This is a genomic window from Plantactinospora sp. B5E13 (assembly GCF_039871775.1).
Taxonomy (GTDB): domain Bacteria; phylum Actinomycetota; class Actinomycetes; order Mycobacteriales; family Micromonosporaceae; genus Plantactinospora.
On the sequence record NZ_JBDPLT010000003.1, the window covers coordinates 1 to 57109 of the forward strand.

At 70.9% G+C, this 57109-nt stretch carries 50 protein-coding genes and 2 tRNA genes (1 of these 52 cut by a window edge); 22 read left to right on the forward strand and 30 right to left on the reverse strand.

The window, feature by feature from the left end; genetic code table 11:
* The 9 genes from ABGB05_RS03665 to ABGB05_RS03705 form a co-directional block, all read right to left on the reverse strand.
* A partial coding sequence (locus tag ABGB05_RS03665) for a GTP-binding protein (RefSeq protein ID WP_347651696.1) occupies positions 1-554 on the reverse strand: 554 nt, incomplete at its 3' end.
* Positions 554-1465, reverse strand: a complete 912-nt coding sequence (gene cysD / locus ABGB05_RS03670) for a sulfate adenylyltransferase subunit CysD (RefSeq protein WP_347651697.1) — start codon at positions 1463-1465, stop codon at positions 554-556. The genes ABGB05_RS03665 and cysD, both read right to left, overlap by 1 nt.
* A gap of 179 nt (positions 1466-1644) precedes the next feature.
* On the reverse strand, positions 1645-2514 hold the full coding sequence (locus tag ABGB05_RS03675; protein ID WP_347651698.1) for an inositol monophosphatase family protein: 870 nt from the start codon (positions 2512-2514) through the stop codon (positions 1645-1647).
* 142 nt (positions 2515-2656) lie between these two features.
* Complete coding sequence (gene pth, locus ABGB05_RS03680; RefSeq protein ID WP_347651699.1) at positions 2657-3247, reverse strand: aminoacyl-tRNA hydrolase; 591 nt, start codon at positions 3245-3247, stop codon at positions 2657-2659.
* A gap of 130 nt (positions 3248-3377) precedes the next feature.
* Positions 3378-4055, reverse strand: coding sequence for a 50S ribosomal protein L25/general stress protein Ctc (locus ABGB05_RS03685; protein ID WP_347651700.1), 678 nt, complete (start codon positions 4053-4055; stop codon positions 3378-3380).
* A gap of 327 nt (positions 4056-4382) precedes the next feature.
* A complete protein-coding gene (locus tag ABGB05_RS03690) occupies positions 4383-5363 on the reverse strand; it encodes a ribose-phosphate diphosphokinase (protein WP_347651701.1) in 981 nt (326 codons plus the stop codon).
* A gap of 51 nt (positions 5364-5414) precedes the next feature.
* Positions 5415-6971 (reverse strand): bifunctional UDP-N-acetylglucosamine diphosphorylase/glucosamine-1-phosphate N-acetyltransferase GlmU, encoded by a 1557-nt coding sequence (glmU, locus tag ABGB05_RS03695; protein ID WP_347651702.1) that lies wholly within the window; start codon positions 6969-6971, stop codon positions 5415-5417.
* 69 nt (positions 6972-7040) lie between these two features.
* A tRNA-Gln gene (locus tag ABGB05_RS03700) sits at positions 7041-7112 on the reverse strand.
* A gap of 12 nt (positions 7113-7124) precedes the next feature.
* Positions 7125-7892: a helix-turn-helix domain-containing protein gene (locus tag ABGB05_RS03705; protein WP_347651703.1), complete on the reverse strand. Its 768-nt coding sequence runs from the start codon at positions 7890-7892 to the stop codon at positions 7125-7127.
* Between the two features lie 149 nt (positions 7893-8041).
* Here ABGB05_RS03705 and ABGB05_RS03710 point away from each other — a divergent pair, with 149 nt between their 5' ends.
* Together ABGB05_RS03710 and ABGB05_RS03715 are read left to right on the forward strand one after the other, a co-directional pair.
* The gene (locus tag ABGB05_RS03710; protein ID WP_347651704.1) at positions 8042-9013 is read left to right on the forward strand and encodes an acyl-CoA desaturase; all 972 of its coding nucleotides are present in this window, start codon (positions 8042-8044) and stop codon (positions 9011-9013) included.
* A gap of 224 nt (positions 9014-9237) precedes the next feature.
* Positions 9238-9840, forward strand: coding sequence for a TetR/AcrR family transcriptional regulator (locus ABGB05_RS03715; RefSeq protein ID WP_347651967.1), 603 nt, complete (start codon positions 9238-9240; stop codon positions 9838-9840).
* A gap of 109 nt (positions 9841-9949) precedes the next feature.
* Here ABGB05_RS03715 and ABGB05_RS03720 read toward each other — a convergent pair whose 3' ends face one another.
* The 5 genes from ABGB05_RS03720 to rsmA all read right to left on the reverse strand — a co-directional run bounded on the left by ABGB05_RS03720 (position 9950) and on the right by rsmA (position 15013).
* Entirely contained in the window at positions 9950-10423 is a 474-nt protein-coding gene (locus ABGB05_RS03720) for a DUF4383 domain-containing protein (RefSeq protein WP_347651705.1), read from the reverse strand.
* A 204-nt stretch (positions 10424-10627) separates the two neighbouring features.
* Positions 10628-11083 carry a DUF4383 domain-containing protein gene (locus ABGB05_RS03725; protein ID WP_347651706.1) on the reverse strand — a complete coding sequence of 152 codons (456 nt, stop codon included), beginning with the start codon at positions 11081-11083 and terminating at the stop codon, positions 10628-10630.
* Positions 11084-11211: 128 nt separating this feature from the next.
* Positions 11212-13026: an ABC-F family ATP-binding cassette domain-containing protein gene (locus ABGB05_RS03730; RefSeq protein WP_347651707.1), complete on the reverse strand. Its 1815-nt coding sequence runs from the start codon at positions 13024-13026 to the stop codon at positions 11212-11214.
* 58 nt (positions 13027-13084) lie between these two features.
* The gene (locus tag ABGB05_RS03735; RefSeq protein ID WP_347651708.1) at positions 13085-14053 is read right to left on the reverse strand and encodes a 4-(cytidine 5'-diphospho)-2-C-methyl-D-erythritol kinase; all 969 of its coding nucleotides are present in this window, start codon (positions 14051-14053) and stop codon (positions 13085-13087) included.
* 84 nt (positions 14054-14137) lie between these two features.
* Positions 14138-15013: a 16S rRNA (adenine(1518)-N(6)/adenine(1519)-N(6))-dimethyltransferase RsmA gene (gene rsmA, locus ABGB05_RS03740; RefSeq protein WP_347651709.1), complete on the reverse strand. Its 876-nt coding sequence runs from the start codon at positions 15011-15013 to the stop codon at positions 14138-14140.
* Positions 15014-15210: 197 nt separating this feature from the next.
* On the opposite strand from rsmA, the gene ABGB05_RS03745 reads away from it, so the two are divergent.
* Both ABGB05_RS03745 and ABGB05_RS03750 read left to right on the forward strand, forming a co-directional pair.
* A complete protein-coding gene (locus tag ABGB05_RS03745; RefSeq protein WP_347651710.1) occupies positions 15211-16095 on the forward strand; it encodes a NucA/NucB deoxyribonuclease domain-containing protein in 885 nt (294 codons plus the stop codon).
* 24 nt (positions 16096-16119) lie between these two features.
* Positions 16120-16620, forward strand: coding sequence for a hypothetical protein (locus ABGB05_RS03750; protein ID WP_347651711.1), 501 nt, complete (start codon positions 16120-16122; stop codon positions 16618-16620).
* 112 nt (positions 16621-16732) lie between these two features.
* On the opposite strand, the gene ABGB05_RS03755 is transcribed toward ABGB05_RS03750, so the two are convergent.
* Together ABGB05_RS03755 and ABGB05_RS03760 are read right to left on the reverse strand one after the other, a co-directional pair.
* On the reverse strand, positions 16733-18016 hold the full coding sequence (locus ABGB05_RS03755; RefSeq protein WP_347651712.1) for an ABC transporter ATP-binding protein: 1284 nt from the start codon (positions 18014-18016) through the stop codon (positions 16733-16735).
* Positions 18003-19037 (reverse strand): ABC transporter ATP-binding protein, encoded by a 1035-nt coding sequence (locus tag ABGB05_RS03760; RefSeq protein WP_347651713.1) that lies wholly within the window; start codon positions 19035-19037, stop codon positions 18003-18005. Before ABGB05_RS03760 ends, ABGB05_RS03755 begins: the two co-directional genes overlap by 14 nt.
* Before the next feature lie 214 nt (positions 19038-19251).
* On the opposite strand from ABGB05_RS03760, the gene ABGB05_RS03765 reads away from it, so the two are divergent.
* From ABGB05_RS03765 to ABGB05_RS03795, 7 genes are all read left to right on the forward strand, one after another.
* On the forward strand, positions 19252-20460 hold the full coding sequence (locus ABGB05_RS03765) for a membrane dipeptidase (RefSeq protein ID WP_347651714.1): 1209 nt from the start codon (positions 19252-19254) through the stop codon (positions 20458-20460).
* Entirely contained in the window at positions 20460-22067 is a 1608-nt protein-coding gene (locus tag ABGB05_RS03770; protein ID WP_347651715.1) for an ABC transporter substrate-binding protein, read from the forward strand. Before ABGB05_RS03765 ends, ABGB05_RS03770 begins: the two co-directional genes overlap by 1 nt.
* A gap of 63 nt (positions 22068-22130) precedes the next feature.
* A complete protein-coding gene (locus ABGB05_RS03775) occupies positions 22131-23096 on the forward strand; it encodes an ABC transporter permease (RefSeq protein WP_347651716.1) in 966 nt (321 codons plus the stop codon).
* Positions 23093-23992: an ABC transporter permease gene (locus tag ABGB05_RS03780; protein WP_347651717.1), complete on the forward strand. Its 900-nt coding sequence runs from the start codon at positions 23093-23095 to the stop codon at positions 23990-23992. Before ABGB05_RS03775 ends, ABGB05_RS03780 begins: the two co-directional genes overlap by 4 nt.
* Before the next feature lie 8 nt (positions 23993-24000).
* The gene (locus ABGB05_RS03785) at positions 24001-25167 is read left to right on the forward strand and encodes a Xaa-Pro peptidase family protein (protein WP_347651718.1); all 1167 of its coding nucleotides are present in this window, start codon (positions 24001-24003) and stop codon (positions 25165-25167) included.
* A 2-nt stretch (positions 25168-25169) separates the two neighbouring features.
* The gene (locus tag ABGB05_RS03790) at positions 25170-26018 is read left to right on the forward strand and encodes an alpha/beta hydrolase (protein ID WP_347651719.1); all 849 of its coding nucleotides are present in this window, start codon (positions 25170-25172) and stop codon (positions 26016-26018) included.
* Entirely contained in the window at positions 26015-27109 is a 1095-nt protein-coding gene (locus tag ABGB05_RS03795; protein ID WP_347651720.1) for an Lrp/AsnC family transcriptional regulator, read from the forward strand. Before ABGB05_RS03790 ends, ABGB05_RS03795 begins: the two co-directional genes overlap by 4 nt.
* Positions 27110-27112: 3 nt before the next feature.
* Here the strand turns inward: ABGB05_RS03795 and ABGB05_RS03800 are convergent, their stop codons facing one another.
* A complete protein-coding gene (locus ABGB05_RS03800; RefSeq protein WP_347651721.1) occupies positions 27113-28015 on the reverse strand; it encodes a TatD family hydrolase in 903 nt (300 codons plus the stop codon).
* Between the two features lie 274 nt (positions 28016-28289).
* Between ABGB05_RS03800 and ABGB05_RS03805 the strand changes: the two genes are divergently transcribed.
* Positions 28290-29531, forward strand: a complete 1242-nt coding sequence (locus ABGB05_RS03805) for a hypothetical protein (RefSeq protein ID WP_347651722.1) — start codon at positions 28290-28292, stop codon at positions 29529-29531.
* Positions 29532-29727: 196 nt separating this feature from the next.
* On the opposite strand, the gene ABGB05_RS03810 is transcribed toward ABGB05_RS03805, so the two are convergent.
* The 4 genes from ABGB05_RS03810 to metG all read right to left on the reverse strand — a co-directional run bounded on the left by ABGB05_RS03810 (position 29728) and on the right by metG (position 34064).
* Complete coding sequence (locus ABGB05_RS03810) at positions 29728-30459, reverse strand: hypothetical protein (RefSeq protein ID WP_347651723.1); 732 nt, start codon at positions 30457-30459, stop codon at positions 29728-29730.
* Complete coding sequence (locus ABGB05_RS03815) at positions 30456-31550, reverse strand: hypothetical protein (RefSeq protein ID WP_347651724.1); 1095 nt, start codon at positions 31548-31550, stop codon at positions 30456-30458. Before ABGB05_RS03815 ends, ABGB05_RS03810 begins: the two co-directional genes overlap by 4 nt.
* Before the next feature lie 16 nt (positions 31551-31566).
* Positions 31567-32070 carry a hypothetical protein gene (locus ABGB05_RS03820; protein ID WP_347651725.1) on the reverse strand — a complete coding sequence of 168 codons (504 nt, stop codon included), beginning with the start codon at positions 32068-32070 and terminating at the stop codon, positions 31567-31569.
* A gap of 191 nt (positions 32071-32261) precedes the next feature.
* A complete protein-coding gene (gene metG / locus ABGB05_RS03825; RefSeq protein WP_347651726.1) occupies positions 32262-34064 on the reverse strand; it encodes a methionine--tRNA ligase in 1803 nt (600 codons plus the stop codon).
* A gap of 162 nt (positions 34065-34226) precedes the next feature.
* Between metG and ABGB05_RS03830 the strand changes: the two genes are divergently transcribed.
* A complete protein-coding gene (locus ABGB05_RS03830) occupies positions 34227-35399 on the forward strand; it encodes a hypothetical protein (RefSeq protein ID WP_347651727.1) in 1173 nt (390 codons plus the stop codon).
* 29 nt (positions 35400-35428) lie between these two features.
* Here the strand turns inward: ABGB05_RS03830 and rsmI are convergent, their stop codons facing one another.
* Entirely contained in the window at positions 35429-36283 is an 855-nt protein-coding gene (gene rsmI, locus ABGB05_RS03835; RefSeq protein WP_347651968.1) for a 16S rRNA (cytidine(1402)-2'-O)-methyltransferase, read from the reverse strand.
* 82 nt (positions 36284-36365) lie between these two features.
* Between rsmI and ABGB05_RS03840 the strand changes: the two genes are divergently transcribed.
* From ABGB05_RS03840 to ABGB05_RS03850, 3 genes are all read left to right on the forward strand, one after another.
* A complete protein-coding gene (locus ABGB05_RS03840) occupies positions 36366-38108 on the forward strand; it encodes a glycosyltransferase family 39 protein (RefSeq protein ID WP_347651728.1) in 1743 nt (580 codons plus the stop codon).
* Positions 38109-38592: 484 nt separating this feature from the next.
* Positions 38593-40446 (forward strand): maltose alpha-D-glucosyltransferase, encoded by a 1854-nt coding sequence (gene treS, locus ABGB05_RS03845; protein ID WP_347651729.1) that lies wholly within the window; start codon positions 38593-38595, stop codon positions 40444-40446.
* A 245-nt stretch (positions 40447-40691) separates the two neighbouring features.
* Entirely contained in the window at positions 40692-42638 is a 1947-nt protein-coding gene (locus ABGB05_RS03850; RefSeq protein WP_347651730.1) for a DUF6461 domain-containing protein, read from the forward strand.
* A gap of 54 nt (positions 42639-42692) precedes the next feature.
* Here the strand turns inward: ABGB05_RS03850 and ABGB05_RS03855 are convergent, their stop codons facing one another.
* Complete coding sequence (locus tag ABGB05_RS03855) at positions 42693-45518, reverse strand: tetratricopeptide repeat protein (protein ID WP_347651731.1); 2826 nt, start codon at positions 45516-45518, stop codon at positions 42693-42695.
* 213 nt (positions 45519-45731) lie between these two features.
* Here ABGB05_RS03855 and ABGB05_RS03860 point away from each other — a divergent pair, with 213 nt between their 5' ends.
* Positions 45732-46562: an SGNH/GDSL hydrolase family protein gene (locus ABGB05_RS03860; protein WP_347651732.1), complete on the forward strand. Its 831-nt coding sequence runs from the start codon at positions 45732-45734 to the stop codon at positions 46560-46562.
* A 222-nt stretch (positions 46563-46784) separates the two neighbouring features.
* On the opposite strand, the gene ABGB05_RS03865 is transcribed toward ABGB05_RS03860, so the two are convergent.
* Entirely contained in the window at positions 46785-47015 is a 231-nt protein-coding gene (locus ABGB05_RS03865) for a winged helix-turn-helix domain-containing protein (protein WP_347651733.1), read from the reverse strand.
* Between the two features lie 350 nt (positions 47016-47365).
* Here ABGB05_RS03865 and ABGB05_RS03870 point away from each other — a divergent pair, with 350 nt between their 5' ends.
* The 5 genes from ABGB05_RS03870 to ABGB05_RS03890 all read left to right on the forward strand — a co-directional run bounded on the left by ABGB05_RS03870 (position 47366) and on the right by ABGB05_RS03890 (position 52416).
* Positions 47366-48388 (forward strand): ABC transporter substrate-binding protein, encoded by a 1023-nt coding sequence (locus tag ABGB05_RS03870; RefSeq protein ID WP_347651734.1) that lies wholly within the window; start codon positions 47366-47368, stop codon positions 48386-48388.
* Between the two features lie 15 nt (positions 48389-48403).
* Positions 48404-49195 (forward strand): ABC transporter permease, encoded by a 792-nt coding sequence (locus ABGB05_RS03875; RefSeq protein WP_347651735.1) that lies wholly within the window; start codon positions 48404-48406, stop codon positions 49193-49195.
* 19 nt (positions 49196-49214) lie between these two features.
* Complete coding sequence (locus ABGB05_RS03880; RefSeq protein WP_347651736.1) at positions 49215-49997, forward strand: methyltransferase; 783 nt, start codon at positions 49215-49217, stop codon at positions 49995-49997.
* A gap of 207 nt (positions 49998-50204) precedes the next feature.
* Complete coding sequence (gene sigJ / locus ABGB05_RS03885; protein ID WP_347651737.1) at positions 50205-51149, forward strand: RNA polymerase sigma factor SigJ; 945 nt, start codon at positions 50205-50207, stop codon at positions 51147-51149.
* Between the two features lie 82 nt (positions 51150-51231).
* Positions 51232-52416, forward strand: a complete 1185-nt coding sequence (locus ABGB05_RS03890) for an FAD-dependent oxidoreductase (protein ID WP_347651738.1) — start codon at positions 51232-51234, stop codon at positions 52414-52416.
* Positions 52417-52656: 240 nt separating this feature from the next.
* Here ABGB05_RS03890 and ABGB05_RS03895 read toward each other — a convergent pair.
* The 6 genes from ABGB05_RS03895 to ABGB05_RS03920 form a co-directional block, all read right to left on the reverse strand.
* Positions 52657-52730: transfer RNA gene (locus ABGB05_RS03895), tRNA-Ala, on the reverse strand.
* 165 nt (positions 52731-52895) lie between these two features.
* Complete coding sequence (locus ABGB05_RS03900) at positions 52896-53705, reverse strand: hypothetical protein (protein ID WP_347651739.1); 810 nt, start codon at positions 53703-53705, stop codon at positions 52896-52898.
* A gap of 228 nt (positions 53706-53933) precedes the next feature.
* On the reverse strand, positions 53934-54575 hold the full coding sequence (locus ABGB05_RS03905) for a GNAT family protein (protein WP_347651740.1): 642 nt from the start codon (positions 54573-54575) through the stop codon (positions 53934-53936).
* The gene (glp, locus tag ABGB05_RS03910) at positions 54572-55885 is read right to left on the reverse strand and encodes a gephyrin-like molybdotransferase Glp (protein WP_347651741.1); all 1314 of its coding nucleotides are present in this window, start codon (positions 55883-55885) and stop codon (positions 54572-54574) included. The genes ABGB05_RS03905 and glp overlap by 4 nt, the downstream gene beginning before the upstream one ends.
* 19 nt (positions 55886-55904) lie before the next feature.
* Positions 55905-56855 (reverse strand): UTP--glucose-1-phosphate uridylyltransferase, encoded by a 951-nt coding sequence (locus tag ABGB05_RS03915; protein ID WP_347651742.1) that lies wholly within the window; start codon positions 56853-56855, stop codon positions 55905-55907.
* A gap of 9 nt (positions 56856-56864) precedes the next feature.
* On the reverse strand, positions 56865-57109 hold the 3' portion of the coding sequence (locus tag ABGB05_RS03920) for a diguanylate cyclase (protein WP_347651743.1). Its footprint extends 2470 nt past the window's final position; only the last 245 of its 2715 coding nucleotides appear in the window; its start codon lies beyond the right edge, outside the window; it ends in the stop codon at positions 56865-56867.

Sequence of the window (57109 nt, forward strand, 5' to 3'; positions counted from 1 at the left end):
AGGTCCGGCGCCTCCAACTTGGCCGCGAACGCGGTGAACTCGTCGGCGATCCGCTCGAACACCTCCTGCGACCAGTCGACCAGGTCCATCTTGTTGACGCAGAGCACCAGGTGCGGCACCCGCAGCAACGAGCACAGGAACGCGTGCCGACGGGACTGCTCGACCAGCCCCTTACGGGCGTCGACCAGGATCAACGCCAGATCCGCCGTCGACGCCCCGGTCACCATGTTCCGGGTGTACTGGATGTGCCCCGGAGTGTCGGCGATGATGAACTTCCGCCGGGGGGTCGCGAAGTAGCGGTACGCCACGTCGATCGTGATGCCCTGCTCCCGCTCGGCCCGCAACCCGTCGGTCAACAACGCCAGGTTCGTGTACTCGTCACCCCGGGCACTGCTGACCGCCTCCACCGCCGCCAACTGGTCGGTGAACAACGACTTCGTGTCATACAGCAGCCGGCCGATCAACGTCGACTTACCGTCGTCGACACTACCGGCGGTGGCGAACCGCAACAGGTCCATCGCCCGAGCCTCGGTCGCAAGCACGCTGGCCGTCATCAGAAGTACCCCTCCCGCTTACGGTCTTCCATGGCCGCCTCGCTCACCCGGTCGTCACCCCGGGTCGCCCCACGCTCGGTGACCCGGGTCGCCGCCACCTCCTCGATCACCTTCTCCACGGTGTCCGCCTCCGAGCGGACCGCAGCCGTGCAGGAAGCATCACCAACGGTGCGGTACCGCACCCGCGCGGCGAACGGCACCTCCCCCGCCCGAGGCCGCACGAACTCGTTCACCGCATACAACATGCCGTCCCGCTCCACCACCTCACGCTGATGCGCGTAGTAGATCGACGGCAACTCCAACCGTTCCCGGGCGATGTAGTGCCAGACATCCAACTCGGTCCAGTTCGACAACGGGAACACCCGGATCGACTCACCCGGATGATGCCGACCGTTGTACAACGCCCACAGCTCCGGACGCTGGTTCTTCGGATCCCACTGACCGAAATCGTCCCGGAAACTGAACACCCGCTCCTTGGCCCGCGCCTTCTCCTCGTCCCGCCGCGCCCCACCGAACAACGCATCGAACCGGTACTTCTCCACCGCGTCCAACAACACCGGAGTCTGGATCCGGTTCCGCATCCCGTCCGCCGACTCCCGCACCAGCCCCGACTCCAGAGCCTCCGGCACACTCGCCACCACCAACTGCAGCCCCATCTGGGCCACCCGCCGGTTCCGGTACGTCAACACCTCCGGAAAATTGTGCCCGGTGTCGACATGCATCACCGGAAACGGAATCCGGGCCGGCGCGAACGCCTTCTCCGCCAACCTGAGCATGACGATCGAGTCCTTGCCCCCGGAGAAGAGCAACACCGGCCGCTCCAACTCCGCCACAACCTCACGAACGACAAAAACGCTCTCGGCTTCCAGAGCGTCCAGATGCGACACCCGGTACGCGGCCGGCTGGCTCATGCCGTCGCCTCGCTGCGCTCGCTCATGCCGTCACTCCGCTACGCTCCGCGCCGTCATGAGCCTCATCCGCGCTGCACCTGCCGATTCGCTCGCTGCGCTCGCTCATGCCGTCACTCCGCTACGCTGCTCGCCCATCCGATTTCCAGACCTTTCAGATCGGTCAAGTCACGAGGCCCGACCTAGGGTACCCGGAGATGGTGCTGCAGCGCTGCGAGCAACCGGGAAGCAAGATCCTTACGACAGACCACGAGGTCGGGGAGCCGAGGATCGGCCTTGTTGTATTCCAGCGCGGATCCGTCGATACGGGAAGCGAACAGTCCGGTGGCCGTCGCCACCGCGACCGGTGCCGCCGAATCCCACTCGTACTGGCCGCCGGCGTGCACGTACGCGTCGACCTCACCGCCGATCACCGCGGCGATCTTCGCACCCGCCGAACCCATCGGCACCAGCTCGGCGCCAAGCTCCTCGGCCAGGTCGGCAAGGAACGCCGGCGGCCGGCTGCGGCTCGCCGCCACCCGGATCCGCCGGCCGGTCCCGTCCACGCCACCGGTCCCGGTCCGCCCGGTCGCCACGCCGAAATTCAGCGGCGGGTACGCCGGAGGCTGGTCGGTGGCGAGCACCCGGTGCTGCGCCGGCAGGCCGATCGCCCCGCCGACCAGCCCGTGCGGCGTCCCCGCCCGTCGGGCCCAGAGTGCCACGTGCACGGCCCAGTCCGACCGGCCCTCCTCGGCGAACTCCCGGGTGCCGTCCAGCGGGTCGATAATCCAGACCCGGTCGGCCCGCATCCGAGGCGCCACCTGCGACTCCGCGTCCGCGTCGGCGCTCCAGGCCAGCCGCGAACCCTCGTCCTCCTCGGACAGCACCGCGTCCGCCGGCCGCCAACGGGCCAACTCGGCGCGGAGCAGGTCGTGCGAGAGCTTGTCACCGGCCGCCTTCAGGGCGCCCGGGTCGGCGTACCCCAGTTCGGCCCGCAGGTCCAGCAGCGCCTGACCGGCCCGGCCGGCCAACCAGCGGGCGAAGGCGCCGTCGATCACGGGGGGCGCGGCCATCAGCGCGCTCCCGGTCCACCGGCACCGCCGGCCGTCGGATACAGCTCGGTCACTGTCAGCCTCCTCACCCGCGGCAAAAGACTACCGGCCGTACGGGTCGAAGAGGCGCCACCCGGTCCGCCACACCGGGCGGCCCGTGCGTTCAGCCGCCGTGGTACGCGTTCTGCGCCCACTCCACGCCGCGGGTGACCACCGCCTCCGCCACGTCCGCCGCCCGGTCGACCAGGAACTCCAGTTCCTTGCGCTCCACCGAGGAGAAGTCGGAGAGTACGAAGTCCGCCGGGTCCTGCCGCCCCGGCGGGCGGCCGATGCCGAACCGGACCCGGACGTAGTCCTTCGTCCCGAGCGACTTCGACATCGAGCGGAGCCCGTTGTGCCCGCCCTCGCCGCCACCGCATTTCACCCGCAGTTGCCCGTACGGGATGTCGAGTTCATCGTGCACCGCGACCACCTGCGCCGGCGGCACCTTGTAGAACTGCGCCAGGGCCGCCACCGGCCCACCAGAAAGGTTCATGTACGTCAACGGCTTGATCAGCACCAGCTTGGGCCCGCCGAAGCCGAGGCGCCCCTCGGCCACCTCCGCGACCGCCCGCCGGTGCCGGCCGAACTTCGCACCGACCCGGTCGGCGAGCAGGTCGGCGACCATGAACCCGACGTTGTGCCGGTGTCGTGCGTACTCCTTGCCGGGGTTGCCGAGCCCGACCAGCAGCCACGGCTGAGCCTCGTCCGCCATCTCCTTCTCCTTGTACTGCCGTCCCGGCCACCGCACCGCCTGCCGGGTGGTCCGGAAACCCGCCGCGCCGCCGTGATACGGAAACAGGCGCCCCCGACCGCGTCGGGGGCGCCTGTCACACCGATGTCGGTCAGGCCTGGGCCGGAGCGGCCTCGCCCTCGGCCTCGGCGCCCTCGGTCTCCTCGGCACCCTCGCCCTCGGCGGCCTCTTCCTCGGCCTCCTCGGTCGGCTCCTCGCCGGCCTCGGCGGCCATCTGCTCCGCGGTCGGCGCCTGGGTGACCAGCGCGATGATCAGCCCCGGGTCGGCGACAAGCTCGACGCCCTGCGGCAGCCGTACGTCGGCGGCGGTCACCTGGGAGCCCGCCTCGAAGCCCTCGATCGAGACCTCGAAGCCCTCCGGCAGGTGGGTGGCCTCGGCGGTCACCGAGAGGGTGTTGCTCTCGTGCACGACCAGGGTGTCCTTCGCCGGCTCGCCGGTGAGCTGCACCGGAACGTCGACGGTGACCTTCTCGCCTCGCCGGACCAGGATCAGGTCGATGTGCTCCAGGGTGTCCTTGATCGGGTCACGCTGGATGGCCTTCGGCAGGGCGAGGGCCTGGGTGCCGTCGCTGATCTCGATCGCGAACAGCTGGTTGGCGCCACCGTGCCGGATGGCGGCGGCGAACTCACGCGCGGGGAGCGCGATGTGCTTGGGCTTCTCGCCGTGGCCGTACAGCACGGCGGGCACCTTTCCGGCCCGGCGGGTACGACGGGCACCACCCTTGCCGAACTCGGTACGGGGCTCGGCGCTGATCTTTACCTCGGACACGGGAAGACTCCTGATACGGTCACTGCGGCGCTACGTCGGCTGGCGATTGGCGGTGCTGGGCGAGGGGCTCGCTGGGGCGCTTGCGTGGTGGCCACTGCCCGGAGCACCGCGTCGATGACGGTACGTCCGTGCGGCGCTTTGCTCAGCGGCCCGCAGGGCACCCTCGCCGTGGCAACCGCACCAGTCTACCCGAACCACGATCCGGGCTTCAGGCGGTCCCCACCTGGGCAGCCGGTCGTCGCAGGAATCGCAAAAAGGGATCGCTCCGGGCCGCGGCGATGAGCAGCCGGCCCGGAGCGGAAAAAACGGCGAATCGGCGGCGTACCGTCAGCTGAGACCGCCGAAGAGCGTGGTCACCGAACCGTCGTCGAACACCTCACGAATAGCCCGGGCCAGCAGCGGCGCGATCGACAACACCGTGATCTTGTCGAGTTGCTTCTCCGGCGGCAGCGGCAGGGTGTTGGTCACCACCACCTCGCTGATCCGGCTGTTCTTCAGCCGTTCGGTCGCCGGGTCGGAGAGCAGCGCGTGGGTGGAGGCGACGATCACGTCCGCCGCCTTCGACTCGTGCAGGATCTCGGCGGCCTTGCAGATGGTGCCACCCGTGTCGATCATGTCGTCGACGATCAGGCAGACCCGACCCTCGACGTCCCCGACCACCCGGTTGGCCACCACCTGGTTCGGCTTGAGTGGGTCCCGGGTCTTGTGGATGAAGGCCAGCGGGCAGCCGCCCAGCCGGTCCGTCCAGCGTTCGGCCACCCGTACCCGGCCGGAGTCGGGTGCCACCACGGTCATCGGTCGACCGGCGTACTTGCGCTGCACGTACTCGGCCAGGATGTCCATGGCGAAGAGGTGGTCCACCGGCCCGTCGAAGAAGCCCTGGATCTGTGCGGTGTGCAGGTCGACGGTGAGGATCCGGTTGGCGCCCGCCGTCTTCATCAGGTCGGCGACCAGCCGGGCCGAGATCGGCTCCCGGCCCCGGTGCTTCTTGTCCTGCCGCGAGTACGGGTAGAACGGCAGCACCACGGTGATCCGCTTGGCCGAACCCCGCTTCAGGGCGTCGATCATGATCAGGGTCTCCATGACCCACTTGTTCACACCGTGCGTGACGGACTGTACGACGAAGGCGTCGGAACCACGTACCGACTCCTTGAACCGCACAAAGATCTCGCCGTTGGCGAACTCGTACGCGTCGGCGGGGGTCGGCGCCACGCCGAGCACCTCACCGATCTCCTTTGCCAGTTCCGGAAATCCCCGGCCGGAGAAGAGCATCAGACTCTTACGATTTTCGGCGACGATGCTGCCCATCGGCTCGTCTGCTCCCGTTTGTCGGTGGGTCACCCGGCGTTGGGCCAGAGACTATTCGGTTGCAGTATCCCCCGCCGCCGGGTCGATGCCACCCGCAACGGACGGCCCGTGGAGTGCCTCACCTTCGCTTGCGTCGCCCGCCTGCCGTACGGCACGCTCCGCCGCCTCGGCGGACCTCGTGCCGGCCCGTCGCCGCAGCACCCAGCCCTCGACGTTGCGTTGCGGGGCCCGGGTGACCCCGAGCGCTCCCGGCGGTACGTCCTTGGTGATCGCGCTACCCGCCGCGATGTACGCGCCCGCACCCACCTCGACCGGGGCGATCAGGCTGGTGTCACAGCCGACGAAGGCCGCCTCGCCGACCGTGGTGTGGTTCTTCGCCACCCCGTCGTAGTTGACGAAGATCGTGGCGGCCCCGATGTTGGCCCGAGCCCCGATGGTGGCGTCACCGACGTAGCTCAGGTGCGGGACCTTGGCCGCCTCACCGATCTCGGACTTCTTCACCTCGACGAAGGTGCCGACCTTCGCCTTGCGCCGCAGCGTCGCCTCCGGCCGCAGGTACGCGTACGGGCCGACGCTCGCCTCCGGGCCGATCTCCGCGCCGACCGCGTGGGTCCGCAGCACCGTGGCGCCGGCCCCGACGGTGGTGTCGACAAGCGTGGTGTCCGGGCCGACCGTGGCGCCCGCGCCGACCGTGGTCGCCCCCTGCAACTGACTGTTCTGGTCGACCACCGCGTCCCGTTCCAGGGTCACGGTGACGTCGATCCAGGTGGTGTCCGGGTCGAGCAGGGTGACCCCGGACCGCATCCAGCCCTCGTTGACCCGGTCGCGCAGCAGTCGGCGCAGTGCCGCCAGCTCCACCCGGTCGTTGCAGCCGAGGGTCTCGACGGCGTCCGGCGCCAGGTGCACCGCCACCGTCTCACCGGCCGCGACGAGCAGACCGAAGACGTCGGTGAGGTACTCCTCGCCCTGGTCGTTGTCGGTGGAGAGCTTGCCCAGCGCGTTGCGGAGCAGCGCCGCGTCGAAGGCGTAGATGCCGGCGTTGATCTCCCGGACGGCCCGCTGGGCGGGACTCGCGTCCCGTTCCTCGACGATCTGCTCCAGCCCGCCGCCCGGGCCCCGGACGATCCGGCCCAGCCCGGTCGGGTCGGTGACCTCGGCGGCCAGTACGGTCGCCGCCGCCCCGGCCGACTCGTGCGCCTCGACCAGCCCGGCGACCGTCTCCGGACGCAGCAGCGGCACGTCACCGTTGAGCACGACCACGGTGCCGCCGGACTCCGGCACGCTCTCCAGTGCGGTACGCACCGCGTGGCCGGTCCCCCGCTGCTCGGCCTGCAGCACCGGTTCGGCGTCGGGGCTGACCCCGGCGAGGTGGGCGGTCACCTGGTCGGCGCCGTGGCCGACCACCACCAGGGTGCGGTCCGCCCGGAGCGACGCGGCGGCCGCCAGGACGTGGCCGAGCAGCGTACGCCCCAGGATCGGGTGCAACACCTTGGGTAGCGCCGACTTCATCCGCTTGCCCTCACCGGCGGCGAGGACGACGACGGTGCGGAGGCGGGACTGGGACACGAGGTTGCTCCCGTCGGGATGGGTGGCAGTCTGCGGCCTCATGCTAACCGCGCCACGCGGTCAGCTCACTCGCTCCGGAGAGACGCCCAGGGGAGCGGACATAGGGTACAGCTCGGCCGCCAGGACTCGAACCTGAAACACAAGAACCAAAATCTTGGGTGTTGCCAATTACACCACGGCCGAAGGTGCGCATGGTTAGCCTAGCGCCTCGCCGTCGACTCGCCCCACCCCCTCGGCGGCAGTGCGGCCGAGGGCGGCCATGATCCCCTCGATCCGCCAGTAGAGCTCCCGGCTCCGCGGCACATTGATGATCAAACATCCACGGTACGCGTCATTGGTGTTGCGTCGGACCGTCTTCGGCCGGTGGCGCTTCAGGGTCGCCCGTTGGAAGCGGTCCGCAGGCAACTCCAACGTGTCCTGCCACCACCGCTGCGCTGCCTCGACATCGGCCGTCTCATGGATGCTCAGCCGATAGGTCGGAACGTTTCGATCGACGCCGCACGCGGACAGGAAGCGTAGGAAGATCCTGAGCAACCCGACATCGCTGTTGATGATGACCACCCGGTCATCCCGGCGCCAAGGCTTCGACTTGGTCCCTTCGGACCAGTAGATGGCCGCCCCGAGAAGCAGGAGATCCCTTCGATCCAACTCGCCGATCTCAGCAGCCGCTCGGGCGTGGCAGCGGGCCTGCGCCGCATCTCGGACGGCCCGGTGCGTTGACCACCGCGCATCTACCAAGCGCCGCGAGTGGGCCCGTCGCCGCTCGGCGGCGACCACCGGATCAACATCGCGCGGCAGGTGCCTGACCCACTGGTACGCCGTCGACTTCGCGACGCCCAACTCCGCCGCGATCTGCGGCACCGACCAGCCCTCGCCGCGTAACCCGACCGCGCGGGCGCGCAACTCCGGCTTCCGGTGTCCCCGTTTCGCAGCCCGCTCCCCGGGTACCAGAGAATCGACCATGACCAGCAGATTAGGACTGGCGTACGACAAGGTCGGTCGATGACTGACAGCGGAATTTCAGGTTGGGATCCATGGCAGACTACGAGGGCGTAGGTTACGGTGACGTAGGCGTAAGTTACCGATCACCCCCTACGCTTCAGCGAGGTGCCATGTCGTCTGTCCTGCTCGAACCGCCGGCCTCCGGTGTGAAAAAGGGCCCCAAGCCGCTCACCGAAGGCGTCCAGTCCAAGGGCATCCTCTTCGCCCTCTGGTGCTTCGTGACCATCCCCTTCATCGCCCTGCTCACCGCCGTACCGGTGGCCTGGGGCGGATGGCTGACCTGGACCGACGTCGCGATCGCGGCCGTCTGGTACGTGGTGGCCGGGCTCGGCATCACGGTCGGTTTCCACCGCTACTTCACCCACGGATCCTTCAAGGCCAAGCGCTGGCTGCGGGTCACCCTGGCGGTCGCCGGGTCCCTCGCCATCCAGGGCAGCATCATCCAGTGGGTCGCCGACCACCGCCGGCACCACGCCTTCTCCGACCTGGAGGGCGACCCGCACTCGCCGTGGCGGTTCGGTTCGAGCGTCTGGGGTCTGACCAAGGGCCTGTTCCACGCACACGTCGGCTGGCTGTTCAAGCGGGAACTCTCCAACCGCGAGCGGTTCGCCCCGGACCTGCTCGCCGACAAGGACATCAACCGGGTCGACCGGCTCTTCCCGCTGATGGTGGCACTCTCGCTGCTCGCCCCGGCGGCCGTTGGCGGCCTGGTCACCTGGTCCTGGCAGGGTGCCCTCACCGCGTTCTTCTGGGCCGGTCTGGTCCGGGTCTCGCTGTTGCACCACATCACCTGGGCGATCAACTCGGTCTGCCACGTCTACGGCGAGCGGCCGTTCGAGATGCGTCAGGGTGACCGGGCGGCGAACTTCTGGCCGCTGGCGATCCTGTCCTTCGGCGAGAGCTGGCACAACCTGCACCACGCGGACCCGACCTGCGCCCGGCACGGCGTACTACGCGGGCAGGTCGACATCACCGCCCGGGCGATCTGGATCTTCGAGAAGACCGGCGCGGCGTACGACGTACGGTGGCCGAAGCCCGAGCGGATCGCCGCGAAACTCGTCAAAACGACCCCGTCGCAGTGACCGCCGCCGCGCCTGGCCGTCCCGCCCTGGCATCTGCCTGGCAGGATGGCCAGGTGACCGAGCGCAGCGAGGGCACCACCCGGGACAACACAGGTCGACGCGGCAGCACGGGACGGCAGCGGGATGACGCGGTGACAGAGCACCCCGGCACCGGCCGTGGCGCCGCCCGCCGGCAGCTCCCGGCCGCAGCGCCCCCACCGGCCAAGACCGGTTCCCGGGTACGGATGTCCGCGGCGCAGCGTCGGGAACAACTGATCGCCATCGGACGGCAGGCGTTCGCCGAGCGCGGCTTCGACGCGACCTCGATAGAGGAGGTCGCGGCCCGGGCGAAGGTCTCCAAACCGGTCGTCTACGAGCACTTCGGTGGCAAGGAAGGCCTCTACGCGGTGGTGGTCGACCGCGAGGTACGCGCCCTGCTCGACCGGGTCGCCGCCGCCTTGACCGCCGGCCACCCCCGCGAACTGCTGGAACAGGCGGCGCTGGCCCTGCTCGACTACATCGAGGAGGAGACCGACGGATTCCGGGTGCTGGTCCGGGAGTCCCCGGTCCTCTCCGCCACCGGCACCTTCAGCAGCGTGATGAACGACGTTGCGCACCAGGTGGAACACATCCTGGGCGCCGAGTTCAAGACGCGCGGCTACGACCCGAAGCTCGCCGAGCTCTACTCGCAGTCCCTGGTCGGCATGGTGGCGTTGAGCGGCCGGTGGTGGCTGGAGGTACGCAAGCCGCGCAAGGAGACGGTGGCGGCGCACCTGGTCAACCTGGCCTGGAACGGCCTGTCCCACCTCGAGGCCAAGCCGACCCTGCTGACCCGCCGGACCCGCTGACTCGCCGGGCGCCTGGGGTGGGGCCGGGTGCCCCGCTCTGGGCGGTCAGGCTTGATCCCGTCGCGGGTCACCCGGCCCCACCCGGTACCCGGCGCCGCTCCTGTCGATCTCAGCGACCCGGGCGGGCCGACGTGCTGTCCCGGAGTTCCTCCTCCTCTTCGGCGTGCGCCGGTGGGCCGATCTTGTCGTACAGGCCGGTGGCGAGGAACAGCAGGCCGAAGATCAGGGACACGATGACCGTGGACATCGAGAAGTTGAGGATGTTCGCCTCGGTCTGCAGCACGCTCATCATCACCAGGCCGGTGACCAGGAAGACCACCCCGGCCGCGAGGTTCATCAGGTGTCCGAGGTTGCCCCGGTGGATCGTGCCGAAGAGCACCACCAGCCCGAAGACCACCGACACCAGGGAGAACGCCAGGTTGGTCCGGAGTCCGAGGACCCAGTGGCTGGCCCGGCTGAACAGGTCGTCGTCGGCCGTCTCGAAGAGCCCGAAGACTCCGAACGCCAGGATGTAGAGCGCGACGAGCCCGGCGATCGCCCGGTAGACCGGCCGGGCCGGGTGATTGACCGGAATGTGCGCCATGGCTCCCCCTCGGGGTGATTGGGCGGCTTCCTAGGTGATTGTCGCCCAACGCGAGGGGGATCGCCTGATGAATGGAGATTCGCCGCCGACCGGGGCCGGCCGGCGGCGGTGTCGAGGAGCCGGCGGCAGCACGACCGCCCAGCGGAACAGCACCGACCGGTCGGCAGTCGCACCGACCGGCCGACGGATCAGCGTCCTGACGGGTCAGAGCACCAGGCGGGCCTGCTGCCAGGCCTTGTGCTCCTCGTCGGAGCCGACCTTGCTGTACATGGCGGCGACCAGCAGCACCATGCCGATGACCATGCTGACGACCGACGTCGCCACGCTGTGGTTGAGGTAGTTCGCGTCGGTGCGCAGGGTGGCGAGGGTGGCGAGGCCGAGCGCCATCAACAGGTAGCCGAGCCACTTGTTGGCGAACGTGTCGACGTTGCGGCCGATCACCGTGGCGAGCAGGATGAGCACCCCGAGCACCACGGAAAGCAGCGAGTTGCCGAGATTGGTGCCCTGGCCCAGCACCAGGGTGTCATCCTGGGCGAGGAGTTCGTTGCCGCTGGTCTCCAGCACACCGAGGGCACCAAAGGCCACCAGGTAGAGAGCGGTCAGCCCGGCGATCACCCGGTACACCGGCCGCGCGGGGTGGTTGACGGGGAAGTGCGCCATGGTGTCAGAGCCTCCAACGCCGTACGAGTCAGGGTCGGGGCAGATTCTCCCGTATGCCGTACACCCGGCGCCGGACACCCCCGGTGCCGTGTCGCCGGCAACAGTCGGGTCGCCGGCGACCGCCCCGGTCAGCTCTCCGGCACCTGGTCAGCCAGGGCCAGCCAGGCCTCCTCGGTCTGCTCCCGTTCGGCCCGTACCGCCCGGAGCTGGCCGTCGAGTTCGGCGACCTTGTTGTAGTCGGTCGCGTACGTGGCGAGCTGGTCGTGCAGGGTCGCCTCCCGCTGCTCCAGCTTGCTGATCTGCCGCTCCAGCCGGGTCAGCTCCTTGCGGGCGGCTCGCAGTTCACCGCCGGAGAGGCCGGTGCCGGCCCGGTCCGGAGCCGTTGCCACGGCCGGGGCCTCGCCAGCCCGGTTCCGCCCCGGCGTGGTGTGGCCGGGGGCCCGGGCCAGGTACTCCTCGATGCCGCCGGGCAGGTGCACCAGCTGCCCGTCGCCGAACATGCCGTACACCACGTCGGTGACCCGTTCGACGAGATAGCGGTCGTGGCTGGCGACGATCAACGTACCGGGCCAGGAGTCGAGCAGGTCCTCCAGCGCGGCCAGGGTGTCGGTGTCCAGATCGTTCGTCGGTTCGTCGAAGAGCAGCACGTTCGGTTCGGCGGCGAGCAGCCGGAGCAGCTGCAGCCGCCGGCGCTCCCCACCGGAGAGGTCGGAGACCGGCGTCCAGAGCCGTCGGTCGTCGAAGCCGAACATCTCGGCGAGCTGGGACGCGGCGATCTCCCGGTCGCCGAAGACGACCCGGCGGGCCACCTCCTCGACCGCCTCCAGCACCCGCAGCTCGCCGGGGAGTTCGGCCAGCTCCTGCGACAGGTACGCGGTCCGGACCGTGGAGCCGACCTTCACCTGCCCCTGGTCCGGTTCCCGGGTGCCGGCGAGCAGCCGGAGCAGGGTGGTCTTGCCGGCCCCGTTGGCGCCGACGATCGCGATCCGGTCGCCGGGGCCGACCTGCCAGGTGAGGTCCGCCAGGATCAGCTTCTCCCCCGCCTTCAGGGTCACGTCGGTCAGGTCGTACACCTGGCGGCCGAGCCGGGCGGTGGCCAGCCGCTGCAGCGACACCGAGTCCCGGGGTGGTGGCACGTCGGCGATCAACGCGTTCGCCGCCTCGATCCGGAACCGCGGCTTCGAGGTCCGGGCCGGCGGGCCGCGGCGCAGCCAGGCGATCTCCTTGCGCAGCAGGTTCTGCCGGCGGGCCTCGGTGGCCGCGGCGACCCGTTCCCGTTCCGCCCGGGCCAGTGTCCAGGCGGCGTAGCCGCCGTCGTAGCTGCGTACCGTCTGGTCGGCGACCTCCCAGGTGGCGGTGCAGACGGCGTCCAGGAACCACCGGTCGTGGGTGACCACCACCAGCGCGCCGCGCTTGCCGACCAGGTGTCGGGCCAGCCAGTCGACCCCGGCCACGTCCAGGTGGTTGGTCGGCTCGTCCAGCACCACCAGGTCGGCGGTCCGGACCAGCAGCGCGGCCAGCGCCACCCGCCGCCGTTCGCCACCGGACATCGGCCCGACCGGCTGGTCCAGACCGAGGTACGGCATGCCGAGCCCGTCGAGGATCGACCGCACCCCGGCGTCACCGGCCCACTCGTGTTCGGCGCCGAAGCCCTCGTCCAACCAGGCGGTGCCGAGGACCACGTCCCGTACGGTGGCGTCCGGGTCGAGGGTGAGGGTCTGCGGCAGCCAGGCGAGCCGCAGGTCACGGCGGTGCGTCACCCGGCCGCTGTCCGGCTCCTCCGCCTTGGTCAACAACCGCAGCAGGGTCGACTTGCCGGCGCCGTTGAGCCCCACGACCCCGATCCGGTCCGTGTCGTCGAGGCCGAGGGAGACGTCGGTGAGCAGTTGCCCCGCCGCGCCGTAGCCCTTGGAGACCCGGTCCAGGTTGACGATGTTGGCCATGGCTCAGACCGTAGTCACGGGCGGGGGCGGGCTGTCATCCGGCTCCCGTACCGGGGCGTCATCCGGCCGCTGTGCCGGTCCGGGCGCCGGGCACCGGCCCGTACGCGGCCAGCGCGTCCCGGCAGGTGCCGGAGGCGCGCAACTCGGCCGCGATCCGGTCCGCCTCGGCGGCGTCCGGGGCGAGGAAGACGCAGGTGGGGCCGGATCCGGAGACGATGCCGGCGAGCGCGCCGGCCGCCTCGCCGGCCTTCAGCGTCTCGGTCAGGGCGGGACGCAGCGCCAGGGCGGCGGCCTGCAGGTCGTTGCCGAGCGCCCGGCCGAGTCGCGCCGGGTCCCGGCCGCGCAGCGCGGCGAGCAGCGCGTCGGCGTTGCGCAGCGGCGGCGGTGCGGCGTGGTCGGCCCGGAGCCGGTCCAGTTCCCGATAGACGGCCGGGGTGAAGAGACCGCCGTCCGCGACCGCCACCACCCAGTGCCAGGTGACCGGACGGGCCAGGATCGGACTGATCGTCTCGCCGTGGCCGGTGCCGAGCGCGGTGCCGCCGTACACCAGGAACGGAATGTCGGAGCCGAGCCCGGCGGCGATCCGGGCGAGTTCGTCGCGGGAGAGTTCGGTGCCCCAGAGCGCGTCGCAGGCGACCAGGGTGGCGGCCGCGTCGGCGCTGCCGCCGGCGAGGCCGCCGGCGAGCGGGATCTGCTTGCGCAGGTGCAGCCGGGCGTACGCCGGCACTCCGGCGTACGCGGCCAGCGCCCGGGCCGCCCGGATCACCAGGTTCGTCTCGTCCAGCGCCAGCTCACCGGCGCCCTCGCCCTCCATGGTCAGGGTGAGGGTGTCGCCGCGCCGGGCGGTCAGCTCGTCGTGGAGCGAGATCGCCTGGTAGACGGTGTTCAGCTCGTGGAAGCCGTCCGGCCGCAGCGGGCCGACCCCGAGGTGCAGGTTGATCTTCGCCGGGACCCGGACCCGGACCGGGCCGGGTGGCCGCCGACGGGGCCGCTCGTCCTCGTCGTCGGGACCCCACGCCTCGGTCACCGGGTGATGTCCCGGACGCGCGGGCACGCCTCGACCGGCTGCGCCGTCATCGCGTACACCTCCTCGTGGGGACTCGCCGTCAGCCTACTCAACGCCCGGTACCGGTCCCGGAGCCGACGCGGCGATCGCGGCGAACTGCTGGACGGTCAGCGACTCGCCCCGGGCGCCGGGGTCGACGCCGGCCGCGACGATCGCCGCCGCCGCCCGGTCCGCGCTGCCGGCCCAGCCGGCCAGCGCGGCCCGCAGGGTCTTCCGACGCTGCGCGAACGCCGCGTCGACCACCGCGAAGACCTTTTTTCTTGGTACGTCGTCCCGGGGCGGTTCCCGTCGGGTGAAGGCGACCAGGCCGGAGTCGACGTTCGGGACCGGCCAGAAGACGTTCGGCGGCACCCGGCCGGCGGGGCGGGCGTCGGCGTACCAGGCGAGTTTCACCGACGGGATGCCGTAGGTCTTCGAACCGGGGCCGGCGGTGAGCCGGTCGGCGACCTCCTTCTGCACCATCACCAGGCCGTGCCGCAGACTCGGCAGTTCGGCGAGCAGGTGCAGGACGACCGGCACCGCGACGTTGTACGGCAGGTTCGCGACCAGCGCGGTCGGTGCCGGTTCACCGAGGTCGGCGGCGGTGATCCGCAGCGCGTCGGCCGGGTGCACGGTGAGCCGGGCGGCGTCGTCCGGTCCGGCGTGCCGGGCCGCCGTCTCGGGCAGGGCCCGGGCCAGGGTCGGGTCGATCTCGACGGCGTGCACGTGCCCGGCGACCGGCAGCAGCCCGAGGGTGAGCGAGCCGAGCCCGGGTCCCACCTCCAGCGCCACGTCGGCCGGGGTCAGGCCGGCGGCGGTGACGATCCGCCGCACGGTGTTCGGGTCGTGCACGAAGTTCTGGCCGAGCTTCTTCGTCGGCGCGACGCCCAGGCGGGCGGCGAGTTCCCGGATCTCCGCCGGGCCGAGCAGGTCTACGGCCACGCTGTGACAGCGTACGGGTCGCCGGAGCCCGGTCAGTCCACCGGGCGACGGTTCCGGTCCGGTGTCGAAGCGCCGTGCTGCCCGGCGGCGACGAGCCTCGGTCGTTGCGCCGCCTCGATCGCGGATCAGGCCGGGCGGTCTGCGGACCGGTCGGGAGCCTTCGGTCCGAGCTGAGAGATCCATCACAATCTAATCCGATGGCCGATGCCGCCAACTGCGCGAGCCTCCGCACGCAACTGCCGAGCCTGCGACAGTCCGCACAGCCGGGCAGGACGCGGGTGGCCTGCTTCGGGCCGTATCTGCCCGCGGGGGCGGGGCTGTCGTCGGTGGATGCCGCGGCGGTGCCGGACTGGTGCGCGTCAAGTTCGCCGCAATGGCGGACGAGGAGATTCGAAGGCTGCCTGAACTACAACACGTACATCGGACTCGTCGACATCATCTCCGGGGCGGAGCTGGGGCGAACCTACTTCAACCTGCAGCACCAGGTGCAGGTCCGCTGGAACAGCCTCGCGATCACCAACCAGGTCGTCATCACGCGGGGCGAATCCGAGGGCCTCATGGAAGATGACGACGAGATGGCGGTCGAGCTGCACAGCTACTGTTCGTACGGCTGCAGCGGAAGCCTGGACACCGCTTACACCCCCTTCGACCGCGGCGATCCCGTCACCTTCACCTACAGCGCCACGTCCACCGTCGCCGAGGGCAGCATGGCGCTCGCCGGGCAACTCCACTCCTGGACCATCGACCACGAGGAATTCATCGAACTTCCCGATCCGTGGGTGTACCAGTCACAGGGGGTACGCTGCGACCGCGTCACCTACAAGAGCAACGCCGGCTGCTCGACGGGATACCAGCCGACCATGCCCCATTCCGGCATTGGAGCAGTCACGACCCACGTCCGCGCGGGCGAGGAGTGTGACGAATACCCGTTCGCCCACTCCTACCAGGGTGGCCCGAACTCCAGCCGGGCGTCCGTATCTTCCGGGGACCAGCGGGTTCAGGGCGGAGTGATGAGTGACTTCTTCCAGCACCAGCGGGTGCTCGACGGCGAACCGTTCTGGGTGGACCCGTATCTCTCATGACCCGACCCCAATCGGAGAACGCTCATGATCTCCCGGCACAGCGGCTACGTCCACGTCTCCGAGTTGCAGTACTACCTGCACGACGCGGATCAGTCGCCGTACCCGCCGTACGGTGAGGACACCGGACTGGCCACCCTCGGCAGGGGCGGCGGAATAACGATCAGTTGTGGCACGAATACCGGAAACATCCACTGCACGGTGGAGCTGTACGACGACGAGCCGCCCCTGTCCATGGCGGAATGGGACGAGATCGTCGACGTCGACTACCGGACGGAGGTGGGCGACACCCGCCTCCACACCTTCGGAGGGCGGCCCGCCGAAGGCTTTCCGGTGCTCAGCCACACTGGTCCGGGTGACTACCGAATCCGATTCCGCGCCCGTAACCGGGACGACCCGGCCAACAAGAACCCGTACACGAGCGTAGAAGAACACCACATCAGCGTGTGGCCCGGCAGCGTCGGCCACCTGTTGGTACACAAGGCCACGGACGAGTTCGGCGAACGGATGCGTGGCAGCTCCGGCTGACAGATTGTTCTGCCCACCGGTTCACCGCTCCTCCGCGCTCCCGCCACCCGCTCCGTACCGGGTGGCGGGGCGCTGTCGTGTTCCCTGGCCGGCGCCACGGCCGAGCCACGGGTCAGGCCGGGCTGGCCACGGCAACGGCGGTGCCGGCGAAGTGGCAGGCCGCGACGTGGGCGTCCGCGTGGGTGTCCGCCGCATCGCTGCCGGGTGGCCGGAGCGCCGGTTCCTCCCGGCGGCAGACGTCCTGGGCGATCGGGCAGCGGGTGTGGAAGCGGCAGCCGGTCGGCAGGTCGACCGGGCTGGGCGGGTCACCGGCGAGCACGATCCGCTGGCGTCCCCGCTCGCGTGGGTGCCGGACCGGTACCGAGCCGAGCAGTGCCCGGGTGTACGGGTGGGCCGGCTCCTGGTAGACCGTGGCGGCCGGCCCGAGTTCGGCGAGCCGGCCCAGGTACATCACCGCGACCCGGTGCGAGACGTGGCGTACCACGCCGAGGTCGTGGGCGATGAAGACGAGGGCGATGCCGAGCCGCTCCTGCAGTTCGGCGAGCAGGTTGACCACCTGGGCCTGCACCGAGACGTCGAGGGCGGAGACCGGCTCGTCGCAGACGATCACCCGGGGTTCGGTGGCCAGGGCGCGGGCGATGCCGATCCGCTGCCGCTGTCCGCCGGAGAACTCGTGCGGGAAGCGGCGCATCATGTCCGGCGCCAGGCCGACCATCTCCAGTAGTTGGGCGACCCGGTCCCGGCGGGCGGCGGCGCCCCGGGCGAGTCTGTGCACGTCGAGCGGCTCGGCGATGACGTCCAGGATCGGCATCCGAGGGTTCAGCGAGGTGACCGGGTCCTGGAAGACCATCTGCACGGCGCGGCGAAGGTCGCGGCGGCGGCCGCCCCGGGCGGCGCTGACGTCCTGCCCGGCGTAGCGGACCTGGCCGGTGTCCGGCCGTTCCAGGCCGACCAGCAGCCGGGCCAGGGTGGACTTGCCGCAGCCGGACTCGCCGACCACGCCGAGGGTCTCCCCGGCGGCGACGGTCAGGTCGACCCCGTCCACCGCGTGCACCCGGGACCGGCTGCCGAGGCTGCGTCCGGCCCGGTACGACTTGCGCAGTTCGGTGGCGACCAACAGCGGCTCGCCCCGGGTGGGCGTACCGGTGCTGGTCAGCGGTCCGGCGGTGGCCGGACCGGCGGAGGCGGAGAGTGCGGTCGGCCGCCCGGCGGAGAGTGCGGTCGGGCGCCCGGCGGAGAGTGCGGTCGGGCGCCCGGCGGGGTGCGCGGCCGAATCGGCGGTGGCCGGGCTGGTCGCCGGGTCGGACCCGGCCGGTCCGGCGGCACCCCGACCGGCGGAGGAGGCGGCACCGGCCCAGGTGCGGTCCGGACCGGCCGGGTGGTCAGACGGTGGCATCAACGGCCTCCTCGGCGTAGTGGCAGGCGGCGGTCCGACCCGGTGCGGTGAGCGCCCGGCGGTGCGGCCGGTCGGTCGGACACTGGGCGCCGACCCGGTCGCAGCGCGGGTGGAAGGCGCAGCCGGTGGGGAGCGCGAGCAGGTTCGGCGGGCTGCCCGGGATCGGCCGCAGCCGGTCGCCCGGCTGTTCCAGGTCCGGTACGGAGCGCAGCAGGGCGGCGGTGTACGGGTGCGCCGGCCCGTCCAGCACCTCGGTCACGGTGCCGGTCTCGACGATCCGGCCGGCGTACATCACCGCGACCCGGTCGGCGATCTCGGCGGCCACCCCGAGGTCGTGGGTGATCAGCAGGACACCCATCCCGAGTTCGGCGCGCAGCCGGTCGACGAGTTCGAGGATCTGCGCCTGCACGGTGACGTCGAGTGCGGTGGTCGGCTCGTCGGCGATGAGCAGCCGGGGGCCGAGGGCCACCGCCATCGCGATCAGGATCCGCTGGCGCATACCGCCGGAGAACTGGTGCGGGTAGTCGCGTACCCGGCGGTCCGGGGCCGGGATGCCGACCAGCCGGAGCAGTTCGACGGCCTCGGCCCGGGCGGCCCGGCGGGAGAGCTTGCGGTGGATCCGGAACACCTCGCCGAGCTGGTCGCCGATGGAGAGCACCGGGTTGAGCGCGGAGAGCGCGTCCTGGAAGACCAGGGCCATGGTCTCGCCGCGCAACGCCCGGACCCGGTCGGGGGGCAGGGTGTTCAGGTCGTGTCCGGCGACCCGTACCTCGTCGGCGCTGATCCGTACCCCGGGCCCGTCGAGCAGGCCCATCACGGTGCGGGCGGTGACCGACTTGCCGGAGCCGGACTCGCCGAGCAGTGCCAGCACCTCGCCGGCGTTGATGTCGAGGTCGACGCCGCGGACGGCCGGAACCTCGCCGCGACGGCTGGTGAAGGTGACGTCCAGGTTCCGGACCCGGAGCGCGGCGGTCTTCTCCGCGTCCGGTGCGCCCTGCCCGCCGGTTGCCGCAGTCGTCACTACACCTCCCGAATTTCCGTGTTGTTTCCCGCCGTAACGATTTCTGGCATCGGATCCCGGATTCCCGCCGGAAGTAGACAACATGTTGACACGCTGCGCCTGATCCTGGCAATCTCTCCAGCCACATCGCCGACAATCCACACCTGGAGCCGACCGCGTGCCGGAATCCGCCGCGCGCCCCGACCCCGGGACCCAGACCGAAGGAGGCACCGGCGTGCTCGACCCGGCCACCGGCTACACCGGATACACGTCCTACAGCTACCTGGAGCCAGGCACCGACTACCGCGAGTTCAAGCTCGCCCCGGAACTCGGCCGGGTGCCGGCGTACCAGGGTTTCTCGCTGTCGGAACCGCAGCAGGACCGGGTCCGCGGGCTGCTCACCGACAACATCGTGATCTCGCTGCACGACCACCCGTCGGTCTTCCCGGACAACATCCGGGAGACCGTCGACTACAACCGGACCGCGCGGCACCACACCGGGTACGCCGGGCTCGCCCGCTCCGGCATGACCGCGGTCTTCGACAACATGATGGACGGCACCTGCTGCGTGACCAGCCAGATGGGCTGGAAGTGGACCGACGTCATCGCCGACATCGGCATGCGCCTGTCCGACCTTGCCCACCAGGACTACCTGATCAAGGTCGAGCGGCTGGCCGACATCCACCACGCGCACGAGACCGGACGGATGGGTCTGGTGGTGGCGACCGAGGCGGCCACCATGATCGAGAACGAGCTGGACCGGCTCGACATGCTCTACGGCTTCGGCGTCCGGCAGATGGGCATCGCCTACAGCGAGGCGAACACCCTCGGCAGCGGGCTCAAGGAGCGTTCGGACGGCGGCCTGACCTACTTCGGCGAGAAGGCCGTACGCCGGATGAACAAGCTCGGCATCGCGATCGACGTCTCACACTCCGGCGACCGCACCTCGCTCGACGTCATCGCCGCCTCGACAAAGCCGATCTTCATCACCCACGCCGGGTCCCGGACCGTCTGGCCGACCAACCGGATGAAGCCCGACGAGGTGATCCGGGCCTGCGCCGAGCGCGGCGGGGTGATCGGCCTGGAGGCCGCGCCGCACACCACCCTCTCCCCGGCCCACCCCCGGCACAGCCTCGAATCCGTGATGGACCACTTCGTCCACTGCGTCGAACTGGTCGGCATCGACCACGTCGCGTTCGGGCCGGACACCCTCTTCGGCGACCACGTCGGACTGCACGACACCTTCGCCGCGCACCTGTCCATCGCCGAGGCACACGGACACGTCGACCACCCGCGGGTGCCGTACGTGGACGGGCTGGAGAACCCGGCCGAGTGCTACTGGAACATCGTCTCCTGGCTGGTCAGCCACGACTACTCGGACGACGAGATCACCAAGGTCCTGGGGGGCAACATTCTGCGCGTCCTTGAGGAGGTCTGGCACTGATGCGAACAATCCGGCGCGCCCTCGCCGTGGCGGTGGGCACGCTCTCGATAGGGCTGGCGGCGACCGCCTGTGCCCCCAGCAACCCCGACAGCGCCTCCGGTGGTGGCGGCTCCGCCGACCGGATCACCATCGGCACCACCGCCGACGTGCTCAACTACAACCCGCTGGTCGGCAACAGCCGTACCGACACCTGGGTGACGAACCTGATGTACCCCCGGCTGATGAGCATGGGGATGGACGGCGTACGCCAGCCGTACCTGGCCACCAAGTGGGAGTACCTCGACGGCGGACGCAAGGCGAAGGTGACCCTGCGGGACGACTTCACCTGGAGCGACGGGGAGAAGGTGACCGCCGACGACGTGGCGTTCACCATCGACGCGGTCGCCAAGGAGAAGATCGGTGTCGTCGCCGGGCTGATCTCGTCGTACCAGAAGTCCACGGTGATCTCGCCGACGGAGATCGAGTTCCAGCTCTCCCAGCCGGACGGGACGTTCCTGGAGAACGTCGGCTTCTGGATGCCGGTCGTGCCGGAGCACGTCTTCAGCAAGGTCGGCAGCGTACAGAAGTTCGCCAACGACAAAGACTGGGTGTCGGCCGGACCGTACAAGCTGACCACCGTCGAGCGGGGCCAGCGCTACGTGCTGCAGCGGGTGGAGAACTTCCCGCTGGTGCCGGGCGGCCCGAAGACCAAGGAGGTCGTCTTCCGGGTCTTCCCGGACGTCAACACCGAGGCCCTCGCGCTGCGCAACGGTGACGTCGACCTGATCGCGAACGCACTGCCGCCGCCGCTGGCCAAGACGCTGGAGGGCGACAGCAAGATCAAACTGGTCAGCGTGCCGTCGCTCGGCTGGGCGCACATGCAGTACAACACCAAGCGCAAGCCGCTGGACCGGCTGGAGGTGCGCCAGGCCCTGGCCGCCGCCGTCGACTACGAGGCGATCCGCCGGGTGGCGCTGCAGGGCAAGGCGGTCTCGTCGAACTCCTCGGTGCTCACCCCGACGCTCAAGCAGTGGCAGGACCCGAGCGCCAAGGAGTACACGTACGACCCGGCGAAGGCGAAGCAGCTGCTCACCGGGGCGGGTTTCACCGACGGCAACGGTGACGGGCTCTTCGACGGGCTCAGCCTGCGGATGATCTACGACCAGGCGGACCCAAACATCTCCAAGTGGGCGCAGCTGGTCCGGGACTCCAGCAAGGAGGCCGGGATCGAGATCAAGCTGGAGGGCCTGGAGCGCAACACGTACGTGGAGAAGTACACCGCCCGGGACTACGACATCTACGCCGGCTCCTGGGCGATCATGGAGAACCCGCCGGCCAACCTGGCCCTGGCCTTCAAGTGCGACGGCTTCATCAACTACGCCAACGCCTGCGACCCGGAGCTGGACCGGCTGATCGACCAGTCCCGGTCGCAGCTGGACCAGGCCGGCCAGAAGGCACCGATCCAGCAGGCCGCGAAGATCATCTCCGACAAGGTGTACGACAACGTGCTCTACGTCGAGGAGTTCACGATCGCGCACTCGGCGAAGTGGTCCAACTTCCTGGTCCAGCCGAGTGAGCTGCTCTCCATCGTCAACCCCGTCTCGCTGGCCCAGGCCACGGCCGGCTGACCTGTCAGGAAGGGCCCCTGCTGCGACAGGGGCCCTTCCTGCCACTCCCGGAGGGAGTTAACCATGCCCGCTGGCGCACGGTTTGTCCTACGTCGACTGCTCCGCGGCCTGCTCACCATGTGGTTCGCGGTGACGGTGACGTTCTTCCTGCTCCGACTCCTGCCCGGCGACCCGGCCCTGGCGATCGCCGACCCCGGGATGACCGCGGAACTGCGTGCCGAACTGCTGCACGACTACGGACTGGACCGGCCGCTGGCGGTGCAGTACTGGGAGTACCTGGTGCAGCTCGTACACGGCAACCTCGGGGTGTCGTTCCGGCAGAACCAGCCGGTCCTGGACATCCTGCTGGAACGGCTGCCCTGGACCCTGCTGCTGGCCGGCAGCGCACTGGTGGTCACCGTCGCGCTCGGCATCCCGCTCGGCGTGGTCGCCGCCACCCGGGCCCGGGGCTTCCTGGACCGGCTGATCCAGGTCGGCGGCATCACCGGCCAGTCGCTCTTCATCCCCAGCGTCGGCGTCCTGCTGCTGTACGTCTTCGGCGTCCAGCTCGGGCTGCTGCCGATCGGCGGGGCGATGGACGACGACGTCTACGGGCTGGCCGCGTACGGCAGCATCGCCGTACACCTGATCCTGCCCTGTCTGTCACTGGTGTTGGTGCAGCTCGGCTCGTACGTGCTGACCCTGCGCAGCACGCTTATCGACGCCCTCGGCGAGGACTACTGCACGCTGGCCCGGGCCAAGGGACTGCCGAACCGGAAGGTGGTGTGGCGGCACGCGCTGCGCAACGCGCTGCTGCCGACCACCACACTGGTCGGCCTGCAGCTCGGCTTCCTGGTCGGCGGCGCGGTGCTCACCGAGTCGATCTACGCGTACCCGGGGGTGGGCCGGGCCATCTTCGAGGCGGTCGGCCAACTCGACTTCCCGGTGCTGCAGGGCGCGTTCCTGATGCTCGCCTTCGCGGTCATCGCCGCCAACCTGCTCACCGACCTCGCCTACGGACTACTCGACCCGAGGGTGCGTACGTCATGACGACTGTTGTCCCGCCCGAGGCGGCCGGCACCACGCCGGCGGCCACCACCGCGCTGCCGCCGTCGGAGTCGGTCGGCCGGCAGACCTGGCAGGCGTTCCGGCGCAACCCGCTGGGTCTGGTCAGCGCCGGGATCCTGGTGCTGCTCGGCGTGGTCGCGCTCGCCGCGCCGCTGATCGCCGACTACCCCTCCGGGTACGGCGAGGAGGTGCTCGCCGGCCCCGGCGCCGGGCACTGGTTCGGCACCGACGACCTGGGGCGGGACGTCTTCGCCCAGGTGGTCTGGGGCACCCGGGTCAGCATCGTGGTCGGCCTGGCCGCCAGCCTGCTGGCGATCGTGATCGGGGTGCTGGTCGGGGTGCTCGCCGCGTACTTCCGCCCCGCCGACCTGCTGCTCGGCATCATCGTCGACGTTTCGCTGTCGCTGCCGGTGCTGCCGCTGATGATCCTGGTCGCGGCGTTGGCCGGGCCGAGCGTACCGACCCTGGTCGTGGTGATCGCGGTGTTCAGCTGGCCCGAGGTGGCCCGGGTGGTCCGCTCCCAGGGGCTGGCCGTGGTGCCGATGCCGTACGTCTCCGCGGCGCACGTGATCGGCGGCTCGCACCTGTGGGTGATCCGCAAGCACGTGCTGCCGGGGGTGGCTCCGGTGGTCGCGGTATCGGTGGTGCTGACCACCTCCCGGGCGGTGCTCTCCGAGGCCGGGCTGTCGTTCCTCGGTCTCGGTGACCCGAACAGCTGGTCGTGGGGGACGATCCTGCACCAGGCGCAGCGCTCCGGGTCGCTGGCCACCGCCTGGTGGACCACGCTCTTCCCCTCCCTGGCCATCCTGCTGCTGGTGGTGGCCACCACCCTGCTCGCCGTGGCGTACAACGACGCCCGCAACCCCCGGACGAGGTGACGACACCGGTGCGACTGCCGCCCTCCTTCTTTCCCGCCCTGCTGGACCGGGTCCGTGTCGGACTGGACGCGGCCGGGCTGGACGCCCTGCTGTTGGACGATCCACTCGACGTGGCGTACCTGACCGGGTTCTTCCACTTCCCGAACGAGCGGCCGGTGGTGGCGTACGTGCCGGCCGACGGCCCGGTGCTGCTGCTCGTGCCCGACCTGGAACGGGAGTACGCCGCCGACCAGCGCGCCGTCGCCGAGTTGGTGGTGTATCCGGAGTTCCCGGGTGAGCGGAGTCCATGGCAGGTGCTCGCCGACGCGCTGCCGGTGCTGCCGGTTCGGGCCGGCCACGCCCCGTCGACCTCGGTGGGCCGGGTCGCCGCGCTCGGTGCGGCCTTCCCCGGTACCGGGTGGACGGTCAGTGACCTCGTCGGTGAGCTGCGGCTGCGTAAGACCCCGGAGGAGGTCGCGCTGCACACCGAGGCGGCCCGGATCGCCGACCTGATGCTGGCCGAGGGGGTCCGGCTGGTCACCTCGGCGCTCGCCGACGGTGGGGAGCTGCCCACCGAGACGGAACTGGCCGGGCACGTCACCCGGTACGGCGCCGCGACGATGTACGCCGAGCACACCGACGTCGTGGTGGTGCCGATGCTCACCGGCGGTCTGGTGTACGGCGGCCCGAACTCGGCCCAGCCGCACCGGCTGCCCGGCGGGGACCGGCTGCGGGTCGGCGAGCCGTTCATGCTCTCGCTCGGCTGTGCGGTCGGTGGCCGGTTCGTGGAGAGCGAGCGGACGTTCCTGCTCGGCGAGCCGACCGCCGAGCAGCGGCGCTACTACCAGGTGGTCTGGGAGGCGCAGCAGGTCGGTACGGAGGCGCTGCGCCCCGGCACCCGCTGTGTGGACGCCAACCGGGCCTGTCTGGACGTGATCCGACGCGCCGGCCTCGGCGACTATCTGCGGCACCGGCAGGGGCACGGGATCGGCCTCGGTTTCCACGAGCCGCCGTGGGTCGCCGACGGCGACGACACCGTGCTGGAGCCGGGCATGGTCCTCTCCAGCGAGCCCGGCGTGTACGTACCCGGGCACGCCGGCTACCGGATCTCCGACACCGTACTCGTGACCGGGACCGGGCCGCACCGGCTGACCGACTTCCCCCGGGACCTGACCGACATCGTGATCGGAGTCTGACCATGTTCGTGGAGATCAACGGCAACCGGCTCAACGTGGAGGTCCTCGGCGACGCGCCGGGCAAGCCCACGATGATCGTCCACCACGGCGCGCCGGGGCTGGGCTCGATGGCCGAGCCGCGTGCCTCGTTCGGCGCCTTCGCCGACGAGTACCGGGTGGTGGTCTTCGACGCCCGGGGCTCCGGGATCAGCGAGGGGAACGAGCCGTTCACCCACGAGCAGTGGGCGGCCGACGTGGACGGTCTGCGCGAGTGGGCCGGTGCCGAGCGGGTCGTGATGGCCGGCGGCTCGTACGGCGGTTTCATCGCGATGGAGTACGCGATCCGCTATCCGGACCGGGTCGCGGCGCTGGTGCTGCGGGACACCGCCGCCGACAACAGCAACCAGGAGCTGGCGATCCGCAACGCGCTCGACTCGGCGCGGGTGGAGATCGACCGGGTGAAGCTGGACCGGATCATGTCCGGCCAGGTCCGCGACGACGCCGACCTGCGGGACTGCTGGGCGGAGATCCTGCCGCTCTACGACCACGACCTGGACTGGGAGAAGGTCCGGCAGCGGGTGGAGAACACCCCCTACCGGTACGCCACGCACAACTTCGCCTTTGCCGTCAACCAACCGAACTACGACATCAAGCCGTTGCTGCCCGGCATCTCCTGCCCGACCCTGGTCACCGTGGGTCGACACGACTGGATCACGCCGGTGCCGTGCAGCGAGACGATCGCCGACCTGATTCCCGACGCCCGGCTGGTGGTCTTCGAGCACTCCGGACACTCGCCGCAGACCGAGGAGGCGGAGCTGTTCCAGCGGGTCGTCCGCGAGTTCCTGGCCGACGTACCGGCGCTCAGGGCATGATGCCCGTCGAGATGTACAACCTCGATCCCATCGACCGACGTATCGTCGCCGCCCTCCAGGTCAACGGCCGGGCGAGCTGGACCGACATCGCCCAGCTCACCGGCACCTCGGTGACGACGGTGGCCCGCCGCGCGCAGCAACTGCTGGCCGACGGGCTGGTCAAGGTGGCCGCCGCCCCGCATCCCGGTGGCGGCGGCCAGGCAGATCTGCTGATCGTCCGGATCCGCTGCGCGGCGGGAAGTCAGCTTCCCGCCGCCCAGGCGTTGGCGGCGATGCCGGAGATCCGCTTCGTGGCCGTGGTCACCGGGGTCTACGACCTGGTCGCCGAGGTGCTGGTGCCGAAGGGGACCAGCCTGCACAGCGTGCTGCTCAACGGGTTGCAGAAGATTCCGGGCATCGAGAGCAGCGTCGCCGACCTGGAACTGCACACGTACAAGTCGACCCACGAGTGGAGCCGGCACCTGCTCGGCACCGAGAACCAGCTGGTCGCGCCACCCCCGGTGCACGACTGTCCGCCGGCCCACCTCGACGAGCTGGACGAACGGATCATCGCCGCGCTGCGCGAGGACGGCCGGGCGAGCTTCCAGTCCGTCGCCGGCAGCCTCGGGGTCAGCGAGAGCACCGTCCGGCGCCGGTTCGAGACGCTCTACACCGCCGGCTGCGTACAGGTGATCACGCTGGTCCCGGCGGCGGCGCTCGGCTTCGAGGCGGAGATCCTCTTCTGGTTGTCGGTGGCGCCGTCCCGGCTCGACGCGGTGGCCCGCGAGTTGGCCGCGCTGCGCGGGGTGCGCTACGTCGCCGCCACCCTCGGGCAGGAATCGCTGATGTGCGAGGTGATCCTGCCGACCCACGCCGACGTCTTCGAGTTCACCACCAAGACCCTCGGCGGCATCGACGGCATCCAGGCCTGGACCGCCGGCGTGCAGCTGCTGACCGTCAAGCGGGGCTTTGTGATCACACCGTGGGCGGCCCGACGGCTCGCCGCCGAGCACGGTGCGGAGGGTACGGACGGCGAGGCCGCCACCCCCGGACCGACGCCGGCCGGGTCGACCGGCGGCAACGGCCGTACCGGCAGACAGCGGCGGGGTTGACGGTCACCAGGGGCCGAAGACCCGGTCGCCGGTCGCGGAGATCGCCGCGCAGAGTTCCGCCAGGTCCGCGCCGGTCGTCTCGGCCAGCGACCGGACGGTCAGCGGGATCAGGTACGACGCGTTCGGCCGGCCCCGGTGCGGCATCGGAGTCAGGTACGGGGCGTCGGTCTCCACCAGGATCTGGTCGAGCGGGGTCACCCGGGCCGCCCCGCGCAGGTTGCCGGCGTTGCCGAAGCTGACCGTGCCGGCGAAACTCAGCACGTAGCCGCGTCGGACACACTCGGCGGCGAACTCGGCGTCCCCGGAGAAGCAGTGCAGTACCACCGTCTCCGGGGCGCCCTCGTCGTCGAGGATCCGCAGCACGTCGGCGTGCGCGTCCCGGTCGTGGATCACCAGCGGCTTGCCGTACCGCTTCGCGATCGCGATGTGCGCCCGGAAGCTGGCCTCCTGGGCGGCCCGGCCCTCGTCGCCGGTACGGAAGAAGTCCATTCCGGTCTCGCCGACGCCGCGTACCCGTTCCTGCCCGGCGAGCGCCTCGATCTGCCGCAGCGCCTCGTCGAGGTCGGCGAGTCGGGGCGCCTCGTTCGGGTGCAGCGCCACCGTGGCGAGCACCGCCGGCTGCCGCCGGGCCAACTCGGCCCCCCAGCGGGACGACTCGACGTCGACCCCGACCTGCACCAGCCGGTCCACCCCGACCTCGGCGGCGACCGCGACGGCCGCCGCCACCGGATCACCGGCGCGGTCCGCCCAGGGCGCCACGGCGGTCTCGGCGACGGTGATGTCCAGGTGGGTGTGGCTGTCGATCACCGGCTGGGGCAACGGTTCCGGAACCGGCGGGAACTCCCCCGCCCGCCGGGCCGCCCGCTGCCGGCGGGACTCGGTTGGCTCAGTCATCGCTGCCAGCATCACATATCGGCGATCCTGCCGATGGTGGCAGGCACACATCGACGTACCGGCCGGCAGGCATCAACGGACCAACCCAAACCAGCCGGCTGGCATCAGCGAGCCGACCCACGCCGGCCGTCGGGCGGGCATCAGCGATCTGGCCGACGCCGGTCAGCCCGAAGCGGTGACCGGCCGCCCGGCCGAACCGGCATTTTGTACATCGACGGGCGCCGTGGCCCCGGACGGTAACCCGCCGTTCACCAATCCGGTACGCCGTGCCCCTACCGTCGGCGCGATGAGCGTGTCGCCGCAGGCCAGTCAGGTTCCGGAGGCACCGGCCGGGTTACGCGTACGGTTCGCCGGCGTGCCCTACCCGGCCGAGGAACTCGCCCGTGGGGCGGCGTACGAGCTGTTCGGTACGGAACCGGCCGACGGGTTCGTCCGCGACGGGCGCCCCACCGCCCGGTACCCGTACCACCGGTTCGTGCACGCCAGCGAGGTCAGCCGCCCGCCGGGCACGGCACCCGAACCGGACAGCCCGCTGACCGCGCCGCTGAACCGGGAACTGTCCTGGACCGGGATCCACGAACTCAGCCAGTCCCCGGCCGCCGTGGCGCACCCGACCCTCGCCGCGGTACGTGAGTCGGCGGTGATCCGGCGCGGCACCCAGATGGTCAAGGCACTGTCGCCGCACCAACTCGCCGGATTCCTGCTCCGCGGCTGGCTGCCGTACGGCTTCTGCTACCGCGAGTACGACGTGGCCCACCTGCGGGCCCCGGCCGACCAGACGCTGCTGCGTACCGACGGCGAAGCCGGACGGGCCGTCCCCGAGGTCGCCTACCTGCTGCGCTGGCGGGCGACCGACCCGGTCGACTTCGTCGCACCGGTCGGCGCCGAGCACCAGGGGCTGTCCCGGATCCCGTCGCACGACCGGATCGGCCCACCCGTGCTCGGCACCGGGTTCGCGCCGAGCGGCCGGCACCTCATCCCCGAGTTCGTCACCCGGGACTTCGCCGACCTGCCGTTGCCGGCGAACGCGGCCCTGCTCGCGCACACCTCGGACGGGGACGAGGTGGTGCTCTACACCTACCAGCCGGAACAGCGCGGCTGGCTGCGGATGGCCGGCCCGCGCTGGCGTCACCTGCTGGCCGGGGTGCCCGGGGTGTCACCCGACCAGGAGTACGTCTCCACCGCCGAGGCGGTCCGGTCGACCGTGCTGATCGGCGGCTACCGGGGGCAGGAACACGAGGCGGTCGCCGACCCGCCCGACGAGTTCCGGGTGCTGGCGATGACCCGGGCGGCCCGCTACCCGGTGGAGAACCTCGTCCGCCGGGCCCGGTACGTCACCTGGCGCGGCGTGCTCTGCCTGGCGCTGACCGGGGAGTCCGGTTGGCTGCGGGTACGACTGTGCCGACCCGACCCGGACAACATCGCCGCGCTCGGCGCCCAGTGTTACGAACGTGGCGTCTACGAGGCGTGGGCCCCGGCCGCCGAGGTCACCGACGACCGCCTGCTCGACGTGCCGTACCCGCTCTGACACCGGTGATCGCCCGTATTCAGCCGCCGGCGGTACGTGTGGAAACAGGTTCGGGCGCGGCGAAGGCGCTCGCGAGCGGGCCGCCCCGCCCTCAGGGCGTACCAGATCATAGGCGGCCGAGTCAGGCCGCAGGGGCCCGTCGGACGGGACGTCGGGCATCGGGGAGTCGCCGCTGTCAGCCTCGTCGGGAGCTGGGTCAGTCCGGGCCGGTCCTCGTCAGGTGGGACACCGCCTCGGTGGTGAGGGCGTTCGCAAGGTCACGGAGAAGAGCGAGCACCTCCTCGATTTCCGGAGTAGCCGCCACCGCAGACAGGTTCGTGGTGACGAGAAGGTTGGCGTGCCGAAGCTCGTAGATCACCCCGACTTCTGCCGCGTCGAGACCTTTGAGCCGCGGATAGTCCTTGGGGTCGACCGCCCTCACCTGCTGGGAGTAGATCCCTGCATCCCACCAACCGCTGACCGCCTGGTTCGACATGCCCGGCCTGGACTGCTCGGCACTCCTCAGCGAGGACACCTCCGAGGCATGGTCCGTTTCGGCAGCACCATGATCAGAGTAAGTACGTATTCGTATGGTGCCGGCCGGATCGAACTCACCCAGCGGCGTACGGAAGCGCTCGCCGCCGTCGTACGCCCAGAATCCGCAGGTAAGGTAGACGTGATCCGGTACGGCGTTGAATCGGACCGTCCGATCGTATGAGGGACGGAGTCCCAGGCCGAACCGGGCGGCAACCTGGTCCGCCTTGAGGCGGTTACACAGGTCCTCATCCACCTGTTCGTATGTCACATTCGGTTCAGACGTCTCGATCGGGTCCGGGGCGGAGTCACATCCCAGAACCAGCAGCATGGTCGCGGTGGCCAGCATCGCCGATTGGCGCACGACAGCAGAGCGCGCGCGATGACGTGGAAGCATGACGACGGCCTCGTTCATCGGACTGACGGCATGTAAAAGTCGCCACTGTCGACGCCGTCTACCAGCCGGGGCCGGGGCGGCACGAGCCGCCCGTCCGCTCCGTCGGGCATGTGACGAATGGACTCCATCCGGGCAAGGACATTCTGCACTTCTTGATTGAGTCTGACGTACTGCTGGTCCGTCCTGGTTTCGATAAGCGTGATGGCCTTGGTCAGTGCGAGTAACAGTTCCTCGGCGGTACTTCCGGTCAGGGCATGTTCCTCCAGAGCCGTACCCGCAAGTGCGGAGCCGGCGTCGACCGCGCCAAGCCCCTGCTCCCAGCGGCCCTTCGTCGCCAAGATGGGCAGGGGGGCCTCGATTAGCACCAAGGCGGTCTTGACCGACTTGTCGCTCGCTGCTTTGGCTTGCTCGGCCCGCAACTTCAACTGCTCCAGGAGCGCCTCCCGGGTGTGGTGCACCACGTTCATCAGACTCTGCTGGGTGGCCTCGACGATCGCATGGGCGCTGGCCAGGCTGCCGGCGAACGCGTTGAGCATCCGCCGGTGGCTGTCCAGGGTGTGCTGGAAAGGGTGGTAGAAGTTGGTGACGAACTCCCGGGCGGCGTCACCCTCCCAGTCGCCGAGGCTGTACGTCAGCTTGCCGAAGTCATCGGGGATGCGGTCTTCCAGTTCGTGCAACGCGTCCTTCACCGGTCCGATCATGTCGGCGGAATAGACGGACCCGGCTGGATGGGCGATTGAAGCAACCATCGACCTGACCGTGGCGATGTTGCTCCCCGCCCACTCCCGGGCCTCCACCTCGTATTTCGCGATCTGCTGCTTGGCCTCATCCGGCCTTGAGTCCTGAAACGGCAGCCCGAATTCAGCTGCCGGCAGAACCCAGGACCTTCGGAACGGAACCGTCCCGCCGAATTCCACAGTGATGCTGTGACCACCGCTGCTAAAGGCGCTGGACATCCCATCGAAAACGATGTCCCACAGGCCCGACGCCTCGCTGTTCATGTACGCGAAGACCTGGTCGATGTAGCGCAGCTCGGTCAGATAGGTGCCGACCTCTGTGAGATTCTTCTCCAGCAGGTAGTAGTTGAACGGTATCGAACTGTCGGTCATGTTTTCCCCTGGCTGGTCAGATGCCGAGGCCCATACGGCGAGCCGGATCGACCGGCGGCGGATCGCCGATGGCCGGCGGATCCGGCAGCTCGGGAGCGGGACGCTGGTAGTCGGAGGCGTGGTCGGCACCGAGGAGTCTGGTGAATTCCCTGACCGCCGCCTCGTCCGTGGACGCGTAACGCTCGGCAGTCAGGACCAGCGCCGCGGCGACCTCCGCCATCCGCAGCGAGGTCTGCCGCAACACCTCGTGCACCTCGTCCCGCAATTCCAGAAGGCTGCGATGGGCTGCGTTCGGCCCCCGCCCGGGAACGTTGAACTGCGACTGCATCGGCCCGCTGATCCCGTGTATCCGGGTGGTCTGTTCGGCGTAGACCCAGGCGACCCCGGGCAGCAGGATGCGTCCAGCCCGGTACAGGTCGTAGAGGTTCGCGCCGAAAATCTTGCCGGAGCCGACGTCGCCGAGACTGGCGTCGGGGCCGCGGTATTCGGGCCGCCAGCCTGGTTCGGTTGCTTCCACCATTCGAGCCCCCGCGCAGGTGAAACCGCCTCAAGCGTTATACCACGCACCGCAAAGGTCCGGTCACCCCGCGAACAGGACCGTTCCTGCCCCCGTACGTGATCAGGGAGCGTGTGACATGCCGGGACATGTCACACGCTCCCCGGTCACGAGAGCTGGTCGTCGACGACCGACGGGGACCCGCCCGGGTCGGGTCAGTCGCCGAGTCGGGCGAGTTCCTCGTCCACGATGGACGAGTCGAGTTTGCGGAAGACCGGCTTCGGGGCGGCCAGTGCCCGGCCCGCCTCGACCGGCACCGACTCCCACCGTGTCCCGACGGTGTAGTCGCCGGTCAGCACCGGGTACGCCGGCCCGCCGTCCAGGTCCTCGACCTCCACGACCTGCGGCATCGGGGCGTGCACCCCGGTACCGCCGAGCAGCTCGTGGATCTTCTGCGCGGAGTGCGGCAGGAACGGGGTGAGCAGCGTGTTGGCGTCGCTGACCACCTGGAGCGCGACGTGCAGGATGGTCCCCATCCGGGGCTTGTCGTCCTCGCCCTTCAGCTTCCACGGTGCCTGGTCGGAGAGGTACCGGTTCGCCTCGGCGACCACCTTCATCGCCTCGCCGATCGCCTGCTTCTGCCGGTGCTTCCCGATCAGTCCGCCGACCGTGGCGAAGGCCGCCTTCGCGGTGGCGAGCAGTGCCTCGTCCGCCTCGGTGAGCCCGGCGGGGTCGATCGGCGGGATCGCGCCGAAGTTCTTCGCGGCCATCGAGATCGACCGGTTGACCAGGTTGCCCCAGCCGGCGACGAGTTCGTCGTTGTTGCGGCGGAGGAACTCGGACCAGGTGAAGTCGGTGTCGTTGCTCTCCGGGCCGGCGACCGCGATGAAGTAGCGCAGCGCGTCGGCGTCGTACCGCTCCAGGAAGTCCCGGACGTAGATGACCACCTGACGGGAGGAGGAGAACTTCTTGCCCTCCATGGTCAGGAACTCGCTGGAGACCACCTCGGTCGGCAGGTTGAGCCGGCCCAGGTCGCCGGGCTCGCCGCCCCGGTCGCCCTCGCCGTCGTAGCCGAGCAGCAGCGCCGGCCAGATCACCGAGTGGAAGACGATGTTGTCCTTGCCCATGAAGTAGTAGCCACGGGCGTCCTTGCCCTCGCCGTCCGCCGACCACCAGCGGCGCCAGGCGTCCGGGTCGCCGGAGCGCCGGGCCCACTCGATCGATGCGGAGAGGTAGCCGATCACCGCGTCGAACCAGACGTAGATCCGCTTGTCGGAGCGGTCCTGCCAGCCCTCCAGCGGAATCGGTACGCCCCACTCCAGGTCGCGGGTGATCGCCCGGGGCTGGAGGTCGTCGAGCAGGTTCTTCGAGAACCGGAGCACGTTGGGCCGCCAGCCCTCCCGGCTGTCCAGCCACGTGCCGAGCGCCTGGGCGAAGGCGGGCAGGTCGAGGAAGAAGTGTTCGGTCTCGACGAACTGCGGCGTCTCACCGTTGATCTTCGAGCGCGGGTTGACCAGGTCGATCGGATCGAGCTGGTTGCCGCAGTTGTCGCACTGGTCGCCCCGGGCGTGCTCGTAGCCGCAGATCGGGCAGGTGCCCTCGATGTAGCGGTCGGGCAGGGTACGGCCGGTCGACGGGGAGATCGCGCCCATGGTGACCTTGGGCACGATGTAGCCGTTGGCGTGCAGGGTCTCGAACAGCTGCTGGACCACGGCATAGTGGTTGCGGGTGGTCGTCCGGGTGAAGAGGTCGTAGGAGAGCCCGAGCCCGTGCAGGTCCTGGACGATCACCCGGTTGTAGCGGTCGGCCAGTTCCCGGGGGGTGACCCCCTCCTTGTCGGCCTGCACCTGGATCGGGGTGCCGTGCTCGTCGGTGCCGGAGACCATGAGTACGTCGTGCCCCGCCATCCGCATGTACCGGCTGAACACGTCGGAGGGGACGCCGAAACCGGAGACGTGGCCGATGTGGCGCGGGCCGTTGGCGTACGGCCAGGCGACCGCCGCGAGAACGTGACTCATGAACAGCAAGCCTAGTGACCCCTGCCGGGCGACCGCGAACCAACGTCGCCGGCACGTTCTCCGGGCCGAGCAGGCCGAAGTGGCAGATTTCCGACTCAACTGGGTCCGACACGCGCTGTGCGCTTTCGCATTCGGAGCGTAGTGGCGGTGTCCAATGGAACGGTGACGGGCAGCTCAGGTGGGCAGCAACCAGCGGAAACCCCGCCACCGGAGGTCGGCCTCGACGTGCCGGTCGACGCCACCCCGCCGGCCGGGGGCGACCGGACCGCGCCACCAGCCGACGCCACCTCGCCGGCCATGAATGACCGGACCGCGGCACCGGCCGACCAGCCGACCGCGCCGGGCAGCGGGCGGGGCGCGTCGACCCCCGGGGACCGGGCCACGGCCGGCTCCACTCCGGCGCCGTCGCCCCGCGCGCCCGCAGGAACGGCATCCGGGTACGAGGCGACGGCGGCCACCCCGTTCGGCGGCGCCTCCCCGGCCCTCGGCTCACCCTGGTCGGGCGCACCCGGCACGCTGCCCCACCCGTCGGTCATCGAGCCCACCACCGGCGCCCCGCTCGCCATGTTGCCGCAGCGGGCACCTCGGGCCACCGGCGTACCCCGAGCCCCGGCAGCCCGGGACGAGACGGTGCCCTCCGCCATCCCGGCCGCCCGTACCGGCTCCGCCCGGCCGGAGACCGGCGCCGAGGAGGAGGACGACAACGACTTCTGGCTGCCGATCGAGGAGGTGCACTGGGACGGCCGCCCGGTGGAGAAGACCCCTCGGACCTGGTACGGCCGACCGAGGAAACCACCGGCCGAGGCGGGCGGCCCCCGTCCGGCCCGACCGCCGAAGCCGCCGCCGAACCCGGTGCTCGGGCTCGCCGGAGTGATCCTCTTCTCCCTGGCCGCCAGCTTCTTCGCCTGGGTCAGCGCGGAGCCCTGGTGGCTCGCGATCGGCCACGGCGAACAGGGCACAGTGATCGTGGAGAGCTGCCGGGGCCGAGGTCTCGGCCAGCACTGCCGAGGCGAGTTCGTCGCCGCCGACGGCCGACTCGTCGCCCGGGACGTACGACTGATCGGGATGGCCGCGGATCCCGAGGATGTCGGCCTCGAATTCCCGGCCCGGATCATCGACGGGGGAAGCACGAAGGCGTACGTCGGCTCCGGCACCGGCCTGCTGCACCTGCACTGGTCACTGGGGCTCGGGGTGGTGCTGATCTGCACCGCCGCGGTCGGCTGGTGCACCGGGGCACTCCGACTGGCCGATCGTGGTCACCGGCACCGCGCCGCCCTGGTCAGCTACGCCGGACCGCTGCTGCTCACCGCCGGCTTCCTGGTCGCCGCCTACTGAACCGTCGCCGCCTACTGAACCACCGCCGCCTACCGGGCGGCGGCAGGTGGGTGGACGGCGGCGTACACGTGGCGGCGCCGCAGGCCGTACTCGGTGGCGACGGCGGCGATGGCGTCGCGCCGGGACGTACCGGTGGCCTCCAGGTCGGCGACCGCGGCCCGCAGGTCCGCGTCGGCCGGGACCTCGGCGGCGGTCGCCGGGGCGCCCGCCACCACCAGGGTGATCTCGCCACGCGGCTCCCCCTCCGCCGCCCACCGGGCGAGTTCACCGAGCGGGCGACGCAGCACCTCCTCGTACGTCTTGGTCAACTCCCGGCAGAGCGCGGCCGGCCGGTCCGGCCCGAACGTGGCGGCCAGGTCGGTGAGGGTGTCCGCCACCCGGTGTGGCGCCTCGAAGAAGACCAGGGTGCGTTCCTCGGCGGCCAGCGCCCGCAGCCGCGACCGGCGACCGCCGCCGGAACGGGGCAGGAAACCCTCGAAGCAGAACCGGTCGGTGGGCAGGCCGGAGAGGGCGAGCGCGGTGGTGACGGCGCTCGGGCCGGGCGCCACGCTGACCGGCACGCCCGCGTCCAGGGCGGCCCGGACCAGCCGGTAGCCGGGGTCGGAGACGCTCGGCATCCCGGCGTCGGTGACCAACGCCACCAGCGCGCCGCCGAGGACCGCCTCGACCAGTTCCGGGGTACGTCGTTCCTCGTTGCCCTCGAAGTAGGAGACGATCCGGCCGGCGATGCTGACGTCGAGGTCACGGGCGAGTCGGGTGAGTCGGCGGGTGTCCTCGGCGGCGACCACGTCGGCCCGGGCGAGGGTGTCCCGCAGTCGGGCGGAGGCGTCACCGGGGTTGCCGAGCGGCGCCCCGAGCAGGATCAGCCGCCCATCACCGGGCAAATTTCCCACGAACCGACTCCTTCCGAGCCTTCCATCGACATGCGTCATCGCATATCGCGAGCGTCGTGCCCCAATTCACACCATGGCAGCCTACGATCACGGGGTGACTCTGGCGTCGACAGCGCAGACCGAGATCCCGGGGCAGGCCGGGACGGCGGCGGAACCGGTGGCCGAGGCGACCCCGCACGACTCCGGCGGAGGGCCGACCGCGACCAGCCGAGCCGACCGGCCCGACCGTCCGCTCTCCGGCGTGCCGGCGATCATCCGGCGTCGGTTGGCCCCGCTGGAGACCCGGCTCGACCCGTGGTCCTGGCTGGCCACCGGCGTGATCGTACTGATCGCGGGCATCCTGCGCCTGGTCGGGCTGAGCAGCCCCAAGGGCAAGATCTTCGACGAGGTCTACTACGCCACCGAGGCGCAGGAACTGCTCCAGCGCGGCATCGAGTGGGACGAACAGAACAACACCGCCGCGTACGTCGTACATCCGCCGCTCGGCAAGTGGATGATCGCGCTCGGCGAGCGGATCTGGGGGTACAACGAACTCGGTTGGCGGTTCGCGGCGGCGATCGTCGGCACCCTCTCCGTCCTGCTGCTGGTGCGGATCGCCCGACGGATGTTCCGGTCGACCGTGCTCGGCTGCACCGCCGGGCTGCTGCTCGCGCTGGACGGCTACCACCTGGTGCTGTCCCGTACCGCGCTGCTCGACATCTTCCTGAGCTTTTTCGTCCTGGCCGCCTTCGGCGCCCTGGTGCTCGACCGGGACCAGCGGCGCCGGCGCTGGCTGCGCGCCGTCGAGTCCGGGCTCGACCCGAGCCGGCCCGGCCGGGCGAACCGGCCCCCGTTCCGGCTCGCCGACTCGGTCCCCTGGTGGCGGCTGTTCGCCGGGGTCCTGCTCGGCTGCGCGATCGGGGTGAAGTGGAGCGCTCTCTACTTCCTGCCGGCGTTCGCCCTGCTGGTGATCTTCTGGGAGGTCGGTGCCCGCCGCTCCGCCGGCGTACGTCGACCGTGGCGGGACACCCTGCTCGACGAGGGCGGCTGGCTCCTCCTGGCCGGGGTGTTGATGGTCGGCGCCTACCTCGCCACCTGGACGGGCTGGTTCGTCAGCGACAACGGCTACTTCCGGAACTGGCTCGCCGACACCGGCCACGCCAGCCCGCCGGTCATCGGCGACCTGCAGAACCTGTTCCACTACCACGTGGAGGCGTTCAAGTTCCACGCCCAGCTCGACGACACCCATCCCTACCAGTCCTGGCCGTGGCAGTGGCTGCTGCTCGGCCGGCCGGTCGCCTTCCACTACTCCGACCAGGGCGCCTGCGCCGCGGCGACCTGCGCCTCCGAGGTCCTGCTGCTGGGCACCCCGCTGCTCTGGTGGTCGTTCCTGCCGGCGCTCGCCGCGCTCGTCTGGCTCGGCATCGCCCGCCGCGACTGGCGGGCCGGGGCGATCCTGCTGATCGTGGCCGCCGGTTGGCTGCCCTGGTTCTACTTCGCGCTGGACAACCGGACGATGTTCTCCTTCTACCTGGCCCCGATCGTGCCGTTCCTGGTCCTCGCCGTGACCTACGTGCTGGGGGCGATCGCCGGACCGGTCCGCGCTCCGACGGCGGGCGGCGGCCTGTCCTCCGGGGAGGGGGCGGGCGCTGCTGCCCCTGACTCCGGCGAGAACAGCCGGGTGAGCGATCGGCGCATGATCGGTGCCATCGTCGCCGGGACGTACGTCCTGCTGGTCGCGATCTGCTTCGCGTACTTCTATCCGGTTTTCGTCGGGCAGGTCATCCCGTACGCGGAGTGGTCCGCCCGGATGTGGCTCGGCAACCGCTGGATCTGAGCCGGTCCCTCGTGAGCTGGCCGGAAAGAGGGCCGACAGGGATGGCCGAGAAATAGGACGCGCCCCGATCGCCTGCCACGGGGGAAGCGGGCGATTGGGGCGCGCACCAAGGAGCTTAACCACCATGGATCACCCGCACAACGGGTGGTGTTCAGTCAGATTTCCGACCGACGCACCGCCCGCCGTAACGGATATATGGTGCGCACTGCCCGGACGGGCATCAGCTGCCCGGGCCGCCGACGCTCCGGCCGCCGCTCCCGCACCCACGGCCCGGATCGGCCTCACGTCTCCGGCACCCGCACTTGCCGAACCGTCGGCTTGGTTACAAGTATGTTGCCGTCACCGCTGATCGACCGGCCCGTTTGACGCCGTATAACGGCGGTGAGCCGCCGCCATCGGCGCCGGTGACCTCTCCCCGCGTTTCCGCGGACTCCCACACCACGTGCCCGTGGGAACTTCGCCCTCGCAACCCGGAGGAGAGCCCATGTCCGACCTGGCCGACCGGGTGGTCCCACCGCCCGCGCAGACCGCTCCGTCGCCGGCCCAGCGGCCGGCACCCCAGCCCCGCCGTCGCGCACGCCAACTCCCGGTCGAACCGGAGTGGTACAAGCGGGCGGTCTTCTACGAGATGTTCGTGCAGTCGTGCTACGACGCCAGCGGCGACGGCCACGGCGACCTGCCCGGGCTGACCTCCAAGCTGGACTATCTGAAGTGGCTGGGTGTGGACTGCCTCTGGCTGCCCCCGTTCTACGACTCACCGCGCCGCGACGGCGGCTACGACATCCGCGACTACCTGCGGATCTCCCCCGAGTACGGCACGCTCAACGACTTCCTGACCCTGGTCGACGAGGCGCACGCCCGGGGCATCCGGGTGATCACCGACCTCGTGCTGAACCACACCTCGGACACCCACGAGTGGTTCCACCAGTCCCGGCAGGACCCGACCGGCCCGTACGGCGACTTCTACGTCTGGCGTGACACCGACACCGGGTACGCCGGGGTGCCGGTCGTCTTCTGCGACACCGAGCCCTCCAACTGGACCTTCGACCCGGTACGTCAGCAGTTCTACTGGCACCGGTTCTTCGCCCACCAGCCGGACCTGAACTACGACAACCCGACGGTCCAGGAGACGATGCTCGACGTCGTACGGTTCTGGCTGGAACTCGGAATCGACGGCTTCCGGCTGGACGCGATCACCTACCTGTACGAGCGCGAGGGCACCGACTGCGCGAACCTGCCGGAGACGCACGCGTACCTGAAGCGGCTGCGCCGGATGGTCGACGACGAGTACCCGGGGCGGGTGCTGCTCGCCGAGGCGAACCTGTGGCCGGCCGACCTGGTCGACTACTACGGTGATCCGGCGGTCGGCGGCGATGAGTGCCACATGGCGTTCCACTTCCCGGTGATGCCCCGGATCTTCATGGCGGTCCGCCGCGAGTCGCGGTACCCGATCTCGGAGATCATCGCCCAGACCCCGCAGATCCCGGCCGGCTGTCAGTGGGGCACCTTCCTTCGCAACCACGACGAGCTGACCCTGGAGATGGTCACCGACGAGGAACGCGACTACCTCTACAACGAGTACGCCAAGGATCCGCGGATGCGGGTCAACGTCGGCATCCGCCGTCGGCTGGCGCCGCTGGTGAACAACGACCGGAACCAGATCGAACTCTTCACCTCGCTGCTGCTGTCCCTGCCCGGCTCGCCGGTGCTGTACTACGGCGACGAGATCGGGATGGGCGACAACGTCTGGCTCGGCGACCGCAACAGCGTCCGTACCCCGATGCAGTGGTCCCCGGACCGCAACGGCGGCTTCTCCAAGGCCGACCCCGGCGCGCTCTACCTGCCGGTCAACCAGGGCCCGGTGTACGGATACCAGGCGGTCAACGTGGAACGGCAGATGGAACAACCGGCGTCCCTGCTGCAGTGGACCCGACAGATGATCGAGGTACGGAAGCGGCATCCGGCACTGGCGCTCGGCTCGTTCCGGGACCTCGGCGGCAAGAACCCGGCGGTGCTGGCGTTCCTGCGCGAGTACGACGGCACGGGCGAGGAACACGAGGGCGCCGAGGTGGTGCTCTGTGTGCACAACCTGTCCGCGCGTCCCCAACCGGCGCAGCTCGCGCTGGACAGCCGGTTCTTCGGTCACCAACCGGTCGAGCTGACCGGCCAGACCCCGTTCCCGCCGGTCGGCGCCCGGCCGTACCAGCTCACCCTGCCCGGCTACGGCTCGTTCTGGTTCCGGCTGACCGCGAAGGTACCGAAGACGCCGAGGCCGCGCGGCGGTGCGGAGCCCCGGCGTCGGCGGACCCGGGACAGCACCCTGCTCCCCACCGGCTGACGCCGCCCCGAACCGACCCGTCCCGGCGTGGACCGTCTCCTCCACGGCGGTACCACCCGGGACGGGACCGCCGGCCGACCGGTCGCGGTCGCTGACCGGTCGCCGCCGCTGGCTGTTCGCCGCCACTGGCCGGATGCCGCCGCCGTCGCGGGAACCGCAGACGGTGGCCGGACCCGATACGCTTCCGCCGGGCGGCGGACGGGAAGTGGGTTCAGTCGATGACCGTTGTCGGGGGACGCGCGAGGATGAACGCCGAGCAGGTGGCCGAGAGCTGGGCGGTGGTCGAGCGGTGGCTGGCGAGCAACGCCCCGCAGACGTACACCTCACTGCGACCACCCGCCGACCCGGCGGCGGTCGAGGCCGCCCAGCAGACGATCGGGGTGACCTTCCCGGAGGACCTGGTCGCCTCGCTGGCCCGGCACGACGGGGCCGACGACGGGCCGGGCGCGTTCACCCTCGGCGGTTCATACCAGCTCATGCGGGTGGAGGAGATCCCCCGCCGGTGGCGGACGACAACCGACGCTCTCGGCATGTCCACCGTCGACGACGAGGATCACCACGACGAGGACGACGGGCTGCTCGGCTGGTACTGGCATCCGCAGTGGGTGCCGTTCGGCAAGACCAACTCGGTGGACATGCTGGTGGTGGACTGCCGGCCGGGCGTCACGTACGGGGCGGTCGGCGTACACCTCAAGGGCGACGTCACCCACTTCGGCCACTGGCCGTCCCTGGCCGACCTGTTGGCGGACATCGCCGACGGACTGGACCGGGACCGGCCGGTCCGGCACTGGCATCCGGCGGCCGACGGCGTACGGCTGCACTGGGAACTGGTCCAGGAACAGCATCCGGCGCCCCGCTCCCCGCTCGACCTGGCCGCCGAGGCACGCGAGTCCGGAACTCCTGCCCCACCGACGGTACGGCCGGCAATGCGCCGGCTGCGGCAACTGTTTCCACCCGCCGCCGAGGCCGGCCGGTTCGGCGGGTACCACCACTTCGGACTCGCCTTCGTCGCGGACGTCGACGAGGCCGAGCTGTTGCGCCGGTTCGGCGCCGACCCGGCGCAGGCCACGCCCCGGACCCGGGAGCAGGCCCGGGAGCTGCGGGACTCCTGGACCGAGGGCTTCCTTCCGGTGCTCCGGGTCGGCCGGGTCGACGGCTGGGCGTTCGCGGTCGAGGAGCAGCGCAGCCCCGAGGGCGTACGTCCGGAGGTGCTGCGTCGGCTCTCCGTCGGCACCCGGGCGGTGGCCCTGCGGCACACCGGCCACAGCACCCGGTTCACGCTCGTTGTCGACGGGACGGTCATCACCGGGTACGACACCCTCCGCCCGGAACGCCGCCACGGCCGCGAGCCGGACCTGTTCCTGCCGGCCCTGCGCGACGCCGGTCTGGTGCCCCTGGACACCACCCGCTATCCGGACGAGGACATCCCGGCCGTACTCGACGTCCTCCGGGCCGAACTCGGCATCGCGTTCCACGGTGAACTGCTCCGCCCGGCACTGTCCAGCGCCCAGTTCCTGCCGGCCCTGCCCGGGCCGCCCACCAGCGGAGCCTTCCCGGCCCAGGCCGAACCGACCGTGGTGGCCCGGTTGACCTACGCGGACGAGGAAAGGCTGCTTGTCGCCCTGCTCGCCCAGGCGCGCCGGCTCGCCGCCGAGACCGGCCTCGACGGTTACCCAGAGCTGGTCGAGGCCCTGGACCGGGCGACGGCCGGTGAGCACCGCCCGCCGGAGGTCGACGACAACTCGCCGCTCGGTCTGCGGGTCCGTCGGATCGCCGCCGAGGCGCACGCCGCGGACGCCATGACGCGGGTCCACGGGGAGGGCCCGCGGTTCACCGAGGCGGAACGGCGGGCGTGGCTGCGGCGGCGGCAGGCGGCCGAGGCGATCGTCGGCCTGCTCGGGCCGGCACCGGTGCGGATCTCCGGCACGCACCTGCTGCAGAGTCGACTGCATCCGGCCTGGCGCGAGCAGTTCGCCGCCGACCTCGGCCCGGTGGACGTACCGGACGGCGCGGTCGAGGAGCTGGTCGCGGCGGAGCAACGGGCAGCCGCGGCGGCCCCGGTGCTCGTACCGGTCATACGGCGTCCGGCCCGCCGTCCGCCGCCGTCGGAACCGGTGTCGGGTCTCCGGCACGGCAGCGGGACGGAGCTGGGCCGCCGGCTCGCCGCCGACCCGCCGGACCAACCGGGCTGAACGGCGTACCCCGTCCTCAGCCGGACCGGCGCGGCGCGGCGGAGGCGGTCTCCGTCAGGCCGGGGTCGTCGTGGTGTTCCGGGCGCCCGCCTCGGCGGCGCCCTGAACGGCCGCGAGGTCCAGCAACGCGTCCAGTTCGCCCACCCGGGCATCGTCGCCCAGGTTCAGGTAGATCTCCCGGGCCTCGGTCAGCGCCGACCGGGCGGCGCCGGCATCGGCGCTGAGGTAGGCCCGCCCCAGGTTGGTCAGCGCGGCGGCCTGGAAGGAGAGCCATCCCCGGGTACGCCAGATCGCCACCGACTCCTCCAGATGGGCGATCGCCCGGGTCGGACGCCCCTCGGCGAGTTCGATCTCGCCGAGCAGCCCGAGTGCCTCGGCGACATGGTGCCGCATGGTGTGTCGCCGGCCGATCGCGAGGGACGCCTCGGCCGCCGCCCGGGCCCGCCGGTCGCCCTGCACCAGGTACAACCGGGCCAGGGCGAGCAGGGTGAGTGCCTCCGTGTAGGTGTCCCGGTGGGCACGGCAGATCGCCAGCGACTCGTCCAGGGCCTGCTGACTCGCCTGGTAGTCGCCGAGTTCCCGCTGTCCGATCCCGACGAACTGCAGCACGGTCGCCTCGCACCGCGGGTTGCCCAACGCCCGGGCCTGCCGCAACGCACCGGTCAGGTGCCGGACGCCGGTGTCGAAGTCGCGCCGCTCGGCGTGCGCCATCGCCAGGGCGAGGTGGGCACGGACCTTACCGCCGGTGTGTGCCGACTCCTCCGCCAGCCGCAGCGCCAACCCGGCCGACTCGACCGCGCCGGCCTGGTCCCCCATCGCGGCCCGGGCCCAGGCGTCCAGCACCGCGGCGTCGGACATGCCGGCACGGTGGTTCAACCGGGTGAACATCTCCAGCAGCCGGGACGCGTCCCGGTGCAGGACGGCGGTCGCCGCGCCGTCCTGGTCCTCCATCGTCCAGGTGCTGACGTCGATCAGCCCCCGGAGCATCACCGCCTCGCCGAGCAGGTTGCCCCGCTCCCGGCAGAGTGCCATCACCTCGGTGTTCGTCGCGGCCCAGTCGACGTACATGCCCCGGACGTCGAAGTACTTCTCCAGGCAGCCGGCGAGGCCGAAGGCCACCTCGTCCAGACTGAGTCGACAGGCCTGCCGGATCAGGCCGAGCAACGCCGGTCGTTCCGCCTCGAACCACCTGGTCGGGTCGGTACGCAGCGCGTACAGCTCCGACCAGTCGACACCGGGCCGGGGCAGCGCGCCGTGGATCGGGGCGTAGCAGGGCCCGGGCACCCCGGACGCCATCTCCTCCGCGACCGCCAGCCAACCCCCGAAACCCCGCAGCAGGACGTCGGCCGGACGCTCGGTGAGCCGGTGTGTCTCGGCCTCCCGCCGCCCGAACAGCCGGACCAGGTCGTGGAACCGGTACCGGAGCTGCCCGGCCAGGTCCGGGCCGGTGACGGTCAGCAGTTGGGCGTCGACCAACGCCTCCAACTGGTCCGTCACCTCGTCGACCGAACGGGCCAGCAGCAGCGCCGCCAGCCAGGCCGGAAAATCGGGTACGTCGAAGAGGCTCAGCCGCCGGAACAACCGACGGGCCGGCTCGTCCAGTCCGTGGTAGCTGAGCCCGATCGACGCCCGTACCGCGAGGTCGCCGGTGGCGAGCCGGTCCAGTCTGCGCCGTTCGTCGCCGAGCAGGCTCGCCAACCGGGCGATCGGCCAGCCGGGCCGACCGGCCAACCGGCCGCCGGCGATCCGTACCGCCAGCGGCAGGTGTCCGCAGAGTCCGGCGATCCCGGTGGCCTGAGCCGGCTCCCCCGCCACCCGGCCCGCGCCGATGATCCGGGCCAGCATCGCGACCGCCTCGTCGTCGGTCAGCTCCGCCAGGTCCACCCGGAGCCCGGCGGGCAGACTGGTCAGCGGTACCCGGCTGGTGACCAGGACCGCGCAGGAGGCGGTACCGGGCAGCAGCGGCCGGACCTGCTCCACCGAGGCCGCGTTGTCGAGCAGCACCAGCACCCGCCGGCCAGCCAACCGGCTGCGGTACAGCTCGGCCCGTTCCACCGGGTCGGCCGGCACGGCCCGTCCTGGCACACCGACCGCCCGTAGGAACCGGGCCAGCACCTCGGCCGGGTCCAGTGGCGCCGCCTCGGCGCCTCGCAGGTTCACGTAGAGCTGGCCGTCCGGGAACCCGTCCCGGACCTGGTGCCCGACGTGTACGGCCAGGGTGGTCTTGCCGACGCCGCCCATCCCGGCGATGGCGCCGACGGTCAACGCCGTCCGTTGGCCGTGGTCGGGTCCGGCCAGCAGTTCACGCAGGGCGGTCACCATCGACCTCCGGCCGGTGAAGTCGGGGATGTCGGCGGGCAGCATCGCCGGTACCGCCCAGTCGTCACCCGGCCCGGTCGGGCCACCCAGCCCGCCCGCACGTCCGAGACCGCCCGGATCACCGCCCGCCGGGCCGGCACCGCCCAGGTCAGGGGTCGGCGCGGACGCTCCGGCCACCGGGCCGGTGGCCGGTGGTCCACCGCCGGACGGGCCGGTGGTCGTCGGTTCACCGCCGGTCGGTGCCGGCGCGGCCCCTCCGATCCCCGCCAGTTCGCGACCCGCCACGTCGTCGCGCACCTCGACCCAGCGCGCCACCGACGACTCGTCCAGGCCACAGACCCGGGCGAAGATCGCAACCACCTCGCGACGGGGCAGACTCGACCGGCTGAGCACCGACGCGAAGGTGCTCGCCGGCAGGGCAGTGCCCAACCGGTCCGCCCCTACCGCGATCTGCCGGTACGTCAGTCCCGACCACAGGCGGAGCCGCCGGAGTCCGGCGACGAACTCGATCGCGGTGGTGATGCCGTCCGGCTGTGGTGGACTGATGCCGACCTCAGACACGTCTCCCCCCTCGCCGGACGCCGTCGGCCGTTTCCCGGCCCGGGGAGACGGCCCACCCGGGTCACGTGCGTCACTGGCCTCCGTCGATACGCCCGCAACCTCTTGATACCGAGTGCTCCGGCCAAAGGGAAGGCCCACCTGGCCGACCGCTTCCGCCCGGGCCGCGCATCTGTCAGCCTGACATCCACTGTCGCCGATGTGTCAGGAGCGTCCATGTCGCCGTGTCGCCGTACCGCCCACGTCCTCGCCGCCATCACCACTTCCATGGTCACCGCGCTGACGGTCAGCCTGACCGCCGCACCCGCCCACGCCGCGGCGAGCAGCTACACCGCACTCGGCGACTCGTACGCCTCCGGCACCGGAACCCGTGAATACTACCCGGACAGTGGATCGTGCCAGCGGTCCCGACACTCGTACCCGGCTCTCACCGCCGCCCGGATCGGGGCCACCCTCACCTTCCCGGCCTGCGCCGGGGCGACGGTCTCCGGCGTACTCAACAACCAGCTCGGCAGCCTCAGCTCGGCGACAAACCACGTCACGGTCACCGTCGGCGGCAACGACATCGGCTGGTCGTCGGTGATCGTGCAGTGCGCCCTGCCCTGGCCCACCAACTGCTGGTCCCAGATCGACAACGCGGAGGCCCAGATCCGCAACACCCTGCCGGGTCGACTCGACCAGCTCTACTCCCGGATCCGGGCCCTGGCACCCAACGCCCGGGTCGTGGTGGTCGGCTATCCCCGGCTCTTCAACGGCGAGGAGTGCAACATCATCGCCCGAATCTCCCCCGGCGAACAGACCGAGTTGAACGCCGCCGCGGATCTGCTCGCGACGACCATCCGGGCCCGGGCCACCGCACACGGCTTCACCTTCGTCGACGCCCGGGGCCCGTTCACCGGTCACGCGGTCTGCGACGACGTGGAGTGGCTGAACGGCACCTCGAACCCGATCGGCGAGTCGTACCACCCGAACCGGGCCGGGCACGTCGGCTACGCCGGCGTGGTGGAGCCTGCCCTACGGGCGAGCGCCGCCGCCCGCCGGTCCTGACCGTACGGTGGCCACGCGGGGTCGATGGGCCCCGCGTGACGCCGCTTTGGGCCACCCTGAGTGGAACATGTCACCCGGAAAATTCACGGCCCGGGATCTTGGAAATACCGTCCGTCTCTGTAAGATGATCGTTCAGTGGCGTTCGGAGCGGTGGGTTACCCTCCGACCACACAGGACGAGTCTGCGGGCCGGAGGGAGCGGAGCGGGGGACCGACGTCGGGTTCAGCCCGGGGCGGGCGTGACGTACACACCACGCCCCTGGTGTCCCTGCAGGACGCCGCGTTCCTGCAGTCGGGCGATCGCCTGCCGCACCGTGGGGGCGGAGCAGTGGTATCGCTCGGTCAGTTGGCTGATGGACGGCAACCGGTCTCCCGATCGCAATTCACCCTTCTCGATTTTTTCTTCGATCTCCCGCATGATCCTGCGGTAGACCGGCACAACAGGTTCAGGCATGGCACTCCCTTGCGTAGGCACGCACATCTGATCATGCCCTGACCTGGCTTTACAAGCCTACGTAGTAAGCGCCGTTGACTTGGTTTGCTTGGCAATCTAGGTTCTCTTGGCGAGGCACGGGGCCTCCCTTGCGTAGGCACCAAGGCCGTGCCCCACGGACGCCTCCCTCCCTGCCCCCGCGGTTCACGACTGCCCGCGACAGCCATCCGCCGGAAGAGTCGGAACCACGGCGGCAGGGAGGCTTTTTCGCGACAGGAAGGCCCCTCGTTCCGCGGTACCCCAGGTTCAGCCCCAGGTCACGCCCAAACTTTGCTTACCAAGTTTGCCAAGTCTTCCAAGTGAGGATAACTATGCCCACACCGACGATCACTCGGCGCAGCCTCCTGCTCGGCACCGCCGCAGCCAGCGTCACGGCGCTCACCGCATGCGGCGGCGAAGGCGACCAGGCCGGCACACCGGTGACGGAAAAGGTCACCATCCTGACCGGCGCCGGCTTCCAGGGTCGCGAGGCGCCGATCTTCGTCGCCCGACAGAAGGGCTGGTTCGCCGAGGCGGGGCTGGACGTCCAGGTCCTCCCGGGCAAGGGCACCACCGAGAACCTGAAAAATCTGGCCGGGGGGCAGGCCACCTTCGCCACCCTCGACGTCAGCGGCGCGATCATCGAATACACCCGGCCGGGCGGGATCACGAACTTCACCCTGACCTCGGTGCTGCACCAGCGGAACCTCGCATGCTTCGTCGCACTCGAGAGCAGCGGCATCAAGACGGCGAGTGACCTCGCCGGCAAGACACTCTCGTACATTCCAGGCGGGATCAACCACCTCCTCTTCCCCACGTACGCGAAGCTCGCCGGCTTCGACGACTCGAAGATCAAGTGGGTCAACGCCGCCCCGCCGCAGCATCCGACGCTGCTCCTCCAACGCAAGGTCGACGCGATCAGCCAGTTCGTCCCGGCCGTCCAGTCGATCCAGGCGCTCGCGAAGGAACCCCTCGTCACCCTGCCGTTTACCGACTACCTCACCGATCTGCACGGCTCCGCGATCGGGGTGAGCGCCGAGACCGCACGGAACAAGCCGGACCTGGTACGCCGGTTCAACGCCGCGCTGCTGCGCGGGCTGACCTACTCGGTCGAACACCCCGACGAGTCCGGCCAGATCTACGCCAGCCAGAAGGAGACCCAGGGCCAGAAGGCCGAGGCGGCGGTCGCCGAACTCAAGGGCATGACCGGTTACGTCCGGGGCATCGCCAGCACCCCGATCGGACAGTTCGACATGGGGCGCATCGCCCGTAACATCGCCATCCTGCAGGGCGCGGGTGCGATCCCGAGCAGCATCCAGCCCACCGACATCGTCTCGCCCGACCTCATCGGGTAGAAACCCGCCGACGTCATGGCACCCAACTGGGACGATCCCGCCGCCGACCACCGCCGGACTCGGCTGTCCGTTGTCGTACCCCCCGTCTTGGGGGTCGCCGGATTTGTCGCGGCCTGGTGGGCGGCGGTGGTGGTCCTCCAGATCCCGTCCTACATCGTGCCGGCGCCGCCGGCGGTGGCCGCCGTCTTCACCCGGATGCCCGGCTACCTGCTGGAGAACGCGTGGGTCACCCTGGGCGAGGCGCTCGCCGGATTCGGTCTCGCCATCGTCACCGCGGTCCTGGTCGGTACCACCCTTGCCGCGTCCCGCAACGTCGAGCGGGCGCTCCACCCGATGTTGCTGATGCTCAGCGCCATCCCGAAACCGGCCCTGGCGCCGCTGCTGGCCGCCATCGGCGGATTCGGCCAGGGACCCAAGATCGTCCTCGTCTGGCTGATGTGCTTCTTCCCGGTCACCCTGGCGACCTCGACCGGGCTCACCTCCACCCCGGCCGACCTCGCCGAACTCGCCCGCACCCTCAGCGCGTCACGCTGGACGACGTTCGTCAAGATCCGGCTGCCCTCGGCGCTGCCGCACATCTTCATCGGCCTCAAGACCGCACTGCCGCTCGCGGTCATCGGTGCCGTGGTCGCCGAACTGTTCAACGCCCTCGCCGGGCTCGGCTTCGTGATCCAGAACGCCGGTACCGACGCGGCCCAGGCGTTCGCGGCGGTGGCCCTGCTCGGCGTCATCAGCCTCAGCCTGTTCTACCTCCTGGGCGCGGTCGAACACCGGGTCGCGCCCTGGATCCGTCACGTCACCGCCTGACATCCCGCAAGGAGAATTCGTGTCGACCACGTACGTCTTCCAGGACGCCGAAACCGAGGCGGACGCCATGCTCCGCCACCTGGCCGGCCTGTACGACCCGTTCAGCACCCGGCGGCTCGGCTCGGCCGGAATCGCCCGGGACGCCCGCGCCCTGGTCGTCGCCGTCGGCGCCAGCAGCATCGCGAGCACGATCGCCGACCTCGCACCGGACGGAGAGGTGATCGCCACCGACATCGACCCGCAGCACAGTCCCGCCGACCCCCGGGTGGAGCTGCGACAGCACAACATCGTCACCGACCCGCTGCCGGGCACCTTCGACCTCATCCACGTACGACTGCTGCTCGGCCACCTGCCACAGCGGCTCACCGTGCTGGGCAAGCTCGTCGACGCGGTACGCCCGGGAGGCGTACTGCTGGTCGAGGAGTTCGAGGGAAGCTGGAGCAGCAGCGTGCTCGCCGCCCCGGACCCGGACGAGGCCGACCGGCTCTTCGGCGCGTACCACGACGCCTTCCAGGCGGCGCTGCGCGGCTCCGGCAACGATCTGAGCTGGAGCCGACGGGTGCACGGCGCCCTGCTCGACCTGGGTCTGGAGGCGGAGACCGAGGGCTTCACCAGCACCTGGGCCGGTGGTACGCACGGCTGCCTGCTCCCCCGGGCCACCGCCGGCGCCATCCGGGAGAAGCTGGTCCGGGCCGGCATGGCACCGGCGGACATCGACGCGTTCCGGGAACTGCTCCTCGATCCGCGCCTGCGAGTCAAGGGCAACCTGGCGCTCTCCACCCTCGGACGTCGGCCCGCCTGACCTGGCCACATCGTCGTGGGCGTCACCCCGAACCGTCGGTGACGCCCCGACAACCCGGCCCGAGCCCACACGGTTTCGCCATCCGTCGCCCCCCGGGTGGCGGATGGCGTGGTGGTCCTGCTGCGCACGACGGCCGACAGTCCGTCGAACCGGCGGACGGTCTCACGAAGGATCATCGTCGCCGCCGTGGATGCTTAACTGGGAACCATGCTGGTCGGTTCGCACGAGGTCGAGGTGTTCGAGGGGACCAGAGCGCGGTTGGAGGCGGTCGCGTACCGCCTGCTCGGGTCGGCGAACGATGCCGAGGACGTGGTGCAGGACACGTTCCTGCGCTGGTTGTCCGCCGACCGGGAGCTCATCGAGACACCCGAGGCATGGCTGACCAAGGTGCTCACCAACATCTGCCTCAACCGACTCACCTCGGCGCGAGCCAGGCGCGAGACCTATGTGGGCCAGTGGCTTCCCGAGCCGGTCTTCGCCGGAGACCGGATGCTCGGCCCGTCCGACACCGTCGAGCAGCGTGAATCGGTCTCGATCGCGATGCTCACGCTGATGGAGCGGCTCTCGGCCAAGGAACGCGTCGTGTACGTGCTGCGCGAGGCGTTCGGATACTCGCACGGCGAGATCGCCGAGGTGCTCGACCTCACCGAGGCGAACTGCCAGCAGATCTACCGGCGGGCCAAGCAGCATCTGGCCGACGACCGGCGCCGGGTGGCGGTCGATGCGGCCGCGGCTCGCAAAATCGTCGAGGAGTTCCTGGCCGCGGCACTCAGCGGCAGGACCGACTCGCTGGTGAGGATGCTGACCGACGACGCGACCAGCATCGGCGACGGTGGCGGGGTGGTCTTCTCGGTGCCTCAACCGATCACCGGTGCGCTGCGGGTGGCGAGGTTCCTTCGCACGCTGTTCACGCCCAGCGAGGCCAAGTGGGAGATGATCGGCGGTCGCCCCGACCTGTTCGCCGCGGTCGCCAACGGCGTACCCGCGCTGGTGATGGTGGTCGGTGACCGGGTCGCCGGAGTCTTCTCGCTGGACGTGACCGCCGACGGCATCGCGGCCGTCCACGCCCAGGCGAACCCCGGCAAGCTCGAACGCGCGACGCGCCAGTGGGCCGGGTCCGCACCCGGGGAGCCACTCACCGGGAACTGGTGAGCCAGGTCACATCCCATCGCTGTCAGGTTTCGCGCCGCCATCCGGTTCAGGAAGCAGACACCGACCGGACAGGAGCGGAACCATGAAGCACCGCATCGTCGTCCTCGGGGCCGGATACGCCGGAGCCAACGCCGCCGGGCGCCTGGCCAAGCGGCTGCACTCCGCGGACACACAGATCACCCTCGTCAACGCCGCCCCCGAGTTCGTCGAACGGGTCCGCATGCACCAGCTGGCGACCGGCCAGGACCTGAAGCACCGCCCGCTGTCCGACGTCTTCGCGGGCACCGACGTGCGGGTACGGCTTGCGCAGGTCACGGCCGTTGACGCCGAACGCAGGGCCGTCGGCGTCGTCGACGCCGCCGGTCCCGGCGAGATCGCCTACGACACGCTCGTCTACGCCCTCGGCAGCACCGCTGCCGACTGCGGCGTTCCCGGCGTCGCCGAGCATGCCCACCACATCGCCGGCAAGCAGTCCGCCCTGCGGCTGCGTGACCGTCTGGCCGGCCTCGCCGCGGGTGAAACCGTGCTTGTCGTCGGTGGTGGCCTCACCGGCATCGAAGCCGTCACCGAGATCGCCGAGGCCCGGCCGGACCTCACGGTCTCCCTCGCCGCCCGCCGCGGCCTCGGCGACTGGTTGAGCGAGAAGGCCCAGAGCCACCTGCGCAAGGTTGTCGCCCGGCTCGGCATCACGGTGCACGAGCACACCGACATCGCGGGCGTCGAGCCGACCGGCGCTGTCACCACCGACGGCCGAGCGATCCCGGCCCAGGTGACCGTCTGGACGGCCGGGTTCACCGTCCATCCCATCGCGGCGGCGACTACCCTGCAGGTTTCCGCGACGGGACAGATCGTCGTCGACGACACCATGCGGTCTGTCTCGCACCCCGATGTCTACGCCGTCGGTGACGCCGCGCTCGCGCCCGGCGCGAGCGGTAAACCATTGCGGATGTCCTGCGCCTCGGGGGTTCCCTCGGCCCACCTGGCGGCCGACGTCATCGTCGCTCGCCTGACCGGACGCCGGATCCCTCCGAACAAGATCGGCTACACCGGGCAGTGCGTCAGCCTCGGCCGCCGTGACGCGCTCGTGCAGTGGGTGACCCCGGACGACCAGCCCAAGCCGTCCGTGCTCACCGGCAGCACGGCCGTACGGGTCAAAGAGATGATCTGCAAGACCGCGGCCTGGAGCGTCTCCCACCCGACCTGGATGCTCCCGACCCGTCGCCGCCACACGATCCCAACCCAGGAATCGCTCGCGACCACCGCGTGACCGCCCGCCGTCGCACGGCCGTTCTCCCACCCCATCGGGCAGACCCGAATCGCCGACGGATGCCCAGGAACATCCGCCGTAGCTGATGACGCAGGCGGAGATTGGACAACAACCTGAGGCCCGGAGCACGTCACAGGCTGTTGCCGGTGACTATGACTGGCGCAGGATCGGGCTGGGTTGTGCCGGATCCGTACCAAACGATCAATGGCCAGCGTTTCCGCTGGCCATTGCCCTTGTGGGTGGAGCTGAGGGGATTTGAACCCCTGACCCCCTCGATGCGAACGAGGTGCGCTACCGGTCTGCGCCACAGCCCCTTGCCGATCCGCGCCCACCTCTAGGCGAAGAGGCGAACCGGCGACAAGGCTAACAGGTCACCCCCGGCTCTCGCGAACCAGCCCCCACCAGGCGAGCCGGACCCACGGCCCAGGGCGGCCGGGAAGGGCACCGCCCTACAAGATCCGATGACAAGGGACCCTTCCTCACAGCTCGTAGGGGCGGCCACGCAGGCCGCCGGCCCGGCGGTAGGAGACGGAACCGGCGGCGCGGCGGGTGCTGTTGGCCGGACGGCCGCCGCCGTCGGTCCGGCCACCGCCGCCGCTCGCCGCTCGCGGCAGGTCGGTGATCTGGTCGAGGCCGAGGGCGGCGCGGCGGACCAGTTCGCGCTGGGCGGCGAGCCTGCGCTGTGCCTCCCGCCGGGCCTGGGCGCGGCGGGCGTGGGCCCGCCGGACCTCGGCCTGCCGGGCGGCGAGCCATGCCGCCTCCCGGGCCTCGGCCCGCCGGCGCCGCTGGTCGGCGATGGCCCGGCCGCGCAGGTGTACGAGGTACGCGGCGAGCAGGGTCACGGTGACCGAGAAGCTGATCCAGAATCCGGAGCTGACCAGGACCACTCCGACCAGCTCGACGAGGTTGAGCAGGAGGAGGGCGGCCAGCACCCGTCGACGCCGGTAGATCGCCGGGGTGTGCCGGCGGGGTGGTGGTCGGCGTCGGCCGCGGCCGGAGGACCGGGGCACCAGCCGCAGGGCGGCGGCACGGCGGGCCGGGGCGGGCGGTGCCGAGACCGGCGAGTCGTCACTACGTACCGTGACAACTCGGGTACGTGGTGGCTTGACCGGCTCCCGACCGGGAACAGTGCGACGGCGTCGACGGCGCTGGATCACCCGCGCCGTCGACTGCGCCCGCTCCGCCGCCAGCCGCTCCGTGGCGTCGTACCGGCGGACCAGTGCCGGCGCGAGGGCGAGCAGTCCGGCGGCGGCGAGGACGGCGAGGAGCACCGAGGCCGGCACCCTCATCCCTCCCGTCACACCCAGCTTGGGCAACCATCGGGACGGACCACAGGATCCCGGCGATGGTGGATCGTACGGCGACGCGCGGACCACCGACCACGAAGATCATGCAGGTTCGTCCGACGTTGCCGCACGTCCCAGTTACCCCAGGTTAGGCGGGCAGACCAGGAAAATCGTGCGGGCGCGCCGACCGGTGGGTACGTGGGCGATCACCGGCGCGGGGTCGGACGGCGCTCAGGGCGCGACGGTACGCGTCCGGTGCCAGCGGGCCAGCAACCCGCCCTCGGCGGCGACGTCCTCACTGGTCAACGCATATCCGATGTGGTCACGCCAGGCGCCGTCGATGTGCATGTAACGGGGATGGTAGGCCTCCTCGCGGAAGCCGAGCTTCTCCACCACCCGCCGGGACGGCCGGTTCTCCGGCCGGATGTTGACCTCGATCCGGTGCAGTCCGCCGGGGCCGAAGGCGTGGTCGACAACCAGCGCCATCGCGGTGGGGATCACCCCGCGTCCCGCCACCCGGGCGTCGACCCAGTAGCCGACGTACCCGGAGCAGAACGCCCGGCGCACGATGTTGCCGAGGTTGATGTGCCCGACCAGCCGTTCCCGGCCGCCCTCCCGCAGGCAGACCGCGAACGGCATGCCGTACCCCTGCCGGGCCTGGCGGCGGTGGTCACGGTGGACGTAGCGGAACGCCGCCGGCGAGTTGAGGTCCTCCCACCGGCCGGGTGGCGACGACTCCCAGGGCGCCAGCCAGGCCCGGTTGGCGCAGCGCACCTCCGACCAGGCGGCCGCGTCCGAGCGGCGGTACGGCCGCAGCAGCACCGGACCGTCCTGCAGCACGACCGGCCAGCCCGGCGTCCCACCGAAACTCATCGCCGCCGGTCCAGCAGCAGCACGTCCACGGTGGAGCCGGCCGCCGCGTTGGTCACCCGTTCGCCGAGCACCACCAGGCCGTTCGCCTCGGCCAGCCCGGAGAGCGTGTACGGTCCGCCGCGCAGCGGCTGGACCGTGTAGCCGCCGCCGCGCCGCTCCGCCACGTGGGCGGGACGGAACTCGCGCAGCCCGGCCGGCGAACTGACCGTCTCCAACAGGTGTGCCCGCACGCTGGGCCGGAACACCGGCTCGGCACCGGCCAGCAACTGGATGGCCGGACGGGCCAGCACCTCGAATCCGATCAACGCCGCTCCGGGCTCACCGGGTAGACACACCACCGGCACCTCCTCGGCCCCGACCGTACCGAATCCGAGAGTGCTTCCGGGATAGAGGGCGACCTCCTTGAAACTGACCGGGCTGGCCCGGCCACCGTCGCGTCGGGACAGCACCCGTCGGATCATGTCGCCGGGCCCGGCCCCGGTGCCGCCGGTAGTGATGATCAGGTCGGCGCGCAGTGTCTGGTCCTCCAGCAGCCCACGCAGGCCCTCCGGATCGTCGTCGCAGATCCCGACCCGGTACGCCAGCGCGCCCACCTCGGCCGCCGCCGCGGTGAGCGCGTGCGAGTTGACGTCCACGACCTGACCCGGCTGGCTGCCCCGGCCCACGTCGACGAGTTCGTCGCCGGTCGCCACGATCACCACCCGGGGGCTGGGCCGGACCACGACGTGCCCGATCCCGGTCGCGGCGAAGACCGCGACCAGGGCCGGGGAGATGTACGAGCCGGCCCGGGCCAGCAGCGTGCCGGCGGGGAGTTCCTCACCGGCCCGACGCAGCCCGTAGCCGCGCTTCGGGACCCGGAAGATCTCCACCGCCGCCATGCCCTGGTCGGTCCACTCCACCGGCACCACCACGTCGGCGGTGATCGGCAGCGGCGATCCGGCCGCGACCGAGAAGCAGGATCCCGGAGTGAGCCGAACCGGCCGCCAGCTCGCCGCGCCGAGGTCCCCGACCACGTTGAGCCGTACCGGACGGGGGTCGCCGAGCCGGGTCGGACCGTAGCCACCGCCGGCGGTGCGGCCCGCGCCGGAGATGTCCTCCCAGCGGGCCGCGTAGCCGTCGATGGCCGCCTGGTCGAAGGCCGGATAGGCGTGCGGCGCCACCACGTCCTCGGCGAGGACGTTGCCGTACGCCTGGGTCAGGTCGAGGTCGAGCGGGGGAAGCGCCCGCAACCTGCGCAGCACGCTGCCCAGGTAGTCGGCGAGCGGCGTCAGCTCGTTGGCGGCCGCCTCGGCGTCGGCCGTGGCTGTCACACCGTCACCTCACGACGGATCATGTCCGGCGGGCGGCGTCGGAGGCGACGAACTCGCCCAGCCACCGCCGGAACTCCGCACCGATGTCCTCACGCTCACTGGCCAACTGCACCACCGTCTGGAGATAGCCGAGGGGCATGCCGGTGTCGTACCGGGTCCCCCGGTAGACGATGGCGTGCACCGGCATCCCCTCCTTCAGCAGCAGCCCCATCGCGTCGGTCAGCTGGATCTCGCCACCGCTGCCCTTCTCGGTGCGGCGGATCGCCTCGAAGATGCTGCCGGGCAGCACGTACCGGCCGAGCACCGCCAGGTTGCTCGGGGCGTCCTCCGGCTTCGGCTTCTCCACCAGGCCGGTCACCTCGACCACCTCGCCGAGGTCGGTCAGCGCCCGGTCGGCCGGGGTCACCGAGGCGATGCCGTACCGCTTGGTGTCCTCCGGCGGAACCTCGAAGAAGGCGAGCACGATGCCGCCGGTACGGGCCTGCAACTCGATCATCGCCGGCAGCAGCGGCTCGGAGAGGTTGACGAACTCGTCACCGAGCAGCACCGCGAAGGGCTCGTCGCCGACGTGCGACTCGGCGAACCCGACGGCGTGGCCGAGGCCGAGCTGCTCGGGCTGCCGGGTGGTGTGGATCGAGGCCAGTTCGCTGGTACGTCGTACCGCCTCCAACAGTTCCGGCTTCTCCGCCAGCCGGGTCTCCAGGTCCGGTCGGCGGTCGAAGTGGTCCACCATCGCCGTCTTGCCACGACCCGTGATCAGCAGGACGTCGGTGAGCCCGGCCTGGGCGGCCTCCTCGACGATGTACTGCAGTACGGGACGGTCGACCACCGGCAGGAGTTCCTTGGGCACCGCCTTGGTGGCGGGCAGGAACCGGGTGGCCAGGCCGGCGGCCGGGATGACCGCCTTCGTCGCCCGCCGTCCGGCCGTCGACGTGGAAGGGTTCGCTGGGGTAGCTGCGTGCTCCGGCATGTCGCGAGACTATCGGCCACGACCCTGGCGTGGCGGTTGTGGCCCGGATAACGCGCCGTCGGTGCCACCATCCGGTCGCTGGGCAGGTCGGTTCCCCGCCCACGGCAACCCGTCGTCGGGGGTGGCCGCGCCGGGGCGTACCGGAAGCTCCTGGACGATGGTGGGCCCGCCGACCGGGGCCGTCCGGTAGGTGTCCCGACCGGCCGCCTTCGCGGCGTAGAGCGCCTCGTCCGCGGCGGCCAGCAGGTGTGGTC

Excerpts from the sequence above, each read along its gene's own strand:
- ABGB05_RS03755 (WP_347651712.1), bottom strand. The coding sequence starts at position 18,016 with ATGCCACCGTCTGACCACCCGGCCGGTCCGGACCGCACCTGGGCCGGT.
- ABGB05_RS03890 (WP_347651738.1), top strand. The coding sequence starts at position 51,232 with ATGAAGCACCGCATCGTCGTCCTCGGGGCCGGATACGCCGGAGCCAAC.
- ABGB05_RS03710 (WP_347651704.1), top strand. The coding sequence starts at position 8,042 with ATGTCGTCTGTCCTGCTCGAACCGCCGGCCTCCGGTGTGAAAAAGGGC.
- ABGB05_RS03815 (WP_347651724.1), bottom strand. The coding sequence starts at position 31,550 with ATGACCGACAGTTCGATACCGTTCAACTACTACCTGCTGGAGAAGAAT.
- ABGB05_RS03675 (WP_347651698.1), bottom strand. The coding sequence starts at position 2,514 with ATGGCCGCGCCCCCCGTGATCGACGGCGCCTTCGCCCGCTGGTTGGCC.
- metG (WP_347651726.1), bottom strand. The coding sequence starts at position 34,064 with ATGAGTCACGTTCTCGCGGCGGTCGCCTGGCCGTACGCCAACGGCCCG.
- ABGB05_RS03850 (WP_347651730.1), top strand. The coding sequence starts at position 40,692 with ATGAACGCCGAGCAGGTGGCCGAGAGCTGGGCGGTGGTCGAGCGGTGG.
- ABGB05_RS03870 (WP_347651734.1), top strand. The coding sequence starts at position 47,366 with ATGCCCACACCGACGATCACTCGGCGCAGCCTCCTGCTCGGCACCGCC.
- ABGB05_RS03780 (WP_347651717.1), top strand. The coding sequence starts at position 23,093 with ATGACGACTGTTGTCCCGCCCGAGGCGGCCGGCACCACGCCGGCGGCC.
- ABGB05_RS03770 (WP_347651715.1), top strand. The coding sequence starts at position 20,460 with ATGCGAACAATCCGGCGCGCCCTCGCCGTGGCGGTGGGCACGCTCTCG.
- ABGB05_RS03860 (WP_347651732.1), top strand. The coding sequence starts at position 45,732 with ATGTCGCCGTGTCGCCGTACCGCCCACGTCCTCGCCGCCATCACCACT.
- ABGB05_RS03800 (WP_347651721.1), bottom strand. The coding sequence starts at position 28,015 with ATGCTGGCAGCGATGACTGAGCCAACCGAGTCCCGCCGGCAGCGGGCG.
- ABGB05_RS03905 (WP_347651740.1), bottom strand. The coding sequence starts at position 54,575 with ATGAGTTTCGGTGGGACGCCGGGCTGGCCGGTCGTGCTGCAGGACGGT.
- ABGB05_RS03875 (WP_347651735.1), top strand. The coding sequence starts at position 48,404 with ATGGCACCCAACTGGGACGATCCCGCCGCCGACCACCGCCGGACTCGG.
- ABGB05_RS03750 (WP_347651711.1), top strand. The coding sequence starts at position 16,120 with ATGATCTCCCGGCACAGCGGCTACGTCCACGTCTCCGAGTTGCAGTAC.
- ABGB05_RS03745 (WP_347651710.1), top strand. The coding sequence starts at position 15,211 with ATGGCCGATGCCGCCAACTGCGCGAGCCTCCGCACGCAACTGCCGAGC.
- ABGB05_RS03900 (WP_347651739.1), bottom strand. The coding sequence starts at position 53,705 with ATGAGGGTGCCGGCCTCGGTGCTCCTCGCCGTCCTCGCCGCCGCCGGA.
- ABGB05_RS03805 (WP_347651722.1), top strand. The coding sequence starts at position 28,290 with ATGAGCGTGTCGCCGCAGGCCAGTCAGGTTCCGGAGGCACCGGCCGGG.
- cysD (WP_347651697.1), bottom strand. The coding sequence starts at position 1,465 with ATGAGCCAGCCGGCCGCGTACCGGGTGTCGCATCTGGACGCTCTGGAA.
- ABGB05_RS03730 (WP_347651707.1), bottom strand. The coding sequence starts at position 13,026 with ATGGCCAACATCGTCAACCTGGACCGGGTCTCCAAGGGCTACGGCGCG.
- ABGB05_RS03725 (WP_347651706.1), bottom strand. The coding sequence starts at position 11,083 with ATGGCGCACTTCCCCGTCAACCACCCCGCGCGGCCGGTGTACCGGGTG.
- ABGB05_RS03790 (WP_347651719.1), top strand. The coding sequence starts at position 25,170 with ATGTTCGTGGAGATCAACGGCAACCGGCTCAACGTGGAGGTCCTCGGC.
- ABGB05_RS03820 (WP_347651725.1), bottom strand. The coding sequence starts at position 32,070 with ATGGTGGAAGCAACCGAACCAGGCTGGCGGCCCGAATACCGCGGCCCC.
- ABGB05_RS03720 (WP_347651705.1), bottom strand. The coding sequence starts at position 10,423 with ATGGCGCACATTCCGGTCAATCACCCGGCCCGGCCGGTCTACCGGGCG.
- ABGB05_RS03810 (WP_347651723.1), bottom strand. The coding sequence starts at position 30,459 with ATGAACGAGGCCGTCGTCATGCTTCCACGTCATCGCGCGCGCTCTGCT.
- ABGB05_RS03715 (WP_347651967.1), top strand. The coding sequence starts at position 9,238 with ATGTCCGCGGCGCAGCGTCGGGAACAACTGATCGCCATCGGACGGCAG.
- ABGB05_RS03915 (WP_347651742.1), bottom strand. The coding sequence starts at position 56,855 with ATGCCGGAGCACGCAGCTACCCCAGCGAACCCTTCCACGTCGACGGCC.
- ABGB05_RS03705 (WP_347651703.1), bottom strand. The coding sequence starts at position 7,892 with ATGGTCGATTCTCTGGTACCCGGGGAGCGGGCTGCGAAACGGGGACAC.
- ABGB05_RS03840 (WP_347651728.1), top strand. The coding sequence starts at position 36,366 with ATGGCAGCCTACGATCACGGGGTGACTCTGGCGTCGACAGCGCAGACC.
- ABGB05_RS03865 (WP_347651733.1), bottom strand. The coding sequence starts at position 47,015 with ATGCCTGAACCTGTTGTGCCGGTCTACCGCAGGATCATGCGGGAGATC.
- glmU (WP_347651702.1), bottom strand. The coding sequence starts at position 6,971 with ATGAGGCCGCAGACTGCCACCCATCCCGACGGGAGCAACCTCGTGTCC.
- pth (WP_347651699.1), bottom strand. The coding sequence starts at position 3,247 with ATGGCGGACGAGGCTCAGCCGTGGCTGCTGGTCGGGCTCGGCAACCCC.
- ABGB05_RS03795 (WP_347651720.1), top strand. The coding sequence starts at position 26,015 with ATGATGCCCGTCGAGATGTACAACCTCGATCCCATCGACCGACGTATC.
- sigJ (WP_347651737.1), top strand. The coding sequence starts at position 50,205 with ATGCTGGTCGGTTCGCACGAGGTCGAGGTGTTCGAGGGGACCAGAGCG.
- ABGB05_RS03690 (WP_347651701.1), bottom strand. The coding sequence starts at position 5,363 with ATGGGCAGCATCGTCGCCGAAAATCGTAAGAGTCTGATGCTCTTCTCC.
- ABGB05_RS03775 (WP_347651716.1), top strand. The coding sequence starts at position 22,131 with ATGCCCGCTGGCGCACGGTTTGTCCTACGTCGACTGCTCCGCGGCCTG.
- treS (WP_347651729.1), top strand. The coding sequence starts at position 38,593 with ATGTCCGACCTGGCCGACCGGGTGGTCCCACCGCCCGCGCAGACCGCT.